We start from the raw sequence: 57,671 nt of genomic DNA, 5'->3' as shown, positions 1-57,671 counted from the left end.
ATGAGTGAAGAAGTGGTAATAAATGCGCTAAAAGTAATGATAGCTGAAGCTTTGAGCAATGAGCGCGATGTAAAAATAGCAGCCAGCACCACACATTAATCATTTTGGTGCAATACGAGCTATGTTGGTGCATAAATTATTCTTATTATTTTGTAAATGCGGTGTGACTTACGTTATCAATTCTGCTAAAACAAAGGTGAGTCGCAGAGTTTTTTTGCTCTGCAATACACATAAAAACAAGAATGAGGGGTAGTCTATGTGTTCAATTTTTGGGGTGTTAGATATAAAATCTGATCCCGTACAGTTGCGTACGCAAGCCATCGAAATGTCGAAGTTATTAAGGCACCGCGGCCCTGATTGGTCGGGTGTTTATGCATCGAAAAAAGCAATTTTAGTACATGAACGCCTAGCTATTGTAGGGGTTTCTAGCGGTGCACAGCCTTTATATAATCCAGAAAAAACACATATTTTAGCGGTAAACGGTGAAATTTATAATCATAAAGAATTAGCGGCAAATTTAACCACCGATTTTACCTTTCAAACAGAATCTGACTGCGAAGTTATTTTAGCGCTTTACAAACAAAAAGGTGCCGACTTTTTAGATGATTTAAATGGCATTTTTGCATTTTGTTTATACGATGAAGAAAATGACAGTTACCTTATTGGCCGCGATCATATTGGTATTATTCCGCTTTACACCGGTCACGATGAACACGGTAACTTTTACGTGGCTTCAGAGCTAAAAGCCCTTTCACCAATTTGTAAGCACATTGAAGAATTTCCGCCTGGGCATTACCTAAGCAGTAAAGATGGCGAGCTTAAAGCGTATTACAAACGCGATTGGCAAAGCTTTGACACCGTTAAAAATAACAGCGCAAAGGCCGAAGATGTGAAAAGCGCACTAGAGGCTGCCGTTAAACGCCAGCTTATGTGCGACGTGCCTTATGGCGTATTACTCTCTGGTGGCTTAGATTCGTCGCTTATATCGGCTATAACCCAGCGTTTTGCGGCAAAACGAATTGAAGATAACGACGAAAGCGATGCATGGTGGCCTAAGTTGCATTCTTTTTCTGTTGGTCTTGAAGGCTCACCCGATTTAGCCGCGGCTAAAAAAGTAGCCGATATGATAGGCACTATCCATCACCCTATTATATTTACTATTGAGCAAGGTATTGATGCTCTGCGCGAAGTGATTTATCACATAGAAACCTACGATGTAACCACTATTCGAGCCTCTACACCTATGTATTTAATGGCCCGACAAATTAAAGCCATGGGTATTAAAATGGTGCTATCGGGCGAAGGAGCAGATGAACTGTTTGGTGGCTATTTGTATTTTCATAAAGCGCCGAATGCACAAGAGTTTCATGAAGAGCTTAACCGTAAAGTATCTAAACTGCATATGTTTGATTGCCTACGTGCCAATAAATCGATGGCAGCATGGGGAGTTGAAGCACGCGTACCATTTTTAGATAAAGAGTTTGTGGATGTAGCAATGCGTATTAACCCACAAGCTAAAATGTGTACAGAGGGAAAAATAGAAAAGCATATTTTACGCGAAGGCTTTGCAGATTATTTACCAGAGGAAGTATTATGGCGTCAAAAGGAGCAGTTTTCAGACGGTGTAGGTTATAACTGGATTGATACCTTAAAAGAGTTTGTAAACGAGCAAGTGAGCGATCAAGAGCTTGCCAATGCAAAGTTTAAATACCCTATAAATACCCCCGATTCTAAAGAGGCATATTATTACCGCGCTATTTTTGAATCTCACTTTCCTGGTGATGCCGCCGCTAAATGTGTGCCTTATGGCAAATCGGTAGCGTGTTCTACGCCCGAAGCGCTGGCATGGGATGCGTCGTTTCAAAATAATGCTGACCCTTCTGGGCGTGCCGCGCTTATTCATAACGATGCGTATGCTAGCAAAAGCTAAGCGAATTTATTTAGTGCCACACAAGCCAGCATGGCTTGTGTGGCGCTTTATAACACTCACATCGTCTCAAGCTGTTTTTTATAACCACACGGCTAACTTAGCCGGTTCAAGTGCTTTAATTGTTATTTATAAAAAGGGCTTAACCTCTAAATTGATGCAATATATTGCGTCAAAATCGAATCATCCTGCGACTGTATTTTTAAATCAAAATGAGATAACTCAACCTTATTGTAAAATTCGCTGGTTTAACAAAACAAGTGAAATTAAGCGCTGTGGGCATGGCACTTTGGCTGCAGCTAACTTTTTACTTCATTATTTTTCTTATTGTCCACAGGTATTTATTACAAGCTGTAATGAGCGTTTTAAAATAAAAATTAACAGGCAACAAGCTCAGCTGGTATTAGCAAGTATTAAGTCGATAAAGTCCCCCTGCTACTGTAAATTACAGCAAGTATTTTCATTATCAATAAAAGCCGCGTACAGCAGTGCCAATAAAAACGGTTACACCTTGTTATTGTTCAATGCACAAGACGATTTAACACGCTTACAAGTTGATTTTAAAGCCCTAAGTCACCTGCATAAAAATGCGGTTATTGCGCTAACAGTACAAAATACTCAAGCACAAAATGCCATTGCACATTTTAGATACTTTGCCCCGCAGTTTGGTGTAAACGAAGATACCGCAACGGGTTCAGCAGTATCGGTTATTGCACCCTTATTATTTAGACTATACGGTTTAAATAAAGTTACGCTTATACAGCAATCGCCTAATGGCGCGTTGTTAAACTATGAACTTAACAACGGCCAAGTTGTTATTTACTAATAATTTATAGCGGCCTTAATAGGCATAAGGCAAAGTAATTATTATCGTCTTGCCATGTTTGCTCTAAACTTAAATTAGCTTGTGCCGCAAGCTGTTTAAACGATTCTAGGGTGTACTTATGAGAATTTTCGGTATGAATACTTTCACCTTGTTTAAAATTAATTTGTTGGTTATTAATTATCACTGTTTGCTCGCAAAGGCTCACTAAGTGCATTTCTATGCGGTTATGCTGCTCGTTATAACGTGATTCATGGTTAAAATTGGCTAAATTAAATGATCCATTTAGTTCGTCATTGATTCGTTGTAATAAGTTTTTATTAAATGCAGCGGTTACACCGAGTTTATCGTCGTATGCATCTAACAGTACTTGGCGCTGTTTTACCAAGTCAATCCCGATTAAAACATAGCCATTTACACCACATAAATGCTGAAAGTTTCTCATTATTTCAATGGCTTTAAGCGTGTTAAAATTACCTAAGGTGGAGCCCGGGAAATACACTAAATTAGTTTGGCTATCGAGGGCGGTTTCTTTAATAAGCTGTTTAACCATTGCGCTATCGGTAAAGTCGCCTAATAACGGAGCAATAACCAGTTCAGGGAATAACGGCGATAAATGCGCTAATGAATAGTTAAGCATTTCTGTAGATATTTCGAACGGTACAAACGTTTTTACTTTGCTCATATGAGCTAATAAGTGGGCAATTTTTTTGCCTGAACCACAACCGGGTTCTATTATTGATAAGCTTTCAGGTAGGATTTGTGCAATCTCTTTTGAGTACCTTTCTAAAATAGCCAGCTCAGTACGGGTTACGTAATACTCTTGCAGCCTTGTTATTTGCTCAAATAATGCAGCCCCCTTGTCGTCATAAAAATATTTACAGGGGAGTGATTTTTGTTGCTGGGTTAAGCCACTTATTACATCTGTTAAAAACTCACAGTTGCTTATAGAGGTATTTATACTGCACTGCTTTATTGTTGTCATTTGGCTCATGTTTTATCCTTAGCGAGTCTTATACCACTACACATCCAGGCTTGATGGGGATAATAAAAGTTTCTGTAGGTTGTACGTAAATGATTAGCAGGAGTTAACACACAACCGCCACGTAATACCATTTGATTGCTCATAAACTTACCATTGTACTCTCCTGCCACGCCTGCAATTGGCTTAAAACCTGGGTAAGGTAAATAAGCACTGTTTGTCCATTGCCAGCAGCTATCTGTAAGCTGCCCAATAGCAGCGCTACTATCGGCCATATTTGGTAATAAAAGTGACGTGTGCGCTGTGTTACTTGGTGCGTGTTGCTGGGCTGCATATTCCCATTCAAACTCTGTGGGCAGGCGTGCATTAACAAAACTTGCATAAGCGCTGGCCTCATAATAACTAACATGACAAACCGGCGCGGCTAAGTTAAGGGGTAATAATCCGTAATGGGTAAACTCAAACCACTCCCCGTTTATATAATGCCAATACAATGGCTGTGTTAAATTATTAGCCTGTATATGTGCCCAGCCGTCACTTAGCCAATGTTGCGGGTTGCTATAGCCTGAGCTATTAATAAAGCCTAAATACTCTGCATTAGTCACTAATCTATTAGCAAAGCTAAATGGATGAACCAGCACAGAGTGCTTAGGTTGTTCGTTATCGTAGGCAAATTGGTTTTCAGCATTGCTCCCTATGTTTATAATTGCTTGGTCAAAGTTTATAAATTTTATAGCGGCACTGGATTGCTGGTTTGGTACTTGAGTTGGCTTTAGTGGTTGGTACGCAGGAAATATTGGGTTAATAGAAAAGTTATACTTAATATCCATCAACATTAGCTCTTGGTGTTGTTGCTCGTGATTTAGGCCAAGAGTAATTATTTGCTCTATTTCTGGGGTTATTGCAGTATTTAACACGCTTATAACAGCTTCATCAATATATCGTCTGTATGCTATTACGTCATCAAGACTCGGCCTCGATAGGCTGCCTCTGTTGCCCCGCTTAAATTGCTCACCAATTCCGTTGTAGTAAGAATTAAATAATATTTTAAACTCAGGATTAAATACTTTGTAATTACGGCTATGAATGCAGAGTAAAAATGTTTCAAAAAACCAACTGGTATGCGCAAGATGCCATTTACTTGGGCTTACGTCGGCCATTGCTTGTAATTGACAGTCTTCTGCACTTAACGCACTAATGAGTGATAGGCTATATTTACGTACCGCTTTAAAATGCTCACTAAGCTCATTTTTTCCAACTAAATGTTTAATATCATTAGTCATAGTCGCAATTTACTCCTTTAACTACTTTACTGTTAAAATATAACCTAATGTTAAATCATATACTAAGTATTCCTAGATTAAAGGGGCGTTTATATTAGGCACCTTTAATTAGCAGCTTATTAGTATTTACATACTCCGTGACAGTAATTATTTACCTATGTGTTTTTATAATTCTGATTTCGGATAATATGCGCTGATTTATAAGTGTTCTCGTATATGTATTAGTAAATAGTAAACTAATTTAACAAGTTAGAGAGTGTTTGTTTTTTATACTTAAAAGCAACAAATATCATCATTTTGACTATAATATCAGCAGTCTAAATACAAAATCATTTACATTTAGTATTTAACTCATACACTAGTAAAGTTAATGATCAAAAATCAGATTAGTTAGTCTTCTAATTATTTGTGTTTAAACTAATATAATTACAAGACTAATATAATTAATTACGACACTGGGTAACATCCAGGGTTAGAACAACAAATGAGGTATTGCATGAGCGAAGAGCATGACAAATATAGTATTGATAGTACGGACTATACCGTAGGTCAAGACAACGTACAAAAATGGGGGTTAGATATACATAACTCTGTTTTCGGCATAAGTGCTGGTCTGATTGTCATCTTTTTGATCGCTATTTTAGTTACCGATCCACAAACAGCTAAGTCTGCACTTGATAGTATAAAAACAGATATTATTAATAACTTTGACGCCTTATTTATGTGGGCTGCTAACTTTTTCGTTATTTTTTGTTTAGCACTTATTGTATCGCCTTACGGTAAAATACGTTTAGGGGGAGATGATGCAGTACCTACTCACTCTCGCCTTTCATGGTTAGCTATGTTATTTGCTGCAGGTATGGGTATTGGCTTAATGTTTTGGGGTGTTGCAGAACCGCTTGCATATTATACTGGCTGGTTTGAAACACCTTTAAATGTAGCTCCTAATACACCAGAGGCAGCAAAACTAGCAATGGGCGCAACTATGTTCCATTGGGGTCTACATCCGTGGGCTATTTATGCAGTTGTCGCACTTTCACTTGCATTCTTTACTTATAACAAAGGCTTACCACTGTCTATCCGTTCTATTTTTTATCCTATTTTAGGTGATAGAGCGTGGGGATGGCCTGGCCACCTTATCGACATTTTAGCTGTGCTTGCAACACTCTTTGGTCTTGCAACTTCACTAGGGTTAGGAGCACAACAAGCCTCTGCAGGTATAGATCATGTATTTGGTACCTCTGGTGGTGTTGGTTCACAAATTTTAGTTATTATTGGGGTTTCACTTTTAGCTATTATTTCGGTAGTTAGAGGGATTGATGGCGGAGTAAAAGTACTTAGTAATGCCAATATGTTAATTGCCTTGGTTTTACTTGTGTTTGTATTTTTAGTTGGCTTTGCTGTTGCTATAGGTAATGTGCCTACTACCATAATGGGCTATGTAGAAAATATTATCCCCTTAAGTAATCCTCATGGTCGTGAAGATGAAACCTGGATGCATGGCTGGACTGTATCGTACTGGGCGTGGTGGATTTCCTGGTCACCGTTTGTAGGTATGTTTATTGCGCGTGTTTCTCGTGGTCGTACTATACGTGAATTTTTAATTGCGGTATTACTAGTGCCTACTGCTGTTACTATTTTATGGATGTCTATATACGGCGGTATTGCTATTGATCAGGTGGTTAATAATGTAGGTGAGCTAGGTACTAACGGCCTTACTGAAGTACCACTTGCTATGTTCCAAATGTTTGATGCATTACCTTTGTCTAACATTTTATCGTTTGTAGCGATTATTTTAGTATTGGTGTTTTTTATTACGTCATCGGATTCTGGTTCATTGGTAATTGATTCGATCACGGCTGGTGGCAAAATTGATGCACCTGTACCACAACGTATCTTTTGGGCTGTAACCCAAGGTGCGGTAGCTGCCGCACTACTTTGGATAGGTGGAACTGAAGCTATACAAGCGCTGCAAGCTGGCGCTATATCTGCCGGGTTACCTTTTACTATTGTATTGTTGTTTATGTGTTTAAGCTTACTGTTGGGCTTACGTACTGAGCCTCGTACTAAAAAGTAACCGTACTTATTACCCTTACTGGTAATTATAAAAAGTACTAATAAAAACGCCGCAAATTATGCGGCGTTTTTTTATAACTATAAAATAAAGTTTATATCCACAAATCATCTATCGGCGTATCTAAGCGATAATGATGACTCAGCTGTGCTTGTAACAACTCAGCTGTGGCCAATGCATCGGTTAGGGCATTATGGTTATTATAGGCAGGAAGTGAGTAGCGCTTACGACAATCATTTAATCGCAACGAGCCTATTTTAGAGTTAAATAACCGCCCTATTAAACCCTGGCGTGCTGTTAATGCTCTTTTTTCAATATCCATAGTATCAACTAACGCAAACTCTATGCCTTCGTGCAGCCTAAGTAACAACGCATTATTTAAAAATGGCCGCTCAATTGCTGCATAATGTACCACCACGACTTTACCGCTTAGCGCGGCAAGCAAAGGCTCAATAATACGATTAAAGTCTGGTGCATCATCAACCTCTGAGTGCGTAATACCATGAATGATTATTGATTCTTCATGTAAGTTTCTGCGCGGTTGTACTACCCAATGGCGGCTGTGCTTGCAGTATATTCGCTGTAAGTTAAAAGGCACTAAACCCACACTCACTATGTCATCTGCTTCGCTATCTAAGCCGGTGGTTTCAAAATCCATCGCTACAAATGGCACATCAGCTATTGCTGCAGCAGGCTGATTAAAAGCCGATGCATAAAATTGCTGTAACAATGCATTTTCACTGCTATTTGCTAATTGCTGATACCTAAGCGACCAGTCAACTATTGCTTGCTTTTGCTTGCTCATAGAAAAATCACTTCACATTTGTATTTGAAATAAAGCTAAATTTTAGATAGTTTTGCGCTTTTTCAAGAATCGCAAATGCCTCTTTTAAATTACGCTGCTCAAACGGTGAAAGTTGATGCGGATCTAAATTATTATCGGGCTCTTCACCTTGCTCTATTTGTAATGCTTGATGACGAATTCGCATCATAGCTATATACTCCAGCGCATCTCGTAAATCTTGTGCTTTACCCTCGGGTAAACTTTTTGCGGCAATTATATCCTCAAGGCGGTCAAACGAGTTTTGTTTGCGTGAACCAATCGCTAATGCATGCACCCGTATAACATCCGAAAGTGGTGCGGTACCACGGCGTTTTAAGTTCATTGAGTGCTTATGCTGGCCGTTATGCTCTAAAACAAAACCTTTGAAGAACCCAAGAGGCGGCGTTCGATTACGCGCATTAGCAGCCATATTTGCCAAAAACACCCTATTTGCTTTGCTTTGTTTAGCAACAAAGACTTTGAGCTCATCGGCCCATTTTGTTTTACCCCAAACGCCGTCCAAATCAAAAAATATAGAGCTGTGTAATAACGTTTGTGGTTTTGGTTTTGCTATCCAATCTGCAAATTGCTCAAACCATTGAGAGCGAGTTTTACGCCACTTTTTAAATGACGCCATAATTTCGCCATCACAATAGGTGTAGCCGCATTGTGCTAAACCATCACAAACAAAATCAGCAATGTTTTGAAAGTACTCGTTATGTAACTCATCGTTGTAACTGTCATCTAAAATAAGCGCATTATCTTGATCCGTTACTATAAGTTGCTCATCGCGCGCCATGGAGCCTAAAGCAATAAAACAATAAGGCACGGGAGCTGGCCCATACTTTTCTTCAGCTAATATTAATAACCTTTGCTTAAAAGTACGGCCAATCACTGCCATGGCTGTACCAACCATATGAGAGTTTGCATCTTCGTTAACCATACGCACAAATACATTAGGTAACTGGCGGGCATAATGGGTTAAGTCTTCCACTGATTGCTGGGCCAAAATACCACGCACTAATAACAAGCTACTTTGCGACTCGTAACGTAAAATATCAGACAGTGATATTACCCCAATCGGCCTGCGTTTTTGCACTACCGGCAAATGATGCAGGCTGTCTCTTAACATAGCTAATACAGCTTCGAAAACGTAGGCATTAGCATCTAAAATCACTAAGTTAGTAGACATAATATGCTGTGCTTGAGTATCAAACGACAGCCCTGGCGCAACCACTTTATTACGTAAATCTCGGTCGGTAATTATGCCAACTACTTGGCCATCATCCTCTTCCGGGTCGTCGTTAACGGGCTTATTTATATCTGTAACCAGTACTGATGAAACCGCTTCTTCGCTCATTAATTTAGCAACATCTTGCACCGTAGAAGTGGTTAATACCGTCACTACATCACGATGAATAAGCGACTTTACTTTTGCTGTCGTTAAATCGTTACTGTCGGCTTGCTCAACAATAGCTTGGTGCAAACGTACATTGCCATCGGTTTCAAAGTAATCAGCAAATGCATCAAACTCATCGCAATAACGATTAAACAGTTCAACATTAATGCAGTAAACCAATGTGTCTTCTAGTGCAGTGGCCGGAAAACGCACTTTGCGGTTCATCAATAGGCCCATTTGGCCAAATATTCCACCCACGGCTAAACGATTATAAAGCTCGCCATTACGGCGATACATTTCTACCGAGCCGCTTCTTATAACGTACAAGTCGGCAATATCTTGGCCTAACTGTAAAATCTCTGTTTGCGCTCTAAAGTAAGCAACTTCAACTTGTTGCGCCAGCTCGTTAAGCGCTTTAATGGGTAAATCGTTAAAAGGGGGATGCTGTGCTAAAAACTGCGCTATTTCTATTTGTTCGGCTTGCATAGTTGCTTCCTACATAGCGATATTATGATGTGTTTTATACTAATTTAATGCAATTGGTATTACCTAAAGACTAACATTACCAATCTTAGGTTAAAACATATAGTGGATACAAAAAAAGAGTCAATAATGACTCTTTTTAAATTAATTTAATAAAATATTATTTACTACGTTGGGCTTGTTTTTTAGCGTTTTTAGCCTCTTTACGTTGCTGTAAAATAGCTTGTGCTTCATTACCAATGTGGCCTTCGCCACGCGCTTGTGCAAGCTCTATTTGCTTTTGTCGCTCAGCAAAACGTTCTCTCTGCTCATCGCTTACATTATCAATACAATGGTGACACGACACGCCTTCCATATATTCAGCTTTTAACTTTTCGTCTTCGGTGATCGGCATACGACACGCATGACATTGGTCATACGAGCCTTTTTGTAAGTCGTGATTAACCGCTACACGATTATCAAATACAAAACATTCGCCTTCCCACATGGTTTCATCTTTTGGTACTTCTTCAAGGTATTTTAAAATACCGCCTTCAAGATGGTACACTTCATCAAAGCCTTGCTCTTTCATATACGCTGTTGATTTTTCACAGCGGATACCGCCAGTACAAAACATAGCTACTTTTTTATGCTTGCTTGGATCAAGGTTTTCTTTAGCCCACTGCGGAAATTCACGGAATGTTTTGGTGTTAGGATCAACTGCGTTTTGAAAGGTACCTATTTCAATTTCGTAATCGTTGCGGGTATCTATAAGTATCACTTCTGGGTCTGAAATTAATGCGTTCCATTCATTTGGCTTAACATAACTACCCACTACTTTTAGCGGATCGATGCCCTCAACCCCCATAGTCACAATTTCTTTTTTTAGTTTTACTTTGGTGCGGTAAAATGGGCATTCGTCATCGTAAGATTCTTTAGTAACAATGTTATTAAGGCTTGGCTGTTGTTCAAGCCATTTAAGAAGATTATCTATGCCAGCACGTTTAGCTGAAACCGTACCATTAATACCCTCAGAGGCGATTAGTAAAGTACCGCGAACTTCATTTGCCTCCATTACATCTAGTAATGGTTTTCTAAGCGCTTCAAACTCAGGTAATGCTACAAATTTATACAGTGCACACACTATAAAGTGCTCGCTGGTTAAATTGTCTTTATGAACAGCCGTCATATTTATTCCTATTTTGCTTTTTAATATATACCGAATCGTAAATCCGGCGCATCTTGGGCGCGTATTTTACGCTTTTTGTGATTAAATGCAAAAATTAGCCTTATAATTTGCATTTTACTGTTAGCCATACGCCTCTGTGGGCTATAATGCGCCGATAGAATTAAGATATAACTTGCTCATTTTGGAGAAACACACCTTGCACTTTACTGATCTTGGGATTGATAATCGCCTTGAAACACAACTAGCACACCAAGGGATCACCCAGCCTACCGACATTCAAGCACATGCAGTGCCTACAGCACTTGCAGGGCATGACATTTTCGCCCAGTCTAAAACAGGGTCAGGCAAAACCTTGGCGTTTTTATTACCCGCTGTTCAACGAGTAATGAAACAAAAAGCACTCAGTAAACGCGATCCTCGGGTACTTATTGTTGCTCCGACACGTGAGCTTGCTACGCAAGTATTTACACAACTGCGTTTATTAATCGCAGGTACAAACATTAAAGCCGTAAAAATACTCGGCGGCGAAAATTTTAATGACCAAATTAAAGCGCTTAGAAACGATCCGCAGTTTGTAGTTGCAACACCAGGTCGTCTAGCCGATCACCTTACAAAGCGTACGTTACAATTGAGCGGTCTTGAGCTGCTTATTTTTGATGAAGCAGACCGTATCCTAGATTTAGGCTTTACCGAACAACTTAAAATGATTAATGACTTGGCCGATCATCGCCTGCGCCAAACATTATTGTTTTCGGCTACACTAGATCATGCACAAGTAGATGCACTATCACGCAACTTATTAAAAAAGCCTAAGCAAATAATGCTCAGCGCTGCAAACGAGCAACACTCAGATATTAAACAAAGCTTATATCTTGCTGATCATCTTGATCATAAAGAAGCCTTACTTGAGCACTTTTTGAATCAAGACGATGTTGGCCAATGTATTATATTTACAGCTACCCGTGCAGATACCAGCCGTTTGAGCGAAGCGCTTTGCGCTAAAGGTTTTAAAGCACAGCCATTAGCAGGTGATTTAGCACAAAATAAGCGTCTCGATATTATGGATGCATTTAGCCGCGAAAACTTCAAAATATTAATAACCACAGATGTTGCGTCACGTGGCTTAGATTTACTCAGTGTTACCCATGTTATAAATTTTGATTTACCTAAACACGCTGAAGAATATGTTCACCGAATTGGGCGAACAGGTCGAGCTGGTTTTAAAGGCAGCGCACTGTCGTTAGTAGGCCCTAAAGATTGGCCAAGTTATTTAGCAATTAAAGCATTCTTAAATGATGAATTAAAGTTTGATAGCGTTGATGGTTTAAAAGCTAAATTTAAAGGGATTAAAGAAAAGAAACCAGTTGCAATTTTAGCCACAGAAAAAACAGTAGCAGCTAAAAAGCCAGTGTTTAAACGCAAAGCTAAGCCTAAAAAACCATCAGCTCCCATTAAAGCCCCTATTAATATTGATGGCGATACTCCTATGCGCCGCAGAAAAAAGCCTGAACAGGAATAATTATGAGTTACCTTGGAACCACACAAACCTTATTTGTAAAAGAAGTTAGTAACGAAGGTGCTTACCTAGACGGCCACGATTTAGGCGAAGTATTTTTACCAAAACAAGAAATAAAACATGAGCTTGAAGCTGGAGATAGCATTAGCGTATTTATATTTTTAGATAATGCTAATTTACCTACAGCAACAATTAAAAAGCCTCATGCACAAGTAGGTGAATATGCCCTACTGCGTGTTAAAGAAATTAATAGTATTGGTGCCTTTTTAGATTGGGGCTTAGAAAAAGATGTACTAGCGCCGTTTAATGAGCAAAAACCGCGTATGCAAGAAGGTCATTCGTATTTAGTGCGTTTGTACCTAGACAATGCCAGTAAGCGTATTTGTGCATCAAATAACTTTAATCGTTTTTTATCTAAAGATGAGCCGCAATACACCCATTTACAAGAAGTCGATTTGATCATAGCGGGTAAAACTGACATTGGTTACAAAGTCCTTATTGAAGAATCTCACTTTGGTGTTATTTTTTACAATATGGTATTTAAAAGCTTATTTGTAGGGCAAAAACTAAAAGGCTTTATTCAAAAAGTGCGTGAAGATGGCAAAATTGACGTTGTATTAGAAAAACCAGGTATGGCTAAAGTTAGTAATCTTGGCGATGTTATAATGGAAAAGCTAAAAGAGGAAGGTGGCGTTATTGCTTTAGGTGATAAGTCTGATCCTGAAACAATTAAGAAAATATTTTCGACCAGTAAAGCTAATTATAAAAAGGCAATTGGTGGATTATTTAAACTAGGATTAATAGAAATTGAAGCGAAATCCATTCGCTTAAAATAACAATTTATTATTATGCGTTGAGTGTAGCCTAAGTGCTGCACTTAGCGCTTATAACTAACCTTTCACTACCCAATAATATATTTATACGGCAAAGTACATTGTGTATATTGCTTAGCGTAATTGAGCACTTCTTCTTTATTTTGCAAATTTAATGGCGCTAAACGAAATACTTTATCTTCACAATCTCGTTTAAGGCTATCATGGCTATCTACACATTCGTGTGAAGTTACATGCTGTTGACTTAATCTATCCTCATTTTTATAACAAAGGTGATAAGCGTAATTTTGCATTGTTTGTTTAAAATCGAATATATTTACGGGATATATAGCAACAATATCCGTAACTGTCGTTACTCCATCATACACTTTACTAGAAAAAACATATTTGTTTACTGAAAATCCAGCAACAATAATCACTATAGAACCTAACATTAGTCTCAAAATAAAACCCTTACTGCATTTTGATTTTATTAATGTAACATAAAACAAACATCTCGCAAGGGTTCTGGCAACAAAGTCTGAACTTTTGTTAAATTATCCTATAGATTTATTAACATCTGCCAAAACAGCAACAGGATTGTCTGCTTGAGTAATTGGACGTCCGATCACCAAGTAATCGCTGCCTGCATCTATAGCTTGTTTAGGAGTCATAATGCGTTTTTGATCGCCAGCATCACTCCCTACTGGGCGAATACCAGGCGTTACTAGCTTAAAGCCTGCGCCTAACTCTGCTTTTAATTGTTGTGCTTCTTGAGCAGAGCAAACAACACCATCAAGTCCTGCTTCTTTTGCCAGCTTCGCTAAATAAATAACTTGCTCTTGTGGTGTTTTTTCTACGCCTAAACGCTTTAACTCTGTCTCATCCATACTCGTTAGCACGGTAACAGCAATTAATAATGGGGCTTTATCGCCAAATGGAGCTAGTGCTTGTTTAGCTTTGCTCATCATCTCAAAGCCACCACTTGCATGCACATTAACCATCCATACACCCATTTTTGCCGCCGCAGTCACTGCTTTTGCCACTGTGTTAGGAATATCATGAAATTTTAAATCTAAAAACACATCAAAACCTAAATCAATTAACTCTTTTACAAATGCAGGGCCAAAGTAAGTAAACATTTCTTTACCTACTTTAAGGCGACATGAATCGGGTGATAGCTGTTTTACAAAGTCTAAAGCGGCTTGCTGATCATCGTAATCGAGTGCAATAAGAATTTTTTTTGATTTTTCGAAAGGCATAACTATCCTACTTTATAGCGAAAGTGTTATTTGAAAACTAAAAGATTAAAATCCGTCTAAGCCCTTGCTTGGTACAGTAGTTTCCCAATGCTTACAAGAAGGACAATTCCAATAAATTGTATAACTAGTAAAGCCACAATGCTGACATTGAAAGTCTGGTTTGGTGGCAATATAAGAAGTGACCAGTTTATCTATTTGGTCGAGCACCTCTTTAGTATTTTTATCTTGAGCGCCCATTAGTTGTAATAAAAAACTAAACCCGCGTATGGTTGGTTGGCGCTTTAAGCTATCAGTTAAAAACTCAAAAGCTTGCTCTGTATTACCTTGCTCTAACAAAGCTTGGCAATGTTGTATTTTTATTAGCACGCCACCTTTGTCGAGTAACTCACTGATCAGCTGATGAAATTGATGAGTTAAATTTAGATGCTTATAACAATGTGCTAATTTATCGACAAATAAAGGAGCAAAAAATGTAAATTGGCAAATTAATTCGCGCCAATAGTAAATTGCCTTTACGTAGTCTTCTTTAGTATATGCAGACAAACCAAGTTCATATAAAGGACGTATCGCTTTATGATTCAAACTAATGGCTTTGCGCATTAATGAGGGGTTATTATCACTTAACGCCAGCTCACAGTAAAAGTTAGCTATGGCTTTAAAGTGTTGTTCTTTTGAAAATAATTCACTATGCGCTTCAAACATATTAATCCCTTTTTGCCACTCTCGGGTTTGCGAATATAGAGTGATAATAGGATCTAATGCTTCACTGTGGTCCATTTTAACAAGCCAAACTAAATGCTCTTCGGCACTATCTAATAGCCCAGCCATAACATAATCTTCTGCTAATTCTAAACGACTAGCAGCAGCTTGTTGCTCATTAAGGCTTGGGTGTTTTAAAAGGAGTTCGTGAATTTTTATTGCGCGGTCTAGCTCGCCTCTGCGGCGAAACATAGTTGCAAGCGTTGAATAATGTTCAACCGAGTCAGCTGCAACTTCTAGTAAATTAATTAAATGTTCAAGGCCTTGATCTTCTTCCCTGTCGAGTAAAAACTTTAAGCCTTTACTATATTCAGAGGTGATCTGCCGATTAAATTGATGAGCTTGATTTTTAGCACTGTTTTTTCCCATTATCCAGCCGTAACCGGCAGCCACAGGAAGTAGTAAAAATAACAGCTCAATCATAATTATGAGTCTTTATCAGCAGCAGGCTTTTTTTTATTTTGTTCAGGTGCTAACTGTTTTTTTAAACGATAATTTTGCCACTTAAGTTGTGAAAACAATTTAAAGCTTACAAAACAACCAATTACAACACCTAATAAAAAGCAAATACTTATTATAACGGCTAAAGGCAATGTATTGCTGGCTATAATATAGTTTATTTGTACTAATTGTGGATTTTGAGAACCCAATACAAATGCACTGATCAAGCAAAGTGCAACCAGAATAATTTTTAATACCTTAAACAAGTACCCTACTCCAATAAGTTAACTAGGCAATGCTCTCGTTTACACGATCACGTAATTCTTTACCTGGTTTAAAATGTGGTACATGTTTACCATCTAGCTCTACTGTTTCGCCAGTCTTAGGGTTACGACCGGTACGTGGAGCGCGATAATGCAAAGAAAAACTACCAAAACCTCTGATCTCAATACGATCTGAAGAAGATAATGAGCCGGCCATTTGTTCAAGAATTTCTTTTACTGCATTTTCAACATCTTTCACTGGAACGTGTGCGTGTTGCTGTGCAAGTGTTTCTATCAGTTCTGACTTAGTCATAGCATTTCCTTAAAAGAAATAATGGAAGGGCATAAACTGCCCTTCCAATTAAAGACTGATTAATTAGTCTTTTTGTGCATTTGCGAAAGCAGCAGCCATTGCGTTTTCAAACACTGGCTCGTCTTTCTTAAGCTTTTCTATTACTTCTTTCTCTTCAGCTTCGAAAAGAGCTTTAACAGATAAGCTTAAAGTGCGGTTCTTGCGATCAACACCAACATATTTAACTTCAATTTCGTCGCCTACAGAAACAACAGTAGTTGCATCTTCAACGCGCTCTTGAGCGATATCAGCTACACGGATGTAACCTTCAACGCCTTCGATAAGTTCAATAGTTGCGCCTTTAGCATCAACTTCAGTCACTTTACCTTTAACAATAGCACCTTTTTTGTTTGCATCAAGGTAGTTATTGAATGGGTCAGCTTCGATTTGCTTAACACCTAGAGAGATACGTTCGCGCTCTGGGTCAACTTGCAATACGATAGCAGTGATTTCGTCGCCTTTCTTGAATTCACGTACAGCGTCTTCGCCAGGTGTATTCCAAGAAATGTCTGAAAGGTGTACAAGACCATCAATACCACCGTCAAGACCGATAAAGATACCGAAGTCAGTGATTGATTTGATCTTACCAGTAACTTGGTCGCCTTTGTTTTGTAGACGAGCAAATTCCTGCCAAGGATTAGCAATACATTGCTTAAGACCAAGAGAAATACGACGACGTTCTTCGTCGATTTCAAGAACCATAACTTCAACGCTGTCGCCAAGGCTAACAACTTTTGAAGGATGGATGTTCTTGTTAGTCCAATCCATTTCAGAAACGTGAACTAAACCTTCAACGCCTTCTTCGATTTCCACGAAACAGCCGTAATCTGTAAGGTTAGTAACACGACCAGAAAGTTTAGAACCTTCTGGGTAACGACCAGCGATAGCTGCCCATGGATCTTCGCCAAGCTGTTTAAGGCCTAGAGATACACGAGTTTTATCTTTGTCGAATTTAAGAACTTTAACTGCGATTTCGTCGCCAACATTAACGATTTCTGAAGGGTGCTTAACACGCTTCCACGCCATATCAGTAATGTGTAGTAGACCATCAACACCACCAAGGTCAACGAATGCACCGTAGTCAGTAAGGTTCTTAACGATACCTTTAACTTCTTGGCCTTCAACAAGGTTAGCAAGAAGCTCTTCACGTTCTTGTGAGTTTTCAGATTCGATAACTGCACGACGTGAAACAACAACGTTGTTACGTTTTTGATCAAGCTTGATTACTTTAAATTCAAGCTCTTTGCCTTCAAGGTGAGTTGTGTCACGTACTGGACGAACATCAACAAGTGAACCAGGTAGGAAAGCACGGATTGAATCAACTTCAACTGTGAAACCGCCTTTAACTTTACCGTTGATAACACCAGTAACAGTTTCTTGCTCTTCACATGCTTTCTCAAGACGGATCCACGCTTCGTGACGCTTCGCTTTCTCACGAGAAAGGATAGTTTCACCGAAACCGTCTTCAATTGCATCTAGTGCAACATCTACTTCGTCGCCAACAGCAACTTCAAGTTCACCAGCAGCATTTTTGAACTGCTCAGCAGGGATAGCACTTTCTGATTTAAGACCAGCATCTACAAGTACAATGTTGTTCTCGATTGAGATTACTGTACCTTTAACGATAGAGCCTTGCTCTGCTTCAAAACCCTTTAAGCTTTCTTCAAATAACTGCGCAAAATTTTCTGACATACGAATATACGTCTCTATATATTATACCAATAAGCAACCATGCTGCATGGGGTTGTTAAAATAGCACTGGCATCCTGCTGGTGCATAAAATGTGTTTAGCTTCGTTTAGGAAGCCGACCTTCAGAGATAGCCGTATCCAATAAAGTTAATACCTTATCATATACTTGCTGTGCATTAAGCTCGCTAGTATCAAGCTCAATAGCATCCTCTGCAGGCACAAGTGGCGCAACGGCACGATTCATATCGCGATCATCACGCTCTTGAATGTCTTTTAATAGACCACTCAGTGTAACATTAAGACCGCGAGCATTCAACTCAACAAAACGTCGTTTGGCGCGTTCTTGTGCACTGGCGGTTAAAAATATTTTTAGCGGTGCATCTTTAAAAACCACAGTACCCATATCACGACCATCAGCAATTAGACCTCGTTCAGTTCTAAATGCGCGTTGGCGACGTAATAACGCTTCGCGTACGCGAGGTAGTGCTGCTACTTTTGATGCTGCAGCCCCTACTTCTTCGTTACGGATTGTGGTGGTTACATCCTCACCTTCTAAAACAACCTTTGCTGCATTAGTTTGACTATCTACCAAAAACTGTACATCTAAGTTAGCAGCTAAGGGAACTAATGCATCTTCGTTATCTAATGCGATTTGATGGTGAAGTGCCGCTAGAGATAAAACGCGGTAAATTGCGCCACTATCAAGTACATCCCATCCCAACTTTTCGGCTAACAAGCGACAAACAGTTCCCTTACCTGAACCACTTGGGCCATCTACGGTGATCACGGGCATTAATAACGCCTGCATTTAAACCTCCTACAATGCACACCTAAGTAAACCGCAATATTATACGTCAGTTATTTAAATAGATCGCTATTAGTGTGTAACTTTTTATTAATTAACATCAAAAACCTACTCACTAACTGATGCTAATACATTGAAAAATGTCGGAAATGTTTTATAAGTACACTTAGGATCATTAATCGTGATTGGCTTTCCACCTACGGCAACCATAGCAAAACACATGGCAATGCGATGGTCATCGTAAGTATCAATTGCTACATCGTTAAAGTGTTTCGGGGGAGTGATTTCTATAAAATCGTGCCCTTCTACAACTTCTGCGCCCACTTTTCTGAGCTCAGTTGCCATAGCGTGTAGTCGATCGGTTTCTTTTACGCGCCAATTATAAATATTACGAATAGCCGTTGGCCCTTTAGCGAATAGAGCCACAGTGGCTAATGTCATTGCTGCATCAGGTATGGCATTTGCGTCAATATCAACACCGTTTAATTGGCCTTTACGAACAACTAAACGCTCATCATACCAATCTATTTTAGCGCCCACTTGTTCCATTACTTTAGCAAAGCCAATATCGCCTTGCACCGATTTAGCACCGACACCTTTAATTTCAATTTCGCCACCGGCAATTGCAGCTGCAGCTACAAAGTAAGATGCAGAAGACGCATCGCCTTCAACCATAATACGTTCAAGTGACTGGTACTGTTGACCACCTTTTACGGTAAAAGTTGCATAATTACTATGCTCAACTTCTATTCCAAAGCGTGCCATTACATCAAGGGTAATATCAATGTAGGGTTTAGATACTAAAGTGCCTTTAATCGTTATTTTGGTATCACCATTAAACAGTGGTGCAGCCATTAGTAATGCAGTTAAAAATTGACTTGATATACTGCCGTCAATTGCAACTTCACCACCGTTAATTTGCCCACCTATAATTTTAAGCGGTGGGTAATCTTTATTTTTGCTGTAAGTAATATCACCGCCAAGTGCTTGCAGCGCATCGACTAAATGCCCTATTGGGCGCTCTTCCATGCGTGGCTCGCCAATCAGTTCGTACTCACCTGCAACCGCAGCAAGTACAGCGGTTAAAGGACGGTAAGCTGTGCCTGCATTACCTAAAAACAAAGGCTCTCTTGGGGTTTTAAATACCCCACCAACACCTTGTACTGTAGCAACTGTTCGCTCTTGGTTTAAACTAACGTTAACACCTAATAATTGTAACGCGCCCAACATATGGCGTATATCGTCGCTATCAAGTAAGTTTTCAACAACAGTAGTGCCATTTGCCAATGCCGCTAATAACAATATACGGTTTGATAAGCTTTTTGAACCCGGCAGAGTGACGCTGCCATTAACACACGAAATAGGTTCTAAGCGTAATTGTTCCATTAGCTATTTTCCTTTGCAAAAGCAGCCATAAAATCAACAAGCGCTTGCACGCCCTCAAGTGGCATTGCGTTGTAAATACTGGCGCGCATTCCACCTACAATTCTATGGCCTTCGAGTGCTAGCAAGCCCGCTTCGTTTGATTGAGCAACAAACTTACTGTTTAAGCTTTCATCATTTAACCAAAAAGGGACGTTCATACGCGAGCGACTATGCTTAGCTACTTTATTAGAATAAAAATCAGAATTATCGATAAAATTATAAAGTAGTTCAGCTTTTGCAATATTTTGTGCTTCCATGGCTTTTACACCACCATTTTGCTCAAGCCATTGGAATACTTCAGCCGCTAAATACCATGCAAATGTTGGTGGCGTATTAAACATACTGCCCTGCTTGGCCTCTAGTGCATAATCTAAAATACCTGGTTTAGGAAGCCCTTCACGTGCTAGTAATGTTTTACGTACGATAACGATTGCAATGCCCGAAGGACCTATATTTTTTTGTGCGCCAGCGTAAATTAAATCAAATTGATTAACGTCAATTTCACGCGATAAAATAGTTGACGACATATCTGCAATAATTGGCGCTGTTGGATGACTCGGTACATCAAAAATCTCTAAGCCATCAACGGTTTCGTTAGGGCAATAGTGAATGTACGACGCATCTGCTGGCAACTGCCAGTCTGCCATTGCTTTAATCGAAAATTGACCATCGGTATCGTTACGAACATCGATAGCAGTAGTTTGGGTAAACTTATTTGCTTCATCCGTTGCACTTTTTGACCATACGCCGTTTTCGCAGTAAACCGCTGATTTATTTTCCTGATGTAAATTTAATGGCACAGCACTAAATTGACCGCGACCGCCACCATGCATAAACAGCACTTCAAATTCATCGCTAATATTCATTAAACGACGCAGGCTCGCTTCACATTTTTTAGTGAGCGCTAAAAACTCTTTACTACGGTGACTCATTTCCATCACCGATACACCCAAACCTTGCCAATCTATAAATTCTTGTTGTGCTTTTTTCATTACTGCTGGCGGTAACATGGCCGGCCCCGCACAAAAATTATACTTACTCATTACCTTTTCCTCATTCCAGTAATTAAAAAATTAAACACCCGATTACCATTCAATCAGGTTATACACATTAAATTAAAGCTGTGATCATTAAGTGGGCTATAGCCTCACTCATAGTATTAAAGCCTTCATTACCTATAAAGCTGCATTAATGCAGCAAACAGAGCAATATAAAACAATTACTGAGAACAACTATATATATAAATTAACGTCTTGCAATTGAGTCTTTTTGCTATTGTAAAAATTATTTTATTGCGCAGTATTATTAATATTAATTTTATTCAACACCATTAAAAAAAGCGGCCAAGGCCGCTTTTTTAATCTCAATTATTCTGAAGGAGGATTATCATCCGCTACTTCATCAATAACCGTATCAACTGTTTCGACGTCTTCGATATCAATTAAGTCACTTTCGGTAACTTCAATCTCTTCTATACGTTGTAAACCAACTACTTGCTCTTCGTCAATAGTTCTGATCAAAATAACACCTTGCGTGTTACGTCCAACCGTAGAAACTTCATTAACGCGAGTTCGTACTAAGGTCCCACGATTTGAAATAATCATTATTTCATCGTTATCGTCAACTTGTACAGCACCTACAACCGCACCATTACGCTCACTTACTTTAATAGACACTACACCTTGAGTCGCACGACTCTTCGCTGGGTAGTCTTCAAGTAAAGTACGTTTACCGTAGCCGTTTTCAGTCACGGTTAAAATAGCACCATCTGTTTTAGGCACAATTAACGATACTACGCGTTGTCCTTCAGGCATTTTAATACCACGAACACCTGTAGCTGTACGGCCCATAGGACGAACACCTTTGAAGCGAATCTCAGGGTTACCTTCTTCGTCTAGTACTGGGTTACCGTTTTCATCAACAACCGTTGTTTCTTCTGCTTCTTTAAAGCGTACTACTTTACCTGCATCGGTAAACAACATAATTTCGTTGCTGCCATCGGTAACATCAACACCAATTAGGCTATCGCCTTCATTTAGGTTAACCGCAATAATACCGCTTGCACGTTGACGACTGTATGCCGTTAGTGGTGTTTTCTTCACTGTACCAAATGCGGTTGCCATAAAGATGTATTTATCTTCTGCATACTCGCGTACTGGTAATATAGCGGTAATACGTTCATCTGCCTCAAGTGGTAATAAGTTAACAATTGGTTTGCCGCGCGCTGCACGACTTGCAAGTGGTAACTGATACACTTTAAGCCAATATAAACGACCAGCCGTTGAGAAACACAATATAGTATCGTGCGTATTAGCAACTAATAAACGTTCAATGAAATCTTCATCTTTCATCTTCGTTGCCGATTTACCTTTACCACCACGACGCTGCGCTTCGTAATCAGACAGAGCCTGATACTTAACATAACCTTCGTGAGAAAGCGTTACTACTACGTTTTCTTCGGTAATTAAATCTTCAAGGCTGATATCGTGTGCTGCGGCATTTATTTCAGTACGACGCTCATCACCATATTGCGCTTTAATTTCAACTAACTCATCGCGAATAACTTCCATTAAACGCTCTGGTGTTGCCAAAATATGTAAAAGCTCAGCAATTAAATCTAATAACGATTGGTATTCAGTTAGAATCTTTTCGTGTTCTAAACCCGTTAGCTTATGTAAGCGTAAATCTAGGATTGCTTGAGCTTGTTGCTCAGAAATAAAGTATTGACCATCGCGAATACCTAACTCAGCAGCTAACCAATCTGGGCGGGCAACGTTGTCTTCGCCTGCTTTATCAAGCATGGCTTTTACGTTACCTAATTCCCACGAACGCGCTGTTAAAGCAACTTTTGCTTCAGCAGGTGTTGGTGAATTACGAATAAGCTCAATAATTGGGTCGATGTTTGCCAGTGCAATTGCTAAACCTTCTAGCATATGTGCACGGTCACGCGCTTTGCGTAAATCAAAAACAGTACGACGAGTTACTACTTCACGGCGATGAATAATAAACTCTTCAAGCATTTCTTTTAAATTAAAGCACTTAGGCTGGTTGTTAATTAACGCAACCATATTCATACCAAACACAGTTTGTAACTGCGTTTGCGCATATAAATTATTTAAAATAACTTCGCCTACGTCACCACGTTTAATCTCAATAACGATACGCATACCGTCTTTATCTGATTCATCACGTAGCGCACTAATACCTTCAATTTTTTTATCTTTAACCAGCTCGGCAATTTTTTCAATTAGGCGCGCTTTGTTAACTTGATAAGGTATTTCGTGAACAATGATAGTTTCACGATGCGTTTTTTCATCTACTTCTATTTCAGCGCGGGCACGCATGTACACTTTACCACGGCCAGTTAAATAGGCTTGCTCTATGCCTTTTTTACCGTTGATAATTGCAGCAGTTGGAAAATCTGGGCCCGGGATATAATCCATTAACTCTAAAATAGATAATTCAGGGTTTTGAATGAGTGCTAAACAGCCATTTACCACTTCAGTTAAGTTATGAGGTGGAATGTTTGTTGCCATACCTACCGCAATACCCGATGAACCGTTTACTAATAAGTTAGGAACTCTGGTTGGTAAAACGTCAGGGATTTGCTCAGTGCCGTCGTAGTTAGGAACGAAATCAACCGTTTCTTTTTCAAGATCGGCTAATAATTCATGCGACATTTTTGCCATACGTACTTCTGTATAACGCATTGCCGCTGCTGAATCACCATCAACCGAACCGAAGTTACCTTGACCATCTACTAGCATATAACGCAGTGAGAATGGCTGTGCCATACGTACTATAGTGTCGTAAACAGCACTATCGCCGTGTGGGTGGTATTTACCGATTACGTCACCGACAACACGTGCCGATTTTTTGTAAGGCTTGTTCCAATCATTACTAAGCTCGTTCATTGCAAACAAAACGCGGCGGTGAACAGGTTTTAAGCCATCACGCACGTCTGGTAATGCACGTCCTACAATTACGCTCATTGCGTAATCTAAGTAGGAGTTTTTTAACTCGTCTTCAATATTGACTGGCAGAATGCCATGGGCGAGATCAGTCATTGATATCACATTCCTTCAGTATCAGCTCTTAAACACCCACTATTAGGTATCAAGAGAATTTGTTATTATTGCTAAAGAAACATGCTACCACAATTTATTTAGATTTACAGGCGCAAAACTTTGCGATTTACCAATTTAGCCCTATATAATGCCCCCAGATTGACGAGGAAGTATTTTATGACCGAACATCAAAATGTAGATCACGCAGAAATTGCAAAATTTGAGGCCATCGCAGAGCGGTGGTGGGATTTAGACGGGGAATTTAAACCGCTTCACGAAATAAACCCCTTACGTTTAGACTTTATAGCCAATAAAACTGGCGGTCTATTTGACAAAGAAACACTAGACGTAGGTTGTGGCGGCGGTATTTTAAGCCAAAGCATGGCGCGCATGGGGGCAAAGGTAACCGGCATAGATATGGGCCAAGAGCCTTTAACTGTTGCCAAATTACACAGCCTAGAGACAGGCGTACATGTAGAGTATATTAAAGTACCTGCTGAACAATATGCATCCGAGCACCCTGCTCGCTTTGATGTAGTAACCTGTATGGAAATGCTGGAGCATGTACCCGATCCGGCTTCTATTATTCATGCTGTTGCAGAGCTTGCAAAACCCGGTGCTGATGTGTTTTTTTCAACACTTAATAAAACCCCTAAAGCCTATTTATACGCCATTATTGGTGCAGAAAAGCTATTAAAAATGGTGCCTGAAGGCACTCACGATCATAAAAAGTTTATTAAACCAGCACAGTTAATTGCCTGGGCTGAACAAGCGGGTTTAAAAGTGCGCGCCAGTGCTGGGTTATCTTATAATCCATTATCTAAGCAGTACTCGCTTAATACCGACGTAAGCGTAAATTATATTCTGCATTTTGAGAAGTTAGCGTAATGGTCAGCTCTCAATCAACGTCACCTACTATAGAGTACGATGCTTTTTTATTTGACTTAGATGGCACTTTACTCGATACCGCTGATGACTTAGGTGCAGCTTTAAATACCGTACTGCGTTCGCAGCAATTAGATACAGTAAGTCGTGAGGTATATCGCGCTGCTGCATCTAATGGCGCAGCAGCCTTGTTAGAGGTCGGTTTTAAAGATAAATGGGGTGAGCAACCGCAAGCACAACTCGTTAAGCAATTAATTGATGCCTACGCGGCTAATATAGCCAAACACACCACGTGCTTTGCTGGTATTGAGCCACTACTTATCGAACTGGAGCGAAAAAACATCAAATGGGGGATCATGACTAACAAACCCGGATTTTTAACCGCCCCTTTAGTAGCCGCGATCCCTGCTTTAAAAAATGCCTGCGTGGTTATCAGTGGCGATACTTTAGCTGAAGCTAAACCTTCGCCTTTACCTTTACTACATTGTGCCAAGCTAATGGGCGTTGCACCAAATCGTTGCTTGTACATTGGCGATGCTTTGCGTGACATTCAAGCAGGTAAAGCGGCAGGTATGCACACCGCAACCGCACTTTGGGGTTACGTGCCTAACTTAACCGAAGTTTTGAGCTGGCAGGCCGATTTTAATTGGCAAAGCCCTATTGAAGGTTTTAACCATATATAGTGCTATGTTAATTATTAAACACTATATATTGTGATTATGTTAGTTTTCACACAAAGCCTGCTGATAAAAAAAGCAGTCAAAATATATTTTTAAAAAGCGTAAATTTAGTAGATCCTTAGTTGATTTTTGTAAATTTCAACTTAACCGAATGTTCGAAGGTTAATGCTTACTAACACAAATGTGTTATCCCGACGTTATCCACAATTAGGGGCAATTCTGTCCCTTGCAAAACAACGCGGACCACACTATCTTGTGATCTCTAATTTGAACAACACCAGATATTGTGGCTAAATGTTATTCAATAAAATCGCCTGAATTGGTGTAAACAATAATAAATGAATAGATACTCTGTTATTTTGGAGTATTAATCATTGGTCAAAATACTTAATTTCCAAGGAATACAGGCAAAACTATGAACCAACAGTTATCTGTAAGCAAACGTGACGGCCGTAAAGAGCCACTTGATCTTGACAAGATCCATCGCGTTATTGAATGGGCCGCCGAAGGGTTAAATAACGTTTCGGTTTCGCAAGTTGAATTAAAATCACACATTCAATTTTACGACGGTATTCGTACTAAAGATATTCACGAAACCATCATTAAAGCTGCAGCCGATCAGATTTCAAAAGAATCTCCTGATTATCAGTATTTGTCAGCACGTTTAGCTGTATTCCATTTACGTAAAAAAGCGTATGGCCAATTTGAGCCACCACGTTTATTTGATCATGTAACAAAAATGGTTGGCGACAAACGCTACGACGCTCACCTACTGGTAGATTACACCGAGCAAGAGCTTGACGAATTAGACGAATACCTAGATCACAGCCGTGACCTTAACTTTAGTTATGCTGCGGTTAAACAGCTTGAAGGTAAATACTTAGTTCAAAACCGTGTAACCGGTGAGATTTATGAAAGCGCGCAGTTTTTATATATTTTAGTCGCAGCTAGCTTGTTTGCTGACTACCCTCGCGATACACGTATTGCGTATATAAAACGTTTTTACGATGCGATTTCATTGTTTAAAATTTCACTGCCTACGCCAATTATGGCAGGTGTTCGTACGCCAACACGCCAGTTTAGCTCGTGTGTATTAATTGAATGTGGTGACAGCCTTGATTCAATTAACGCCACCTCGTCTGCAATTGTTAAATACGTATCGCAACGTGCCGGCATTGGCATTAACGCAGGTCGCATTCGTGCACTGGGTAGCCACATTCGCAATGGCGAAGCGTACCATACGGGTTGTATTCCTTTTTATAAGCACTTTCAAACAGCGGTTAAAAGCTGTTCGCAAGGCGGTGTACGTGGCGGCGCAGCAACCTTGTTCTACCCGCTTTGGCATTTAGAAGTAGAAAACTTGTTAGTACTTAAAAATAACCGCGGGGTTGATGACAACCGCGTGCGTCATTTAGATTACGGCGTACAGTTTAATAAACTAATGTACTCGCGTTTAATTAAAGACGACTACATTACCTTGTTTAGCCCCTCTGATGTGCCAGGCCTTTACGATGCATTTTTTGAAGACCAAGACGAGTTTGACGCGCTTTACGTAAAATACGAGCAAGACGAATCAATTCGTAAAAAACGCATTAAAGCTATTGAACTGTTCTCAATGTTTGCGCAAGAACGTGCAAGTACCGGTCGTATTTACTTACAAAACGTTGACCACTGTAATACGCACAGCCCGTTCATTGCTAAAGTGGCACCTATTCGCCAATCTAATTTATGTTTAGAAATTGCATTACCAACTAAGCCGTTGGATAACGTAAACGACGAAGAAGGCGAAATTGCGCTATGTACACTCTCTGCATTTAACTTAGGGGCTATTGAATCACTAGATGAACTTGAAGAATTGGCTGAGCTTGCTGTACGCGCTTTAGATAACTTACTTGATTTTCAAGACTACCCAGTACCGGCTGCAAAAAATGCCACTATGGGTCGTCGTACTCTAGGAATAGGCGTAATTAACTACGCATACTACCTAGCTAAAAACGGTAAGCGTTATTCAGATGGCAGCGCAAATGCACTAACGCACAAAACATTTGAAGCGATTCAATACTACTTAATGAAAGCATCAAACGAGCTTGCTAAAGAGCGTGGTGCATGTCCTAAGTTTAACGAAACAACCTACTCTCAAGGTATAATGCCAACAGATACGTACAAGCGAGATCTTGACAAAATTTGTGATGAGCCACTACACCTTGATTGGGATGCATTACGTGCCAGCATTAAAGAGCACGGTATGCGTAACTCAACAGTAAGTGCGCTAATGCCATCAGAAACATCGTCGCAAATTTCTAACGCAACAAACGGTATTGAGCCACCACGTGGTCATATTAGCGTTAAAGCAAGTAAAGACGGTATTTTAAAGCAAGTTGTACCTGAATATGAACGTTTAAAAGATAACTACGAGTTACTGTGGGATATTCCTTCAAACGATGGTTACTTACAACTTGTGGGTATAATGCAAAAATTTATTGATCAGTCTATTTCGGCCAATACAAATTATGATCCTGGTAAGTTTGAAGGCGGTCGCGTACCGATGAAAGTCTTATTAAAAGATTTGCTTAGCGCCTACAAACTGGGTGTTAAAACCTTGTACTATCACAATACCCGCGATGGTGCATCTGATGCACAAGAAGATACACCGGATCTTGAAGATGATGATTGCGCAGGCGGCGCGTGTAAAATTTAATTTTTGAGTTTTTATTTTAAGCGGGCACTAAGCCCGCTTTATTCTGATAGTTTTTTGAGTGATAAACATGTCTTATACTACCTTTAGTCGTAAACATAATAACCAAATGGAAGAGCCAATGTTTTTTGGCCAAACCGTTAACGTATCTCGTTATGATCAACAAAAATACCCTATTTTTGAAAAACTAATTGAAAAGCAGCTTTCGTTTTTTTGGCGCCCAGAAGAAGTAGACGTAAGCAAAGACCGCTTAGACTTTCAAGCATTACCTGATCATGAAAAGCATATATTTTTAAGTAACTTAAAATATCAAACATTGCTTGATAGCGTACAAGGGCGTTCACCAAACGTGGCCCTACTACCTATTGTATCGCTACCAGAGTTAGAAACATGGATAGAAACGTGGGCGTTTAGTGAAACGATTCATAGCCGCTCGTACACGCATATTATTCGTAATGTTACCCAAGCACCTGAACTTATTTTTGATGACATAGTTAGCAATGATAAAATTAGTGAACGTGCCGATGCGGTAACAAAATACTACGATGATTTAATTAACTCAGTGTCGCTTTACAATTTATACGGTGAAGGCAAACACGAGATTAACGGTAAATCTGTTGTTGTTAATTTATTTGAGCTGAAAAAGAAACTTTACCTGGCAATGATGTCGGTAAATATTTTAGAAGCGATTCGTTTTTATGTCAGCTTTGCCTGCTCGTTTGCGTTTGCTGAGCGTGAATTGATGGAAGGTAACGCTAAAATAATCAAGCTTATTGCCCGCGATGAAGCGCTACATTTATCTGGCACTCAGCATATTTTAAATATTATGCAAGACGGTAAAGACGATCCAGAAATGGCGATTGTTGCCGCGCAGTGCCGCGACGAAGCAGTTAAAATGTTTGTGGACGCTGCAGAGCAAGAAAAAGAATGGGCCGAGTACTTATTCAAAGATGGCTCAATGATTGGCTTAAATAAACACATTTTATGTCAGTACGTTGAATACATTACCAACGCTCGAATGACAGCCATTGGTTTTCCTGCACAGTTTAAAAACAACAGTAATCCCATCCCATGGATAAACTCTTGGTTGGTGTCAGATAACGTGCAAGTAGCACCACAAGAAGCTGAAATTAGCTCCTACCTTGTTGGTCAAATAGACTCGCAAGTTGATGCCTCTGAATTTGGTGACTTTGATTTATAATGACTGATCGACCTACTGCAAGCATTACGCTTGCAGATAACAGCCAGTGCATAGAATTTAGCACTGGCTGCCCTTCTGTTTTACACTGCCTAGAATCTCAACAGATAGAAGTGGCCTTTCAATGCCGCGAAGGCTATTGCGGTGCCTGCAGAGCGACTTTAGTGTCAGGTAAAGTTGATTATAATGAAGAGCCTCTAGCGTTTGTACGCGACGGCGAAATACTGTTGTGCTGCTGCAAACCTAATGGCGACATACATATTAAACTTTAACTTCAACTTCATTTAAACCAAACAGTCTAAAAATCACTCTCTAATCAGTTTTAAGTACTTTTAAACCACTTAGTTTAAAGTACTTTTTAGCCCTTTATAAAAAGCATATTCATAAACTAAATTAATTAACCTTTATAAATTGTTAACAATCAGAGCCTTGCAGATTTCCCTGCTAATTAATTACTAAAACCGATAAAGTTATACTATAACATCATTGAACCATCGCTTTTGTAGTGTTATATTATATCACAACATAACAACCACGAACTCAAAGACTCATGACTAAGCTAACATTAATCTCCTCTGCAATTTTTTCTGTTTTATGCTCTCACTCTGCACTTGCTGCCACTGTTAATGGCAAAGTAACAGATGAAAAAAATCAACCTATTGAAAACGCTACTATTCATGTACACGGTAAATCTCAAAGCGTTAAAACTAACAAGCTTGGCGAGTTTGCCATTGAGCTTGATGCGAGCGGCCAGCTGCATATTAGCAAAGATAACTATAGCGATTCACGCATTACGGTAACCGAGTCATCAAACAATATTGCAATTGCTTTAAAGCCAACCTCTATTGAAACTGTAGTTGTGTTTGCATCGGCCTTGCACAAAAGTAGCTTAGAAATGATTTCTCCGGTAAATGTACTCTCTGGTGATGAGCTAAGAAACAAGTCAAAGCCAACGCTTGGCGAAACCCTAAAAGGCTTACCGGGAGTTAACGCGAGTTATTTTGGCCCTGTTTCATCAAGCCCAATTATTCGTGGCTTAGATGGCCCTCGGGTTAAAATTATGCAAAATGGCTTAGACAGCAGTGATGCATCGCGTATTGGCCCTGATCATGCTACTTCTAGCGACAGCTTAGCTGCTGAACAAATAGAAGTACTACGTGGCCCAAGTACCCTACTGTATGGCTCTGGTGCTATTGGTGGTGTGGTAAACGTAGTTGATAACCGCATTCCTACGAGTAATATAGATGAATTAACCGGTGCAGTAGAATACAGTCACGATTCGGTATCCAACGCGAATACCTACGCTGCAAAGTTAGAGACGGGTTATAATAATTTTAACTTTCATTTTGATGGCACTAAACGCAGCGGCGATGACTATCAAACACCACGATTTAACCAGCTTCACGAAGATGGTGATGTTGAAAGTAAAGATTCTGTAGAAAACACCTTTATCGACAGTGAAACCGTTAACTTTGGTACTAGCTACGTAGGTGAGCATTTAACGGTTGGGTTTTCTTACGGTAAAATAAAAACGGATTATGGTATTCCAGGTCATGAGCATGATCACGGACATGAACACGATCATGCAGCCGACGGCGATGCCCATAGTGATGAAGCACATGAAGAAACACCTGTTTTTGCCCAGTTAGAGCAAGATCGCTGGCAAGGTCTATTAAGCTATGCGCTACATAATAATTGGATTGAAACCATTAATTTGCGCTTAGGCTATACAGATTACTTACACAGTGAAATTGAAAATGGTGAAATAGGCACTACATTTAAAAACAAAACCACTGAAGCACGCTTAAACATAGAACATAAATTAGCTGATTGGCACGGCATGGTGGGTTATCACTACAGTGATTCTGATTATGATGCCAACGGCGAAGAAGCATTTACGCCAGCCAGTGTAACGACCACTAATGCTTTATATTTATTAGAAGAACGTGAGTTTGGTGATGTAACTATTGAGTTAGGTGCGCGAGTTGAAGACTATAAAATAAAAAGCCAAATAGCAACGCATCAGCATAGCCATGATGACACGCAAACAAGCAATGCTGAAGTACTTGACTACACTAAAAGCTTTACTAACCTTAGCGCTTCAATGGGTGCTATTTGGCAATATACCCCTGGATATAGTATGGCAATGAGTCTTTCACACTCAGAACGTGCCCCGCTCTCTGCAGAGCTATTATCTAATGGCTTACACATTGCAACTGGTACCTATGAGCTTGGCCTAGGCTATCATATTGAAGACGGTGAAGCGCATTTTGAACCCGAGAATATCAAACAAGAAACCTCAACCAATATTGATTTAGGTTTTAGACGCTTTAGCGGTGACTTTGGTTACTCTGTAAACTTTTTTTATAATGATATTAAAAACTTTTACTTTCAAGAAAATACTGGCTTAGTATTTGATGAAGAACATGGTTTAGAAGCGGCTGATAACGGCCACGACCATGGTGTGGCGGTGTATCAGTTTACCAGTAAAGACGCCGAGCTGTATGGCTTAGAGTTTGATGCGCATTATAAAGTTAACGCAAGCACCTTGGTTAAAGTATTTGGTGACTCTACGCGAGCAAAACTCAAGCAAGACGATGAAAACTTACCTCGTATCCCTGCTAATAAATTAGGCTCTGAGTTGCAATACAACTTAGGTAATTGGCAATTCGCATTAACCGGTACCCATTATTTTTCACAAAGCGATATTACCGCCTATGAGACTAAAACCGATGGTTATACTTTATTTGATGCACAAGCTAACTATCAGCTAGATTTAGGTAACCTTGATACACAACTGTATATCAACGTTGATAATATTACTGATGAGCTTGGCTTTGTACATAGCTCATTTATTAAAGACACCGCCCCATTACCAGGTAGAAACTTCCGCTTTGGTATTCGCGGCTACTTTTAACAATATACTTTAATTACCGCTAATCATTAATAAGCCCCTTGCTATGCTGGGGCATATTTATTGCTTGCTAAAGTGCAGTGTTTTATATCCTCTTTATACATATCTCACTTTAAATACTTTTCACAAAAAGAAAAGAAGAAGCATAAATGAGCAGATAAAAAGTTAAATATACCGGTAAGACACAAAAAAACCGCATTCAATTTAATGAATGCGGTTTTTTATTTATTGCTTAAGAATACTTAAGCAATAATTTCGTGTAACTCAACATCAAATACTAGTGTTGAGTAAGGTGCGATTGCAGCACCGGCACCACGTTCACCATAAGCAAGGTCATGAGGAACGTAAAGACGCCATTTAGTACCCGCTGGCATCATTTGTAATGCTTCAGTCCAGCCTTTGATCACGCCACCTACTGGGAATTCAGCAGGTTGACCGCGCTCGTATGAGCTATCAAAAACAGTACCGTTAATTAATGTACCGTGGTAATCAACACGTACTGTAGACTCAGCTGTTGGCTTGTCGCCTTCACCTGTAGTAATTACTTCGTATTGAAGACCTGATTCAGTCACTGTGATTTCAGGACGTTTTGCATTTTCTTCTAGAAATGCAATGCCTTCAGCAGCAAGTACTTGTGATTCTTGCTCGCGACGAGCTTGAATTTCTTCATTGATTTTTTCAAAAGCAGCTTGGATCTCAGGGATCTCAACTTGAAAAGCGCTACCTGCGTACGCATCTTTCATGCCTTCAAACACTGAATTTAGGTTTAAGCCTTCAAAAGGATTAGACTTAAGTTGCTCACCCATTTGTAAGCCAATACCGTAACTTGCTTTTTCAGCATCTGTAGTAAAATTATCTGACATAATGTGTTTTTCACGTTTTGTTAGTTAAAAGACGCGACTATGCTATCACAAAATAAACCCGCTTTGGGGCTAGTTTTTGCTGTGTTTTACTTTAATTAGGCCAACAATATAGGTACTCACTGGTAAACTGCATAAAATTCCAGCAAGTAGCGCTAAAGTGAGTAATCCACTAGCACCAAATAATAAAAATGGAATTACCACAAGTCCAACTAAACCTATAAATACTGAGCTAATAACTGGCCAAAATTTATCGTATTTAGTAATTAAATGAGCCACTAAAATATTAAAACCGAGGGCATAAACAAAGGCGGTAATAACAGGGTTATTTGGTTGCGCATCAAGTGCCATTTTGACTAATAAACTTATTGCACTTTGATAACAATAAGCAAACACAATCCATAATAAAATGTGTTTAATTAATTGCTGTGAGGTTGAAAGGTTAGTTGATTTTGACATACAAGTTCCACAAAGCAAAAAACCGCCAATAAGGCGGTTTTTTTAAATAATGGTGGAGAGATAGGGATTTGAACCCTAGATGGGCTATAAACCCATGCCGGTTTTCAAGACCGGTGCATTCGACCACTCTGCCATCTCTCCGCACGGCGCGAATAATAGGGGTAAATGACAAACTTGTAAAGGCTTAAAAGCATAAAATCGTTAAAAATAATTTCATGCTTAAAATTAAAGCAATCTATTAAAATACCAACGGTTATTAATTTAGCGACTGCTAAATTTAACAAAGGAGTTTATTTTAGTAATATTGCTTTGGCCTGCGTGCAATCCAAGAACAAAGCAAACACACAAATAAACTTAAAGTTAAAAATGTTGCACTTTGAAATATTAAATCAAATCGATTTAAATCATCACTAGGCACTACTACAACCAAAAATGCAGGCAATACGGTGAGTAATAACACATAACAACATATTTTAAATGCACGACCAAAGTCATACCGTTTAGATTGTTGCATCCACCAGGTTAAAACAACTAACACCCCCATTGATGAGGCAACAATAAAATGTGCTTTACTGGTACTCATTGCAACATAAAGGGTTATAAAAGCACCTATGGCACCCCAAAAAGACCAAGCTAGCCAACTTTCTTTTTCACGTAAAAATAAATTTCCCATTAATTTCGTCTTCTTTATCTTTGTTTTTATTAAGACTTTCCATACTTTATCAAAAAACAATCGATTAAAAAACAAACTGCAGAAGGAGTTTTATAGATTACGCATCCTAGCACTTCTCACAGCTAAACTACTTAACCTGAACTCTGGTTAAGGTATTTACTAACACATTTAATAATAATGATATTTAAACTTATTTTCTCTAGCGTTGAAAATAGCTGCTAGAGATAGATTTATTATCAAAAGTTCTGGTTACTTACACATCTACTTTAACATACAAGCGTTAATGGTGTATGAGTATAAGTAGGGCAAAAAGTTCATCTTATTTTATAAGTAGCTGAAAAAATCAACAGCTTTATGACGAGGCGACTTTTTACACTCAACAGCCGGTGTGCCTAAATACAAATAGCCCACTATTTCGTCTTGCTCATTTAATTTTAATGCCTGTTTAACTGTAGGGCTTTGCGCAAAAAAACCAGTTCGCCAAATACCACTAAGCCCTTGTGCAAAAGCCGCTTGCTGCATAGCAAATACGCTACACCCTGCGCTTTGTATTTGCTCAATTCGCGGGACTTTTGGGTGTTCTTGATACTTTGCTATAGCAATAATAATCATAGGCGCGCGCAACGGGTGCTCTTTTGTGCGCTCAATCATTTTTTCGGCTTGTTGCTCTGCAATTGCACTTTGCTGAAAAATGTCGCCTAATTTATGGCGCGCATCACCCTCTACAACAATAAATTGCCAAGGTGCAATACAACCATGGTCGGGAACACGTAGCGCGGCTTGCTGGATCACCGCGAGTTGTTCTTCATTTGGGCCTGGCTCTGTTAATTTGGCGTCAGATTGACGGGTCAATAATAATTCAATCGCGTTCATAACCATCTCTCAAAATAAAAGCTAGCATAGCATTGATTTAACATAGAAAAATAAAGCGCTGTAATATCAGTGCTTATTTTAGCGAGAATAATAGATAAACAGCCTAAGCTGTATATTAACAGGCGGGATAAACTTATACCCCGCCTAAATAGCGGGGTATAGTATGCAGTAGCCAATTGGTTATAACAAGTTAGACTAGCCTATTGGCTAAGCCAAAATGTTATATTTCTCTGGCAATTTGCAGCGCTTCATAAATAGCACGTTTAGCATCAATTGCAGTGGCAAGCTTAGCGCCCCCAATAACATGCACTTTGGCGTTGTCGCTTTGCTTTGCCAATACTTCATTATTAGAAACCTGACCAATACAGGCAATCACAGTATCTACAGCTAATACTTGCTTATCTCCTGCAACTGTAATGGTTAAACCATTTTTATCAAAACTATGATACTGACAATCAGCAATTTGTTTAACGCTATGTTGCTTAGCTACTTGGCGATGGATCCAGCCTGTTGTTTTACCCAAATCACTACCAAAGCGCCCTGCACTGCGTTTTAGCATGTACAGTTGGCGATCATCTTTATGGGGTTTAGGTTCGCACTCAATACCCCACTGGCTTTTAAAGTCACTAATACTTTGCGACTTTTGCTCGCTTAAAAAAGCCACCATATCAAACCCGATTCCACCGGCCCCTAATATAGCAATTGACTTACCTAACTCTACTTCACCACGAATAACTTCATCGTAGGCAAATACGCGTTTACCATCACTGCATTCAATACTTGCCTCACGCGGCCTTACCCCTGTGGCAAATACAATGTCATCATAGTGTGCAAGCATGCTGTCGTTGTATGCTTTACCTAACTCAACCGTTACGTTTAAACGTTCAAGCTCATTAGTGTAATACGCTAAGGTATGATTAAAGTCTTCTTTTCCAGGTATTTGCATGGCTAAATTGAATTGCCCACCCATTTGCATTTTTTGATCTATCAGCGTTACCGTATGGCCTTTTTCTGCCAAATAACAACTTGATGATAAACCCGCAGGCCCTGCACCAACTACTAATACCTTTTTAGCTTTAGTCGTTTTTTCTAGTGGGTAGTCGAGTTCAAAAGCCGCTTGTGGGTTAACTAAACAAGTAGCACGTTTGCCTTTAAATACGTGATCCAGACACCCTTGGTTACACCCTATACAAATATTAATATGCTTTGATAACTGATTATTATATTTATTAAAAAACTCCGGATCAGCCAGTAATGGCCGCGCCATCGAAATTAAGTCGGCATCGCCTGCGTTTAGTATTTCGTTAGCTATTTCTGGGGTGTTAATACGGTTTACCGCGATAACGGGTACTTTAATTACATCTTTTAAGCGTTTTGATGCTTCTTTAAACGCCCCAGGCGGAACCATACTTGCAATTGTAGGAACTCGCGCTTCGTGCCACCCTATTCCTGTATTAAAAATATCAACACCCGCTTTTTCAAGTTCAAGCGCTTGAATAGTTACTTCTTCAGGGGTAGAACCATTAGGAATTAAATCCATTACCGACAGTCTAAAAATAATTAAAAACTGCTCCGATACCTTAGCCCTAACCGCTTTAACTATTTCAACGGCTAAACGCATTCTATTTTCTAAACTGCCACCAAATTCATCATCTCGTTTATTCGTATGCGGTGCCATAAACTCATTAATTAAATACCCTTCAGAGCCCATTACTTCTACGCCATCGTAGCCTGCTTTTTCAGCCATGTAGGCTGAATGTGCAAAGTCTTTAATAGTTTTTTTAATTGAGCTTAACGACATTGCCTTTGGCTTATAAGGACTTATAGGTGCTTTAATTGCGCTCGGAGCTTGATTAAAAGGGTGATACGCATAACGCCCGGCATGAAGTAGTTGCAAACATATTTTACCACCATGCTTGTGTACTGCATTGGTGTAAGCACGATGTTTAAAAACATCGTAATAGCTATTAAAGGATGACGAAATAGGCGTTAATTTACCGCGTAAATTTGGGCTATAGCCCCCGGTAATTAACATGGCAGTACCACCTTTAGCACGTGCTTCGTAAAAAGCACGTAGGCGTTTGCGGTTATGCCAACCTTCTTCAAGACCGGTGTGCATTGAGCCCATTACTAAGCGGTTACGTAATTGTGTGTGTTTTAATTGTAATTGTTGTTCTAACATCCTGTGCCCCATTAACTGGTCTAACCTGTGTGCATTGATCAATTCTGCTTTAATACCGACCAATAAGCAATATCTGAACTTAGTATTTTAATAAACTGTTGCACATTAGGCTAACAATACCCATTTTTCGGCTATTACAAGCCTACTTTTTTAATTTCAAAAAGTGCAACTGAAGTTTATATTGATAAAAATGTGAATAGCAACAGTGGCATAATTAGCTTTATAAATACTTCGTTACGATTTAGCAGTTAAATTTATTTATATTCTGAGCTAAGATGCTTGTAATGTATTAGTTGTACCAAATTAAGGATCTATTTTGATTGCAAAAGTATTTAAAGGTATTTGGACTGGGATAAATTTTTCTCGTCGTTTAATACTCAACATTTTATTTTTATTACTGGTTATTGTTTTTATTGTGTCTCTTTCAAGTGACGGCGATAAAATAATTGTAGAAAATGGCTCAGTACTTAGACTAAACCTTAACGGCCCTATTGTTGAAGAAAAAACCTATATAGATCCTATTGAAGCAGCAATTAGTGATGCTACTTCAAACGCTGAATCACCGGGTGAAATTTTACTCGATGATATAGTTGAGGTTATTAACGAAGCCGCAAAAGACGACCGCATCAGCGTAATACTGTTAGATTTACAAGAAATGCCAAAAGCGCATTTAAATAAATTAAAACAAATTACCAAGGCACTTGAAGCATTTAAACAAACGGGTAAAAAGGTTATTGCCTCTGGTTATTACTACACTCAAGCTCAATACTACATTGCAGCACATGCAGATGAAGTCGCTATGCACCCTTATGGCAGTGTAGCAATTGAAGGCTTTGGTATGTACCCACTGTACTTTAAAGAAGCACTTGAAAAGTTAAAAGTAACGCAGCATATATTCCGTGTTGGTACGTTTAAATCGGCAGTTGAGCCGTTTATTCGCAATGACATGTCGGATGCAGCTAAAGAAGCTAACCGCGTATGGTTAACAGCACTTTGGAATGAATACAAACAAGATGTTGCTGCAGTACGTCCTTTTGATGAATCAAACTTTGACGAAACTATGGATGTATTTTTAGCAAAAATGACAGCTGCAAATGGCGACGCGGGTCAATATGCGCTAGATAATCAATGGGTCGACACATTAAAAACCAATCAACAAGTTCGCCAACAGTTAATTGATTTAGTTGGCGCTGATGAAAAAGGCAAAACTTTTAAACAAGTTTCATTTCGTCAATATTTAAGCCTAGTTAAGCCCCCTGTTGTATTTGATAACCCAATGACAGAAAAAGTCGCGGTAGTTGTTGCTAGAGGTACAATTGTAGATGGTGAGCGCAAAGCCGGCGAAATTGGCGGCGACTCTACAGCTGCACTACTGCGTAATGCACGTTTAGATGACAAAGTTAAAGCCGTAGTACTGCGCATTGATTCGGGTGGCGGCAGTATGTTTGCCTCTGAAGTTATTCGCGCTGAGGTGTTAGCACTTAAAGCAGCAGGTAAACCTGTTATTGCTTCAATGAGCTCTGTTGCGGCTTCTGGCGGTTATTGGATTGCTTCAGCAGCGAATGAAATTTGGGCTGCGCCAAGCACAATTACCGGCTCTATTGGCGTATTTGGCACCTTTATGACCTTTGAAAACACCTTATCTAACCTTGGTGTTTACTCGGATGGCGTGGCAACAACCGACATGGCTGGGTTTTCTATTACTCGCCCGCTTGATGACAAAATGGCGCAAGTAATTCAAATGAGTGTTGAGGAGGCCTACGGACGCTTTTTAGATGTGGTTGCAGATGCACGTAACATGACACCTGAGCAAGTTGATAATATTGCGCAAGGCCGTGTATGGATCGCAGCAAAAGCACAAGAGCTAGGCTTAATCGATAAACTAGGTGATAAGCAAGACGCAATTAAAGCGGCAGCAGCACTTGCTAAACTAAATCATTACGATATTAAAACGATTAAACAAAGCTTGAGCCCGCAACAAAAAATGATTCAAGATATTTTAGGTAATGCGTCGGTTAAATCTATGCTTGGCAGTAACAACGCAACAACCTCGGTGCTTGCAACGCAAGCTAACTTACAAAGTGTGGTTAAGCGTTTAAGTAGTGAAATAGATAACCTTAAAGATTATAACGATCCACAAGGTGTTTATGCGCGCTGTTTAGCTTGCTCTGTAGCACAATAAAAGTGCATCTGCCTTTATAAGCAGTTGTATTTAAAGTTATACTAAGCCCAGTTATTTTACTGGGCTTTTTTTATGAAACGTAAACGCATTTACATCGCTTACACTGGCGGTACAATTGGGATGAAAAAATCGAGTCGCGGCTATATTCCTGCAGAAGGGTTCTTAACTCAGACTGTGGTCAATAATGCAGAATTTAACCGTGAAGAAATGCCACTTTTTGATATTCACGAGTATTGCCCTTTAATTGATTCCTCTGATATGACGCCTGCTCACTGGCAGTTAATAGCAGATGATATAAAAAACAAATATCAAGACTATGATGGCTTTGTTGTCCTCCACGGCACCGACACTATGGCGTATACCGCCGCCGCCTTATCTTTTATGTTTGAAAACTTAACTAAGCCTGTAATCGTTACCGGCTCACAAATTCCCTTGTCGCAATTGCGCTCAGACGGGCAAGTGAATTTACTCAATGCTATGTACTTAGCAGCAAACTACCCTATTGCTGAAGTAAGCTTATTTTTTAATAATCAGTTGTTTCGTGGTAATCGAGCCACTAAAGCCCATGCCGATGGATTTGATGCATTTGCCTCACCAAACCTTGAACCTTTAGCGCTTTCAGGTATTAATATTCAACTTATAAAAGGCCAATTAAGCCCCTATGTTGAAAACGATTTACAAGTAACCCCCATTACTACGCAGCCTATTGGTGTGCTGCATTTATATCCGGGCATTAGTACCGAGGTTGTGAAAAGCTTAGTAAACGGTAGCATTAAAGCATTGGTATTATTAAGTTTTGGCGTAGGCAATGCACCACAAGATCCTGAATTTTTAACTATTTTAGAGCAAGCCAGCAAGCGCGGCGTTATTATTATAAATTTAACCCAATGCATAAAAGGTCATGTAAATATGGGCGGCTATGCAACGGGTAACGCGCTCCTTAATATAGGTGTGATCAGTGGTTACGATATGACATTAGAGGCTTGCTTAACTAAGCTGCATTACTTATTAAGTCAAAACCTTGAAGTAGAGACAATTCGCCACTTAATGCAAGACAATTTACGCGGTGAGTTAACCCGTTAATTTAGCGGACTTAAAATTAAAAAAGCACGCTAAATTTAGCGTGCTTTTTTTGTCGTTTTAATAATTAACCTGAACTCTGGTTGATTAACGTACTTTCGCGTCAATCCCAACTAGGTCTGTTAAATGACACACTTCACCTGTATGGGTTTTAACCCCATGCTCACCAAAGTAATCACGCTGGGCTTGTACTAAATGCCCATTACTTGGAGTGGTTAATGTAGCAAAGTAAGTTTGCGATGAGCTAAGCACCGGAAACGCTAAGCCTGTCATCATTGCTTGGCCTGTTATTTTACGCAGTGCAAATACTTCTTTATCAAGGGTGTCAATAAATTCAACGCCTTGTGCAACACTATCTAAATAATCAGCACGAATAATACAACCCGCACGCCATGTTTGCAGTGTTTTAGACAAATCTACTTTCCACTGATGCGTACGCGACGCGCCTTTAATTAAAGCCAAACCTTGGCGATAAGCAAGTAAGCTCGCTAAGGTAAATGCATCTTTAAGCTCAACTAAGTCAATTTCAACTTTAGTGGTTGCTCTATCGGCGTAAGTCATCTCTTGTGCAGCAGTTGTGTCATAAACATTCGTTAAATGACGTGCTTGTACTGCAGCTACTAAAGACGGTACTGCAATACCAAGCTCTAATGCATTTTGCGCAGTCCATAAACCTGTGCCTTTAGCGCCCACTTTATTATCAATTAAGTCCACAAGTGGTACATTATTTTGATTTTCAAGTGACAATATGTGGCTAGAAATAGACAATAAGTAGCTGTTTAAATGCTCTTGCGACCATTCGTCAAAAATTTCTGCTACTTCTTTAGGTGAACGCCCAGTGCCATGACGCAGCAATTGATACACTTCAGCAATAAGTTGCATTAGCGCATATTCAATGCCGTTATGAACCATTTTTACAAAGTGACCACTGGCTGATTGGCCCACACGAGCGAAACACGATTCACCCTTATAACTTGCAGCAACCTTTGTAAACCATGGCTCGACACGCTCCCAACCACCTTCAGATCCACTTGCCATCATTGCAGGACCATGACGAGCACCTTCTGCGCCGCCTGAAATCCCCATAGTGGCAAACTCAAATTTATTTTGGTATTTAAGCTTGCGGTTAATACCGTCTTTATAATTACTGTTACCACAGTCAACTATAATATCGCTGCACTGTACGCCTGCTTCTATGAGCTCACTGCATACAGCATCAACCAACTCGCCCGCAGGAACAAGCAACAAAATAGAACGCGGTGCTTCTAAACGTCTAACCATGTCTCCTAAATCAGAAACAATGTGCAGCTTATCAGCTAAACCTTCTGACTTAGCGCAGCTCAATAACTCTTCACCCGCATGGGGGTTTTTGTCATAAGCGACCAGCGTTATGCCCTTTTCAATTAAGTTTAGGGCAAGGTTTTTCCCCATAACGCCTAACCCTACTAATGCAACTTGCATTTAGTGCCCTCCTCGGTAACAACTAATTGGTTAGTTAATTTAAATAAATACTTTGGCACGTGTATTATATCATGAGCAAAAAAATATACTTTTATCACAATGTAATTATATCAAACAACAGCGGACTCAGGGGGAGAAATAGTCGCTAGATTAAAAATTTATAGATCATTGACGCCCCCTGACACCGGTGTCATAATGATCGCACATTCATTTTGTATATAATAGTGGCAATACAATAAAAATTGCCCATAACTAAAACTTTACCTGCTAATGGTAACTGCTTTATAAAACAAAATAACCGTCAATCTGCTTAAAATTAAGCATACAGGAGAATTAAATGCTAAGACGCACAAAAATAGTCGCGACACTAGGGCCTGCTACTGATAGAGATAACAACTTAGAAAAAATTATTTGCGCAGGTGCAAATGTCGTACGTTTAAACTTCTCGCACGGTGTGGCACAAGATCATAAAGACCGCGCCCAAGCGGTACGCGAAATTGCTAAACGCTTAGGTAAACATATTGCTATTCTTGCTGACTTACAAGGCCCTAAAATTCGTGTTTCTACCTTTAAAGAAGGTAAAGTAACCCTAGCTGTTGGTGCCAAATTTACCCTTGATGCAAAAATGGAGTTAGGCGAAGGCGATATTAACGCTGTTGGTATAGATTACAAAGAACTACCTAACGATGTAAGCGCTAATGATTTACTGCTGTTAAACGATGGCCTTATTCAGCTACGCGTTAACGAAGTTGTTGGCCACTTAGTACATTGTACTGTAACTGTTGGCGGTGTTTTATCTAACAATAAAGGGATTAACCGTTTAGGCGGCGGCTTAACTGCGCCGGCATTTACAGAAAAAGACAAAGAAGACCTACTTACAGCTGCAGAAATTGACGTTGACTATATAGCCGTTTCATTCCCACGCAGTGGCGATGATATGCGCTACGTACGCTCACTGGCTGAAGCCGCAGGTTCAAAAGCGCAGTTATTGGCAAAAATTGAACGTGCAGAAGCCGTTGAAACACAAGAAGCCGTTGATGATATTATTCTTGCGTCTGATGCGGTGATGGTTGCCCGCGGTGATTTAGGTGTTGAAATTGGTGATGCCGCGCTAATGGGCAAGCAAAAACTCATTATTCGCCGTGCGCGCTCATTAAACCGTACCGTTATTACTGCGACGCAAATGATGGAGTCGATGATCGACAATCCAATGCCAACACGTGCTGAAGTAATGGATGTTGCCAACGCAGTGCTTGATGGTACTGATGCCGTAATGCTTTCGGCTGAAACAGCCGCGGGGGATTATCCTGAAGAAACCGTTGCAACTATGGCGCGAGTTTGTTTAGGTGCTGAGTCGCAAAAAGAAACGCATGTTTCTAAACATCGTTTAGACAGTCGTTTTTCAAGTAATGCAGAATCTATCGCCCTTTCGGCTATGTATGCAGCAAACCACTTAGATTCAGTAAAAGCAATTGTTACCTTAACTGAATCAGGTAGTACGGCTAAGTTAATGTCGCGTATTAGCTCAGGTTTACCTATTTACTCGTTATCTCGCCATGCCAGTACACTAGGACAAACTGCGCTATACCGTGGTGTTTATCCAGTATTTTTTGATTCTACTAAAACTGAAAAAGACGGCATGGTTAAAGCGGCACTTGCAACACTTGTTGAACAAGGTGCTTTAGAGTCTGGTGATACAGTTATTATTACTCACGGCGACTCTATGGAAACTGTGGGCGCAACTAACACCATGAAAATTGTTACTGTAAGCTAATATTTAATACAGTAACTTAAATACAAAAAGCGAGCTAAGCTCGCTTTTTTTGTATCTACTCTGCAATCACTAACTGAAATATTAACTCGCTAATGCTGCTTTTACTTTATCGCGGTAGCTACGGCTTACTTTAAGCTCTTGACCGTTTTCAAGTACTAATAAATATTCACCACTTACTTGAGTGACCAATTTACTGATTTGTTTAGTATTTACAATTGCACTGCGATGCACGCGTACAAACAACTGCGGATCAAGCTCTTGTTCAAGCTCTTTCATGGTTTTACGTAATATATGCGTTTGCCCATCTTGGCAATGTAGGCACATATAATCACCCGCAGCATCAACCCATTGAATAGTAACAACTGGTACACGAATTATTTCGCCCTGCTCTTTTACGGCAAGCGACTCTGGGTAACGTCTATCCGTTAATGTGTCGCCTGTGGCTAATTTTTTAAGTATTTCTTCGCAATTATTACCAGTGATCCCAGCGACAAAGCTTGCTAGTTTTTTCTTATGGGCGTTGTCTTGCTGCGTTTTTAAATAAGTATGCACTTTTTCTACCGCCTGCTTAAGTCTGTTGTCATCAACGGGTTTTAAAATGTAATCTAAAGCATGTATTTCAAATGCTTTAACTGCAAACTGATCAAAAGCAGTAACAAAAACAATAGCTGGTAATACTCGTGTACTTTCGCTTAACGCGCGTGCAACTTCAAAACCGTTCATACCAGGCATTTGAATATCTAAAAAAATGAGATCTATTTTTTGATTTTTACATGTTTCAATCGCATCGGCACCGGAACTACATTGTTTGATCACTTCAATGTCAGCAAACTCTTCAAGCCTTACAGCTAAGCCTCTACGTGCTAACGGCTCATCATCAACTATAAGTGTTTTTATTTTTATCATTACTTTACTGCCTTCTCAAACGGTACTCGCAGATTAACTTTTAATCCACTTGGCGTATTATGCGATAATACAAACGAATAATTATTTTCGTAGAGCGTTTTTAATCTATCCTTGGTATTTGCAACGCCTACACCTTGAGCATTTACCAACTGACCATTAATTAGTTCTGTTCCTGGTCCATTATCACCTACTTCAAGTAATAATTCATTAGCAAACACTTGCGCCTTAATATCTATTACACCGCCCTCTACTAAGTGTGCAATTGCATACTTAATCGCATTTTCTATAATAGGTTGTAAAATCAAGCTCGGCACTAATGCCTGCTTTGCTTGCTCACTAATTTCTATATTTACTTTTAAGCGTTCATCAAACCGCACTCGCTCTATTTCTAAATAAAGCATTAAGGCATGTAACTCTTGCTCTAGCGGCACTTTTTTAATTGGATCTGTATTAAGTGTATAACGTAAAAAGTCGCTTAATTTTGACACCATTAAATTAGCATCTTTGTTCTCTTTTACCAAAATTAATGTAGAAATAGCATTGAGGGTATTAAATAAAAAGTGCGGATTTAACTGATACCTAAGCATTTTTAATTGAGCTTCGTGCGCCATGGTAGTGGCTTTTAGTGCTTTTTGACGCTCACTTTGTAATAGCTGGTAATACTTAACGCCAAAGTATAAACCACTCCAACATAAAATTATGTATACCGAATCTAAGCCTTGCTGCAGGTAGTAAAACCATTCTTCTGGCCGATAGCCATGGCGGTATATTTCCCATAAATTAAATTTTTGTACCACAGCCCATAAAGTGCCCGTAATATACGACGCGCTAAATACAACCAGCATTAATACCCAAGGTGAAGCATGCCAAATTTTTCGGTAAATATAGCGCAGCGGCACTGTCATTAAACAGCCTGCGTAGGCATTTAATAAAATAACAAATACGTAAATATCGCGCATTTCAAATACTTTAGAGCCGATATAATTTACCAAGGCGTAACCAATCCAGCCTGCTACTTGCAAGAGCCAAAAAAAACGCTGTCTGTTATCAATCAAAGATTGCCAATTCAAAATAAATTATTACCCTGTGTATTTGTCACTATTATATCGAGTTATGTAAACGCTTAGCACTACCAACCATCTTGCTTTTTAAGAGCCTTGCCGCAAACAGGTATTGATCGCATCTATTGTTACGCATAAAAAAGCGAAAGGAATAAACCTTTCGCTTTTAACGTATTTATTTACTAAATTATTGCTTAATTTAAATTAAGCAAGCTTATCAGATACCACTTTATAGGTTGGATCTTCAATTACATTAACTTGAACTAAATCGCGTGCTTTATGCAGCAGTTGCGTACAGTCTTTACTTAAGTGTCGTAGGTGTAATTTTTTGCCTGCTTTTTTATATTTATCAGCTAAGCTGTCAATTGCCTCAATGGCACTGTGATCGGCCACACGACTATATTTAAATTCAATAATAATATCGTTAGGGTCGTTCTTTACATCAAATAATTCAACAAAGTTTTTAACCGAACCAAAAAACAGCGGTCCATGTAATTCATATACTTTAGCACCTTGTTCATCAATATAGTTGGTTGTGTATATATGCTTTGCATGCTGCCAAGCAAATACCAATGCCGATACAATCACACCCACACACACTGCAATGGCTAAGTCGGTAATAACGGTAACACCCGACACTAATACAATTACAAATGCATCAGACAGTGGTACACGCTTCATCATTTTAAAGCTTGCCCATTCAAAAGTACCCAACACCACCATAAACATCACACCAACCAAAGCAGCCAGTGGGATCATTTCAATTAAACCTGAGGCAAAAATAATAAACGCAAGTAATATTAGCGCAGCACTAATGCCCGATAAACGCGAACGCCCACCTGAGTTAATATTGATCATTGACTGACCTATCATGGCACAACCGCCCATAGCACCAAACATGCCACAGGTAATATTTGCAGCGCCTTGGCCTATACATTCTTTGTTACTATGCCCACGCGTTTCTGTTATTTCGTCAATTAGGCTCAGCGTTAATAAAGACTCAATTAAACCAATTGCCGCTAAAATAAGTGCATAAGGAAAAATAATAATAAAAGTATCTAGGGTAAATGGCACCATAGGAATATGAAATTCAGGTAAACCGCCAGCAATCGTTACCGCTTCATCGCCGGTCATCCCTTTTAGGAAATCAAGTACAGTGTGCGCTTCTAAATCAAAGCCAATAACCAAGGCTGTAACTGTTACAATAGCAACTAACGACGATGGGATTGCTGTAGTTAATTTAGGTAAAAAATGAATAATAGCCATGGTTAGTGCCACTAACCCCAACATAATATACAGAGGATTCCCTGTCATCCATTGCTGACCGCCCATGCCATCGGGAACTTTAAACTGCCCCAACTGAGCTAAGAATATAACGATGGCTAAGCCGTTCACAAAGCCAAGCATAACCGGATGCGGCACCATACGAATAAACTTTCCGAGCTTAAAAACTCCAGCCAGTATTTGCAGTATGCCCATTAGCAGCACAGTGGCAAATAAATATTCAACCCCATGATCAAATACTAAACTTACCATAACAACAGCTAAGGCACCGGTTGCGCCAGAAATCATGCCAGGGCGACCACCGAAAATAGCCGTAATTAAACCAACGATAAACGCGGCATAGAGTCCAACTAAAGGTTCTACATTTGCAACAAAGGCAAACGCAACAGCTTCTGGGACCAAGGCTAATGCCACGGTTAATCCAGATAGGATATCGTTTTTAGCAGAGCTTGGCGCTTTGCTGAGTAAGTTAAACATTGAGTTCCTCAAGTGTTTTATGGACGGGTAACAAAAAAAGCGCTGAATTCTATCAAATTAGCGCCCAGTTAACAATTGTCAGTAGGGCATTAACGCTAAGCAATAAGTACTTAGCGTTAATAGATATTTGGTTACAGAGGTAGAGCGGTACTGCGTTTAACGCAAGTCATGGTCACATTAGAATGTACTTCTTGAACGTACTCTAAGCTAAGCAAGTTATCACGTACAAAGTGCTCATAGCCCTCAATACCTTGTGAAATAATACGCAGCATAAAGTCCATGGTGCCTGCCATAGTGTAACATTCAGTTACTTGATCGTAACTCAATATTAGTTTTTCAAATTCAGCAAGATTCTTTTTACCATGGTTCGATAAACGCACGTGAGCATAAACCAGCATATCAAAGCCCAGCTTTTTCTCATCTAAAAGTGCAACTTTACTTTTTATGTAACCATCTTGCTCTAGCTTAGCAATACGGCGCCAACAAGGAGATTGCGACAAACCTACTTTATCTGCTATTTCAGCGGTTGATAAACTAGCATCTTGCTGCAAAAGTGCCAAAATTTGGCGATCTACGTGATTTAGAGACATTTTATTTCTTATTTATCAGATAAACTGGCTAAATTATACATGTGTTTTAAAAAACAGTCTGCTTGTTTTTGGCAAAAAAATTATTTACTCAGCATTAACCAAACTGCCCACTTATAAAAGGATTGTTCTGTTTTTCGTAGCCTACGTTTGTATCGCTGCCATGCCCTGCAAGTATCCGGGTATTATCGGGGAGCGTCATTATTTGCGTTTTAATTGAGGTAATTAACTGCTGAGCATCTCCTTTTGGGAAATCCGTGCGCCCTACTGAGCCTTTAAATATTACATCACCCACAATAACACACTGCTGTTGTGGCTGATAAAACACCACATGACCAGGAGTATGCCCAGGGCAATGCCTTACGATAAAGTTCAACTCCCCAACGCATATTATATCGTCGTGTGCTAGCCACTCATCTGGATAAAAAGCAGTAACCGCTGCAAAACCAAACATTTGTGCTTGCATTGGTAAATTTTCAAACCAAAAGTGCTCATCTTTATGTGGGCCAATTATTTTTACGCTATAGGTATTACGCAAGGCATCAGCCGCACCAACATGATCTAAATGGCCATGCGTTAACCAAATTGCTGTTAACGTTAAATCGTGCTGTTTTAATGCCGCCACAATCTTGTTGTAATCGCCACCTGGGTCTACTACCACAGCTTGTTTGCTTTGCGAGCATGCAATAATGCGACAGTTTTGTGCAAAAGTAGTAACGGGTATTGTAATTATATGCATCTTAAATTTCTTTATCTTTTTGCTCAGCAAGTACAATGTCTTCTTCAAAAGACATTAATATTGGATATTTTAAATAAGCTTGATCGTAAAATGGGCTCTGCTCATATAACCAATTTAAGCGCGCATCGGCATCTTTGGCAAATACCTTATCGTCATTAATCTTTTTATCGAACGCGAGCGCTAATTTAGGATTATTTTTGAGCATTTGGCGGGCATAAGGAATTAATGCATAGTTTTCCATGTACTCAGTACGCTGAAAAATAGTATTAAATTCGCCCCACGCAAAAAATGAGTCAGGCGCTTCGGGGTGTAATAAATGCACCGCCAACTCGCCTGCTTTTTGCTGCGTGTTCACTTGATACCAGCCATTTAAATCAACATTAATTGCAGCAACATAATCAAAGTTTGCCGAGACTCTAAATCGCCCTTCAAAGGGGGCTTTATCAAAAGTGTAATCTTTTACTTTCGCTACTTTTAATGGTTGAGTATTTACCCCTTCAAGCTGAGTAAGCTCCACACCATGCAATTTAAGTTTTGCTACAAGGTCGCTATACACTGGCGGAATAAAGAATGCTTTAGGTACTTCAACTGTATGCAGCACCTCTTTTTGCCAATAAATAGGAAGATTAGTGTAGTCTTGCTTATTACCTAAATATTTAACTTCTACTTGTCCAGAAAGTGCATTTTGTTCTCGCGCGTAACTTATGCCTTTAAATTCTATTTCGTTTGCTTGCTCAGCATAGCCGCGCTTAACACTAAGTTGTTTAGGAATAAATGCTTGCTCTTTTTTTACCGCAGCTAATAGTTCATTACTATGCTCAGCAAGCGCACTTATTGCGCCATCTAAAAACACATACGTCCCCAAAACTCGTTGTTTATAGGGTTTTAATGAATGGTTTTCAACGAGAATGGTCGGTAATGACTTTAAGTCTCCCCAGCCGTTAGAGTATCTTGGCGTAGCCACCCAACCCGCTAGGCCACTTTTAAACTCGCGCTTGTCCATAACAAATACCAGTGGTCCTGGTATATGTCCTTGCGATACCAGCTTTTCATCTATTAAAGGTTTAAAAAGTTGATTGAGTGTATCTGATACCGCCGGCGACTCGCTAGCAAACACCGGATTGTAGCCATAGGTTACATCGTATTGATAATCTGCACCGTCGGTTACATGTACATCAATATACAAATTAGGGTTGTAGTCGTTAATTACTTTTAAAACACTTTTAATTTCTGGTGTATCGAGTTTAGTAAAATCACGATTTAAATTTAGATTATTGCCATTGGTTCTAAAGCCCATTTTTACCGGACCGCGCTGATTAATACGGTTAAATGCACTACTGCGCTCGTGGCCATCTACGTTTAAAATAGGAATAAATAAAATATTAACGTTTTTTAATATATCGCGGCGCTTACCTGTTGCTATATCTCTGAGCAACATAAACATGGCATCTTTACCGTCAATTTCTCCGCCATGAATACCGGCTTGAACAAAAATGGTTGGTTTAGTATCGTTTGCTATTTGACTGGCTTGAAAATACCCTTGCTCGCTGGCAATCAACATTTTTATAGCCCGTTGGCTATTGCTGTAACCAATTGTTTGAGCTTTAAATTGCGTTGGGTTCGCAGCAACCAGTCTGTCTACAAAAGCCATCGTCTCGGCATAACTTGGTGATGCTTCACCAGAGGAAAGTTCAAAGTCAGTGGTCAGTGGACCTGCTTTTTGCATTAGGGATATGCTTTGCCCTTGCCATGGCAACAAAGGAGGTAAATGGCTGTCATACGCCACACTAGCTGATAAAACCAATAAACTTGCAAACATAAAATTCTCTAACAAACGCCTTAATTAAATAAATTATATCAATTAAACATTTTTATATGATGAAAGTGCGGTGATTCAACAAAAAAAAGCAGCCAATAACATTTAGCACTTTGTTTGTGTTTAGCGAATTATTAAGGGGAACAATAAATTTACTAAAATTCAATATACTATACAGTTTATACTAATGATAAAAGCAAACTGCGGAATAATTACTATACGCCGAACACAAAAAAAGGAGCCATAGGCTCCTTTTTAATACTTATATAAAAAAGCTTAAGCGGCCGCTAGGCCTTCTTTTGCTTTTTCAACAAGCGCTGCGAATGCAACTTGGTCATAAACAGCGATATCTGCAAGGATCTTACGATCGATTTCTACAGATGTCTTTTTAAGACCACTGATAAAACGGCTGTAAGACAGACCATTTTGACGTGAAGCAGCATTGATACGTGCAATCCATAATTGACGGAAAGTACGTTTCTTCGCACGACGGTCACGGTAAGCGTATTGACCCGCTTTAGTAACAGCCTGGAAAGCTACACGGTAAACACGTGAACGTGCTCCGTAATAACCTTTTGCTTGTTTTAAAACTTTTTTGTGACGTGCACGTGCGACAACGCCGCGTTTAACTCTTGCCATTTCTAAAAACCCCTATTAAGCGAACGGTAACATACGTGAAACTAGACCATGGTCATTTTTATGAACCATCATCTTAGGACGTAGGTGTAACTTACGCTTAGAAGTTTTCTTAGTCAGAATATGACGAAGATGCGCTTGTTTACGCTTGAAACCGCCAGAAGCAGTCTTTTTGAAACGCTTAGCTGCGCCTCTGTGACTTTTTAGCTTATAAGCCATTGCAATAACTCCAAATTGTATTGCATTTAAATTAGTAAGCAGGCGTGAGATATATTGCTATAGCTCCACTTTCAGGCCTAACTTACTGCCATGTTCCGGTGAAAACCCAGCATAAATGCTGCAATCTTACTTTAAACCGGTTAACTCAGGTGAATATTTACATATTACTTGCAGACCTGAGCTATTTTCGGTGCGTATTATCGCTTAAAAATTATTTTTTAGCAACAGGCGCCATCATCATAACCATTTGGCGACCTTCAACGCGATTAGGGAAAGACTCAACAACTGCAAGCTCCTCCAAATCGCCTTTGATACGGTTTAATAATTCTATACCAATTTCTTGGTGAGCCATTTCACGACCACGGAAGCGAATCGTAATTTTAGCTTTATCGCCAGCTTCTAAGAACTTACGTAAGTTGCGCAGCTTAACCTGATAATCACCTTCATCCGTACCAGGACGGAATTTGATTTCTTTTATCTGGATTTGCTTTTGCTTCTTCTTCTGCTCTTTTAGTTCTTTGCTTTTTTCAAAGATGAACTTACCGTAGTCCATGATTCTACAAACAGGCGGCTCAGCGTTCGGGCTAATCTCTACAAGATCAACACCCGCTGCATCAGCCATAGTTTGCGCGTCTTTTAATGACTGAATTCCAGCTTGCTCGCCGTCAATGTCAATTAAGCGAACTTCTTGAGCTGTAATTTCTTCGTTAATACGATTTTTTTGGGCTGTTTGTTGCCCTTTCTTGCCGCCTCTAATAGTACGTTCCTCCAAGAATATCAATAATAGTAAGCGTGTAATTGGCTGTTTGTAAATGCCTTACACGCTCGATTTTTTATTGTCGACTTTTTATCTCTTCGCTAATTTTAGCTACAAAGTCATCAACATTAAATTTGCCAAGGTCTTCACCTGTGCGGGTACGTACTGCTACTTCTTGTTGTTCAACTTCTTTATCGCCAACAACAAGTAAGTAAGGAATACGCTTAAGTGTATGCTCTCGGATTTTAAAGCCAATCTTCTCATTTCTCAAGTCAGCAGTGGCTCTAATTCCAAGTTTATTTAATTTTTGTACAACTTCTTTAACATAATCGGCTTGTTTATCGGTAATATTCATAATTACCACTTGCTTTGGCGCAAGCCACGTAGGGAATAAACCAGCGTATTCTTCAGTTAAAATACCAATAAAGCGTTCAATAGAACCTAAAATAGCACGATGTATCATAACTGGGGTGCGGCGTTCGTTATTTTCAGCAACATAAGTTGCGCCTAAACGACCCGGTAATGCAAAGTCTAGTTGCACTGTACCACATTGCCACGCTCTGTCTAAACAATCGTACAAAGTAAATTCAATTTTAGGGCCGTAAAATGCGCCTTCACCTGGTAGGTAATCAAATTCAATCTCGTTTAGTTTAAGTGCTTCGGCTAATGCCAGCTCTGCTTTATCCCACATATGGTCTTCACCAATACGTTGCTCTGGACGTGTTGAGAGCTTAACCACGATTTTTTCAAAACCGAATGTCTCATATGTATCATAAACCATCTTAATACACGCTGAAACTTCGTCCATTATCTGCTCTTCGGTACAGAAAATGTGCGCATCATCTTGGGTAAAGCCACGTACACGCATTAAGCCATGTAGTGCACCCGATGGCTCGTTACGATGACAACAACCAAACTCAGCCATACGTAGTGGTAAATCGCGGTACGATTTTAAACCTTGATTAAATATTTGTACGTGACCTGGGCAGTTCATTGGTTTAATCGCGTATTCGCGCTTTTCAGATACTGTGGTAAACATAGCATCTGCATATTTTTCCCAGTGACCTGATTTTTCCCATAACGAACGATCCATCATCATTGGACCTTTTACTTCTTCGTAATCGTATTCACGTAGTTTTTCACGCACAAACTCTTCAAGCTCACGGTAAATGCTCCAACCATCGTTGTGCCAAAATACCATACCTGGCGCTTCTTCTTGCCAATGCCATAAATCAAGTGCTTTACCAATACGGCGGTGATCACGCTTTTCAGCTTCTTCAAGGCGTTTTAAATACGCTTTAAGTTGCTTTTTATCGCCCCACGCTGTGCCGTAAATGCGTTGTAGCATTTTGTTTTCTGAATCACCACGCCAATATGCACCCGCTACTTTCATTATTTTGAAGTTTTGGCAAAATTTCATGTTAGGTACGTGAGGGCCACGACACATGTCTACATATTCTTCGTGATGATATAACCCTGGACGGTCATCTTTAGCGATATTTTCATCCAAAATTTCTATTTTGTATGTTTCACCACGCGCTGCAAATACATCGCGTGCTTCTTGCCAGCTTACGGTTTTTTTAACTACATCGTAGTTTGTTTTAGCAAGTTGCAACATACGCTTTTCAATCGCGTCAAGATCATCTTGAGATAACGACTGTTCCATATCAATATCGTAATAAAAGCCGTTATCAATAGTAGGACCAATTGCCATTTTTGCATCTGGGAAAAGCTGCTTAACCGCATGCCCAATTAAGTGTGCACACGAGTGACGAATAATTTCTAAGCCGTCGTCGTCTTTTGCGGTGATGATTTCAAGGCGCGAATCTTCACTTATTAGGTCACATGCATCAACACGCTCGCCATTAACACGGCCAGCAATGGTCGCTTTAGCGAGTCCTGGGCCAATATCGTTGGCAACATCTAGCGTACTTACTGGGTTTTCAAAACTACGTTGACTTCCGTCAGGGAGAGTAATAACTGGCATTATAAATCCTTGCTACAGTGGTGACACCTACAATGTATCACGTGTATTTTTTAAATTAATTAAATGAGAATGACTCGACAACGCTCTTACGAATAAGCATTGACTATTTTTCGCCAAATTTGGCTAATGTAGATGCTGAGTCTGCTCAACTACAAAAAAGATATTGTCGCGTGCAACGCTACTAATTACAAGTTTAAAGCGGCTAAAACACCTGCTATTTTGTTATAAAGGCTAAATTAATAATGTTTCGGCGCAGATTTTATTGCATCAATATAATAAATCTAATCGCCGTTAAATTTACAACTGACTTAAGTGCTTACTCTCGCAATTTAATGGATGTTGCGTATAATACTGGGTAATTAAGTTATATTAGAGAATAGTAATGAGAACATGTGGTGTAGATATTACCGGTAGTGATGTACTACTTTGTATTTTAAGTAAAGATAATGACGTATTTGATATTCGCGACGTGCGCCAAACACGCTTTACCTTAGGTAACGGTAACGACACAGAAGTAATGCGTAAGTTTCAGTTTGATTTTGCCAAGCTAATGCAAGATTACCAAATTGATTCTGTTGCAATACGTCAACGTGCTCCAAAAGGTAAATTTGCTGGTAGTGCTAATGGTTTTAAAATGGAAACCGCGATTCAGCTAATCGAAAACCTTGATGTAAAATTATTTACAACAACCGAAATTAAAGAGCAAGTTAAACGCAACCCTATCCCCATTGATTTTGAGGATACCGGTCTTAAAAAGTATCAAGAAAATGCTTTTGTAAACGCTTACGTTTATATTATGAAAAAAACTTACCGCAGCGACGAAATGTAACCTCATTTAGTCGTTGCTAAAAGCGCGTACTTACAGTGTAAGGCGCGTTTTTTTTGCTTTATTTTTGCTTATTTCATTTTCAGCAACAAACCTAAGACATTAGTCTACCCCCCTTCCCTTTGTCGACAATATATGTTTATTTATCATTCAAGCAATTCATATCTACTGATACGGAGAATGACATGAATGTAACAACAAAAGCGGTTAAAGAAATAGAAAAAATAAACCCTATGCCGCTATTGCAGAGTTATTTTAAAGGAATACAAAGCACCCCATTAACCAAACAAACCATAGGTGACTACTTCGACAGCATTGTCGACAATACCCCCGACGCATTAGCCGTGGTTGTGCACCATCAAAACATTCGCTTGAGCTATAAAGAATTTCAGCATCAAGTTAATCAATTAGCCATGGGTTTACTTGCACTGGGTATTAAGCCTGGAGAAAGAGTAGGTATTTGGTCACCAAATAACATCCAATGGTGTTTAACTCAGTTCGCCACCGCTAAAATTGGCGCAATTATGGTCTGTGTAAACCCAGCTTATCGCCCCAGCGAATTGCAGTACGCTTTAAACAGCGTTGAGTGCACCACCTTAATTACTGCTTCCGAATTTAAAGGCAGCAACTATCTGCAAATGCTACAAAGTTTGGCGCCAGAGCTAGCAGAGTGCGAAAAAGGTCAGCTTAATGCCGCTGCTCTTCCCACGCTTAAAAACGTAATTAGAATTGGTGATGAAGCAAGCTCTGGCATGTTTTCATTCGCTGAAGTAACCGCACTTGCAACTCAAGAGCATAAACAGCAGTTAGATTCAGTCGCCGCAACTCTTAATTGCAATCAAGATATCAATATTCAATTTACGTCTGGCACCACTGGCAACCCCAAAGGGGCAACGCTTACCCACAAAAACATTTTAAATAATGCGTTATTTGTTGGTGAAGCCATGCACATTACCAATAAAGATAAAATATGCATACCTGTGCCACTTTATCATTGCTTTGGTATGGTACTTGGCAGTTTAGTGTCTATGAGCAAAGGGGCTACAGCAGTTTATCCTGGGGATGCATTTGATCCAAAAACAACTCTCGAAGTAGTACAAAATGAGGGCTGTACAGCACTGCATGGTGTACCGACCATGTTTATTAGTGAGCTTGAATTAAGTAACTTTAATGATTACGACTTAAGTACATTACGCACTGGTGTAATGGCCGGCTCTACCTGCCCAGAGCAAGTAATGCGCAAAGTACAAACTTTAATGAATATGCACGAAGTAGTTATTGCATATGGCCAAACTGAGTGTAGCCCTATTAATAATATTACTGAAACCGACTCATCAATTGAGCGCCAAGTAACCACAGTAGGCCGTGCATTAGCGCATACCGAAGTTAAAATAATTGACGAGCTAGGTAATATTCAACCCGTAGGGCAATCGGGTGAAGTATGTAGTCGCGGTGCAGGTATTATGCGCTGCTACTGGAACGATGAAGAAAAAACCAAAGCGACTATAGATCAAGATGGTTGGCTGCATTCTGGCGACTTAGGGGTAATGGACAGTGAGGGCTTTGTTAGTATTGTTGGCCGCATTAAAGACATGATAATTCGCGGCGGCGAAAATATTTATCCCCGCGAAATAGAAGAAGTGCTTTATACCTACCCAGGTGTTCAAGATGCCGCTATATTTGGTATTAGCGACGAAAAATACGGTGAAGAAGTATGCGCCTGGATCCAACCAAAAGAAGATGCGGTTTTAGATGAAGAGCAAATACGGTTATTTTTAAAAGACAAATTGGCTTACTTTAAAGTGCCTCGCCATATTCGTTTTGTTGAAAATTACCCTATGACGGTAACCGGTAAACTGCAAAAGTTTAAAATGCGCGAACAAATGCAAGAAGAGTTAGCAGAAAAAGCATTTTCATAATTATCAACTTTAACAAAGCGCAGCCTAAAACAGGCTGCGCTATTATTATAGCAAACGTGCACTAACTAACCTGAGCTCCGGATAATAAACTTATCTCAAGCAGCTGTTTTCAGCGCTAACTGCGTTGAATTTACTTGCAATAGGCCAGCTATTGACGCGTAAATTCGCCTTGTTTTCACTGAAAACC

At 39.5% G+C, this 57,671-nt stretch carries 48 protein-coding genes and 1 tRNA gene (1 of these 49 running past the window's edge); 17 read left to right on the top strand and 32 right to left on the bottom strand.

From position 1 onward, the window contains the following. The 3 genes from pcp to H5058_RS08575 form a co-directional block, all read left to right on the top strand. Positions 1–99, top strand: partial view of a pyroglutamyl-peptidase I gene (gene pcp, locus H5058_RS08585; RefSeq protein ID WP_220485811.1) — the 3' portion only. 570 nt of this gene lie to the left of the window's left edge; the window shows 99 of its 669 coding nt (coding positions 571–669); its start codon lies beyond the left edge, outside the window; its stop codon occupies positions 97–99. Positions 100–256: 157 nt separating this feature from the next. Beyond that, positions 257–1,930, top strand: a complete 1,674-nt coding sequence (gene asnB / locus H5058_RS08580) for an asparagine synthase B (protein WP_182677670.1) — start codon at positions 257–259, stop codon at positions 1,928–1,930. Continuing rightward, positions 1,914–2,753, top strand: a complete 840-nt coding sequence (locus H5058_RS08575; RefSeq protein WP_404936295.1) for a PhzF family phenazine biosynthesis isomerase — start codon at positions 1,914–1,916, stop codon at positions 2,751–2,753. Before asnB ends, H5058_RS08575 begins: the two co-directional genes overlap by 17 nt. A 4-nt stretch (positions 2,754–2,757) precedes the next feature. On the opposite strand, the gene egtD is transcribed toward H5058_RS08575, so the two are convergent. Continuing rightward, positions 2,758–3,744 (bottom strand): L-histidine N(alpha)-methyltransferase, encoded by a 987-nt coding sequence (egtD, locus tag H5058_RS08570; RefSeq protein WP_086996097.1) that lies wholly within the window; start codon positions 3,742–3,744, stop codon positions 2,758–2,760. Then, complete coding sequence (gene egtB, locus H5058_RS08565; protein WP_182677666.1) at positions 3,741–5,015, bottom strand: ergothioneine biosynthesis protein EgtB; 1,275 nt, start codon at positions 5,013–5,015, stop codon at positions 3,741–3,743. Before egtB ends, egtD begins: the two co-directional genes overlap by 4 nt. A gap of 496 nt (positions 5,016–5,511) precedes the next feature. Between egtB and H5058_RS08560 the strand changes: the two genes are divergently transcribed. Next, positions 5,512–7,092, top strand: a complete 1,581-nt coding sequence (locus H5058_RS08560) for a BCCT family transporter (protein WP_011328116.1) — start codon at positions 5,512–5,514, stop codon at positions 7,090–7,092. Positions 7,093–7,183: 91 nt separating this feature from the next. Here H5058_RS08560 and H5058_RS08555 read toward each other — a convergent pair whose 3' ends face one another. The 3 genes from H5058_RS08555 to H5058_RS08545 all read right to left on the bottom strand — a co-directional run bounded on the left by H5058_RS08555 (position 7,184) and on the right by H5058_RS08545 (position 10,962). Continuing rightward, on the bottom strand, positions 7,184–7,894 hold the full coding sequence (locus H5058_RS08555; protein ID WP_011328115.1) for a 3'-5' exonuclease: 711 nt from the start codon (positions 7,892–7,894) through the stop codon (positions 7,184–7,186). Between the two features lie 7 nt (positions 7,895–7,901). Beyond that, a complete protein-coding gene (locus H5058_RS08550; protein WP_011328114.1) occupies positions 7,902–9,797 on the bottom strand; it encodes a putative nucleotidyltransferase substrate binding domain-containing protein in 1,896 nt (631 codons plus the stop codon). Positions 9,798–9,954: 157 nt separating this feature from the next. Next, positions 9,955–10,962 (bottom strand): rhodanese-related sulfurtransferase, encoded by a 1,008-nt coding sequence (locus H5058_RS08545; RefSeq protein ID WP_011328113.1) that lies wholly within the window; start codon positions 10,960–10,962, stop codon positions 9,955–9,957. 196 nt (positions 10,963–11,158) lie between these two features. On the opposite strand from H5058_RS08545, the gene H5058_RS08540 reads away from it, so the two are divergent. Continuing rightward, entirely contained in the window at positions 11,159–12,481 is a 1,323-nt protein-coding gene (locus H5058_RS08540; protein WP_179806583.1) for a DEAD/DEAH box helicase, read from the top strand. Between the two features lie 2 nt (positions 12,482–12,483). Then, positions 12,484–13,314: a S1 RNA-binding domain-containing protein gene (locus tag H5058_RS08535; protein WP_058373336.1), complete on the top strand. Its 831-nt coding sequence runs from the start codon at positions 12,484–12,486 to the stop codon at positions 13,312–13,314. Between the two features lie 65 nt (positions 13,315–13,379). On the opposite strand, the gene H5058_RS08530 is transcribed toward H5058_RS08535, so the two are convergent. The 10 genes from H5058_RS08530 to gyrA form a co-directional block, all read right to left on the bottom strand. Then, entirely contained in the window at positions 13,380–13,754 is a 375-nt protein-coding gene (locus H5058_RS08530) for a hypothetical protein (RefSeq protein WP_182677664.1), read from the bottom strand. Between the two features lie 93 nt (positions 13,755–13,847). Further along, the gene (pyrF, locus tag H5058_RS08525) at positions 13,848–14,552 is read right to left on the bottom strand and encodes an orotidine-5'-phosphate decarboxylase (RefSeq protein WP_182677662.1); all 705 of its coding nucleotides are present in this window, start codon (positions 14,550–14,552) and stop codon (positions 13,848–13,850) included. Between the two features lie 45 nt (positions 14,553–14,597). After that, positions 14,598–15,734 carry a lipopolysaccharide assembly protein LapB gene (lapB, locus tag H5058_RS08520; RefSeq protein WP_086996072.1) on the bottom strand — a complete coding sequence of 379 codons (1,137 nt, stop codon included), beginning with the start codon at positions 15,732–15,734 and terminating at the stop codon, positions 14,598–14,600. 2 nt (positions 15,735–15,736) lie between these two features. Continuing rightward, positions 15,737–16,018, bottom strand: a complete 282-nt coding sequence (locus tag H5058_RS08515) for a lipopolysaccharide assembly protein LapA domain-containing protein (protein WP_011328107.1) — start codon at positions 16,016–16,018, stop codon at positions 15,737–15,739. A gap of 22 nt (positions 16,019–16,040) precedes the next feature. Continuing rightward, positions 16,041–16,328, bottom strand: a complete 288-nt coding sequence (gene ihfB / locus H5058_RS08510; RefSeq protein WP_011328106.1) for an integration host factor subunit beta — start codon at positions 16,326–16,328, stop codon at positions 16,041–16,043. Positions 16,329–16,391: 63 nt separating this feature from the next. Then, entirely contained in the window at positions 16,392–18,059 is a 1,668-nt protein-coding gene (gene rpsA, locus H5058_RS08505) for a 30S ribosomal protein S1 (protein ID WP_011328105.1), read from the bottom strand. A 95-nt stretch (positions 18,060–18,154) separates the two neighbouring features. Continuing rightward, positions 18,155–18,865 carry a (d)CMP kinase gene (cmk, locus tag H5058_RS08500; protein WP_011328104.1) on the bottom strand — a complete coding sequence of 237 codons (711 nt, stop codon included), beginning with the start codon at positions 18,863–18,865 and terminating at the stop codon, positions 18,155–18,157. 105 nt (positions 18,866–18,970) lie between these two features. Then, positions 18,971–20,248, bottom strand: coding sequence for a 3-phosphoshikimate 1-carboxyvinyltransferase (gene aroA, locus H5058_RS08495; RefSeq protein WP_179806585.1), 1,278 nt, complete (start codon positions 20,246–20,248; stop codon positions 18,971–18,973). Continuing rightward, positions 20,248–21,330, bottom strand: coding sequence for a 3-phosphoserine/phosphohydroxythreonine transaminase (serC, locus tag H5058_RS08490; protein WP_182677660.1), 1,083 nt, complete (start codon positions 21,328–21,330; stop codon positions 20,248–20,250). The genes aroA and serC overlap by 1 nt, the downstream gene beginning before the upstream one ends. Positions 21,331–21,654: 324 nt before the next feature. After that, positions 21,655–24,354, bottom strand: coding sequence for a DNA topoisomerase (ATP-hydrolyzing) subunit A (gene gyrA / locus H5058_RS08485; RefSeq protein WP_011328101.1), 2,700 nt, complete (start codon positions 24,352–24,354; stop codon positions 21,655–21,657). A gap of 177 nt (positions 24,355–24,531) precedes the next feature. Here gyrA and ubiG point away from each other — a divergent pair, with 177 nt between their 5' ends. The 6 genes from ubiG (at position 24,532) to H5058_RS08455 (ending at position 32,729) form a co-directional block, all read left to right on the top strand. Continuing rightward, positions 24,532–25,242, top strand: coding sequence for a bifunctional 2-polyprenyl-6-hydroxyphenol methylase/3-demethylubiquinol 3-O-methyltransferase UbiG (gene ubiG, locus H5058_RS08480; RefSeq protein ID WP_086996055.1), 711 nt, complete (start codon positions 24,532–24,534; stop codon positions 25,240–25,242). After that, positions 25,242–25,922, top strand: coding sequence for an HAD family hydrolase (locus H5058_RS08475; RefSeq protein WP_179806586.1), 681 nt, complete (start codon positions 25,242–25,244; stop codon positions 25,920–25,922). The genes ubiG and H5058_RS08475 overlap by 1 nt, the downstream gene beginning before the upstream one ends. Positions 25,923–26,334: 412 nt before the next feature. Further along, positions 26,335–28,617: a class 1a ribonucleoside-diphosphate reductase subunit alpha gene (gene nrdA / locus H5058_RS08470; RefSeq protein ID WP_011328098.1), complete on the top strand. Its 2,283-nt coding sequence runs from the start codon at positions 26,335–26,337 to the stop codon at positions 28,615–28,617. A 67-nt stretch (positions 28,618–28,684) separates the two neighbouring features. Next, the gene (nrdB, locus tag H5058_RS08465) at positions 28,685–29,815 is read left to right on the top strand and encodes a class Ia ribonucleoside-diphosphate reductase subunit beta (protein WP_182677658.1); all 1,131 of its coding nucleotides are present in this window, start codon (positions 28,685–28,687) and stop codon (positions 29,813–29,815) included. Further along, positions 29,815–30,084 (top strand): class I ribonucleotide reductase maintenance protein YfaE, encoded by a 270-nt coding sequence (yfaE, locus tag H5058_RS08460; protein WP_011328096.1) that lies wholly within the window; start codon positions 29,815–29,817, stop codon positions 30,082–30,084. Before nrdB ends, yfaE begins: the two co-directional genes overlap by 1 nt. 278 nt (positions 30,085–30,362) lie before the next feature. Further along, complete coding sequence (locus tag H5058_RS08455; RefSeq protein WP_182677656.1) at positions 30,363–32,729, top strand: TonB-dependent receptor domain-containing protein; 2,367 nt, start codon at positions 30,363–30,365, stop codon at positions 32,727–32,729. A gap of 239 nt (positions 32,730–32,968) precedes the next feature. On the opposite strand, the gene H5058_RS08450 is transcribed toward H5058_RS08455, so the two are convergent. From H5058_RS08450 to H5058_RS08425, 6 genes are all read right to left on the bottom strand, one after another. Beyond that, the gene (locus H5058_RS08450; RefSeq protein WP_011328094.1) at positions 32,969–33,589 is read right to left on the bottom strand and encodes an FKBP-type peptidyl-prolyl cis-trans isomerase; all 621 of its coding nucleotides are present in this window, start codon (positions 33,587–33,589) and stop codon (positions 32,969–32,971) included. A 69-nt stretch (positions 33,590–33,658) separates the two neighbouring features. Then, positions 33,659–34,045, bottom strand: coding sequence for a hypothetical protein (locus H5058_RS08445; RefSeq protein ID WP_182677654.1), 387 nt, complete (start codon positions 34,043–34,045; stop codon positions 33,659–33,661). Positions 34,046–34,095: 50 nt separating this feature from the next. Next, positions 34,096–34,186 (bottom strand) — tRNA-Ser (locus tag H5058_RS08440). Between the two features lie 154 nt (positions 34,187–34,340). Continuing rightward, a complete protein-coding gene (locus H5058_RS08435; RefSeq protein WP_011328092.1) occupies positions 34,341–34,718 on the bottom strand; it encodes a hypothetical protein in 378 nt (125 codons plus the stop codon). A 324-nt stretch (positions 34,719–35,042) separates the two neighbouring features. Further along, positions 35,043–35,591, bottom strand: a complete 549-nt coding sequence (locus H5058_RS08430) for an NAD(P)H nitroreductase (RefSeq protein ID WP_182677652.1) — start codon at positions 35,589–35,591, stop codon at positions 35,043–35,045. Between the two features lie 220 nt (positions 35,592–35,811). Then, entirely contained in the window at positions 35,812–37,773 is a 1,962-nt protein-coding gene (locus tag H5058_RS08425; protein ID WP_182677650.1) for an FAD-dependent oxidoreductase, read from the bottom strand. A gap of 316 nt (positions 37,774–38,089) precedes the next feature. Between H5058_RS08425 and sppA the strand changes: the two genes are divergently transcribed. Beyond that, entirely contained in the window at positions 38,090–39,955 is a 1,866-nt protein-coding gene (sppA, locus tag H5058_RS08420; protein WP_182677648.1) for a signal peptide peptidase SppA, read from the top strand. 72 nt (positions 39,956–40,027) lie between these two features. Then, the gene (ansA, locus tag H5058_RS08415) at positions 40,028–41,038 is read left to right on the top strand and encodes an asparaginase (RefSeq protein ID WP_011328088.1); all 1,011 of its coding nucleotides are present in this window, start codon (positions 40,028–40,030) and stop codon (positions 41,036–41,038) included. Positions 41,039–41,122: 84 nt separating this feature from the next. Here the strand turns inward: ansA and gndA are convergent, their stop codons facing one another. After that, complete coding sequence (gene gndA, locus H5058_RS08410; RefSeq protein ID WP_182677646.1) at positions 41,123–42,496, bottom strand: NADP-dependent phosphogluconate dehydrogenase; 1,374 nt, start codon at positions 42,494–42,496, stop codon at positions 41,123–41,125. A gap of 337 nt (positions 42,497–42,833) precedes the next feature. Here gndA and pyk point away from each other — a divergent pair, with 337 nt between their 5' ends. Further along, positions 42,834–44,270 carry a pyruvate kinase gene (pyk, locus tag H5058_RS08405; RefSeq protein ID WP_011328086.1) on the top strand — a complete coding sequence of 479 codons (1,437 nt, stop codon included), beginning with the start codon at positions 42,834–42,836 and terminating at the stop codon, positions 44,268–44,270. Between the two features lie 81 nt (positions 44,271–44,351). Here the strand turns inward: pyk and H5058_RS08400 are convergent, their stop codons facing one another. From H5058_RS08400 to thrS, 10 genes are all read right to left on the bottom strand, one after another. Next, complete coding sequence (locus tag H5058_RS08400) at positions 44,352–45,176, bottom strand: LytTR family DNA-binding domain-containing protein (protein ID WP_182677644.1); 825 nt, start codon at positions 45,174–45,176, stop codon at positions 44,352–44,354. Then, positions 45,176–46,246 (bottom strand): sensor histidine kinase, encoded by a 1,071-nt coding sequence (locus H5058_RS08395; protein ID WP_011328084.1) that lies wholly within the window; start codon positions 46,244–46,246, stop codon positions 45,176–45,178. Before H5058_RS08395 ends, H5058_RS08400 begins: the two co-directional genes overlap by 1 nt. Positions 46,247–46,441: 195 nt before the next feature. Next, positions 46,442–47,998, bottom strand: a complete 1,557-nt coding sequence (locus H5058_RS08390) for a SulP family inorganic anion transporter (RefSeq protein WP_011328083.1) — start codon at positions 47,996–47,998, stop codon at positions 46,442–46,444. Positions 47,999–48,129: 131 nt separating this feature from the next. Continuing rightward, the gene (locus H5058_RS08385; RefSeq protein ID WP_011328082.1) at positions 48,130–48,588 is read right to left on the bottom strand and encodes an Lrp/AsnC family transcriptional regulator; all 459 of its coding nucleotides are present in this window, start codon (positions 48,586–48,588) and stop codon (positions 48,130–48,132) included. A 94-nt stretch (positions 48,589–48,682) separates the two neighbouring features. Further along, positions 48,683–49,324, bottom strand: coding sequence for an MBL fold metallo-hydrolase (locus tag H5058_RS08380; RefSeq protein ID WP_182677642.1), 642 nt, complete (start codon positions 49,322–49,324; stop codon positions 48,683–48,685). A gap of 1 nt (position 49,325) precedes the next feature. Beyond that, positions 49,326–51,143 (bottom strand): M14 family metallopeptidase, encoded by a 1,818-nt coding sequence (locus tag H5058_RS08375; protein ID WP_086996030.1) that lies wholly within the window; start codon positions 51,141–51,143, stop codon positions 49,326–49,328. 273 nt (positions 51,144–51,416) lie between these two features. Then, the gene (gene rplT, locus H5058_RS08370; protein WP_011328079.1) at positions 51,417–51,779 is read right to left on the bottom strand and encodes a 50S ribosomal protein L20; all 363 of its coding nucleotides are present in this window, start codon (positions 51,777–51,779) and stop codon (positions 51,417–51,419) included. Between the two features lie 15 nt (positions 51,780–51,794). Next, positions 51,795–51,995: a 50S ribosomal protein L35 gene (gene rpmI / locus H5058_RS08365; protein WP_004587840.1), complete on the bottom strand. Its 201-nt coding sequence runs from the start codon at positions 51,993–51,995 to the stop codon at positions 51,795–51,797. Positions 51,996–52,206: 211 nt separating this feature from the next. Then, positions 52,207–52,767, bottom strand: coding sequence for a translation initiation factor IF-3 (infC, locus tag H5058_RS08360; protein WP_080516827.1), 561 nt, complete (start codon positions 52,765–52,767; stop codon positions 52,207–52,209). 61 nt (positions 52,768–52,828) lie between these two features. Next, a complete protein-coding gene (thrS, locus tag H5058_RS08355; protein WP_089368226.1) occupies positions 52,829–54,739 on the bottom strand; it encodes a threonine--tRNA ligase in 1,911 nt (636 codons plus the stop codon). A 382-nt stretch (positions 54,740–55,121) separates the two neighbouring features. Here thrS and H5058_RS08350 point away from each other — a divergent pair, with 382 nt between their 5' ends. Further along, positions 55,122–55,568, top strand: coding sequence for a DUF3010 family protein (locus tag H5058_RS08350; protein ID WP_011328076.1), 447 nt, complete (start codon positions 55,122–55,124; stop codon positions 55,566–55,568). Between the two features lie 182 nt (positions 55,569–55,750). Then, entirely contained in the window at positions 55,751–57,484 is a 1,734-nt protein-coding gene (locus H5058_RS08345; RefSeq protein WP_182677639.1) for an AMP-binding protein, read from the top strand. Positions 57,485–57,671: the final 187 nt, after the last annotated feature.

Source organism: Pseudoalteromonas sp. SR45-4 (genome assembly GCF_014163535.1).
Classification (GTDB): domain Bacteria; phylum Pseudomonadota; class Gammaproteobacteria; order Enterobacterales; family Alteromonadaceae; genus Pseudoalteromonas; species Pseudoalteromonas nigrifaciens.
The sequence above is the reverse complement of the archived record's forward strand: the minus strand, read 5'-3'. Positions and strand labels throughout refer to the sequence as shown.

Bases quoted from the DNA above. Each gene is read 5' to 3' on its own strand.
- asnB (WP_182677670.1), top strand. From the start codon at position 257: ATGTGTTCAATTTTTGGGGTGTTAGATATAAAATCTGATCCCGTACAG.
- H5058_RS08575 (WP_404936295.1), top strand. From the start codon at position 1,914: ATGCTAGCAAAAGCTAAGCGAATTTATTTAGTGCCACACAAGCCAGCA.
- egtD (WP_086996097.1), bottom strand. From the start codon at position 3,744: ATGAGCCAAATGACAACAATAAAGCAGTGCAGTATAAATACCTCTATA.
- egtB (WP_182677666.1), bottom strand. From the start codon at position 5,015: ATGACTAATGATATTAAACATTTAGTTGGAAAAAATGAGCTTAGTGAG.
- H5058_RS08560 (WP_011328116.1), top strand. From the start codon at position 5,512: ATGAGCGAAGAGCATGACAAATATAGTATTGATAGTACGGACTATACC.
- H5058_RS08555 (WP_011328115.1), bottom strand. From the start codon at position 7,894: ATGAGCAAGCAAAAGCAAGCAATAGTTGACTGGTCGCTTAGGTATCAG.
- H5058_RS08550 (WP_011328114.1), bottom strand. From the start codon at position 9,797: ATGCAAGCCGAACAAATAGAAATAGCGCAGTTTTTAGCACAGCATCCC.
- H5058_RS08545 (WP_011328113.1), bottom strand. From the start codon at position 10,962: ATGACGGCTGTTCATAAAGACAATTTAACCAGCGAGCACTTTATAGTG.
- H5058_RS08535 (WP_058373336.1), top strand. From the start codon at position 12,484: ATGAGTTACCTTGGAACCACACAAACCTTATTTGTAAAAGAAGTTAGT.
- pyrF (WP_182677662.1), bottom strand. From the start codon at position 14,552: ATGCCTTTCGAAAAATCAAAAAAAATTCTTATTGCACTCGATTACGAT.
- lapB (WP_086996072.1), bottom strand. From the start codon at position 15,734: ATGATTGAGCTGTTATTTTTACTACTTCCTGTGGCTGCCGGTTACGGC.
- ihfB (WP_011328106.1), bottom strand. From the start codon at position 16,328: ATGACTAAGTCAGAACTGATAGAAACACTTGCACAGCAACACGCACAC.
- rpsA (WP_011328105.1), bottom strand. From the start codon at position 18,059: ATGTCAGAAAATTTTGCGCAGTTATTTGAAGAAAGCTTAAAGGGTTTT.
- cmk (WP_011328104.1), bottom strand. From the start codon at position 18,865: ATGCAGGCGTTATTAATGCCCGTGATCACCGTAGATGGCCCAAGTGGT.
- aroA (WP_179806585.1), bottom strand. From the start codon at position 20,248: ATGGAACAATTACGCTTAGAACCTATTTCGTGTGTTAATGGCAGCGTC.
- serC (WP_182677660.1), bottom strand. From the start codon at position 21,330: ATGAGTAAGTATAATTTTTGTGCGGGGCCGGCCATGTTACCGCCAGCA.
- gyrA (WP_011328101.1), bottom strand. From the start codon at position 24,354: ATGACTGATCTCGCCCATGGCATTCTGCCAGTCAATATTGAAGACGAG.
- ubiG (WP_086996055.1), top strand. From the start codon at position 24,532: ATGACCGAACATCAAAATGTAGATCACGCAGAAATTGCAAAATTTGAG.
- H5058_RS08475 (WP_179806586.1), top strand. From the start codon at position 25,242: ATGGTCAGCTCTCAATCAACGTCACCTACTATAGAGTACGATGCTTTT.
- nrdA (WP_011328098.1), top strand. From the start codon at position 26,335: ATGAACCAACAGTTATCTGTAAGCAAACGTGACGGCCGTAAAGAGCCA.
- nrdB (WP_182677658.1), top strand. From the start codon at position 28,685: ATGTCTTATACTACCTTTAGTCGTAAACATAATAACCAAATGGAAGAG.
- yfaE (WP_011328096.1), top strand. From the start codon at position 29,815: ATGACTGATCGACCTACTGCAAGCATTACGCTTGCAGATAACAGCCAG.
- H5058_RS08455 (WP_182677656.1), top strand. From the start codon at position 30,363: ATGACTAAGCTAACATTAATCTCCTCTGCAATTTTTTCTGTTTTATGC.
- H5058_RS08450 (WP_011328094.1), bottom strand. From the start codon at position 33,589: ATGTCAGATAATTTTACTACAGATGCTGAAAAAGCAAGTTACGGTATT.
- H5058_RS08445 (WP_182677654.1), bottom strand. From the start codon at position 34,045: ATGTCAAAATCAACTAACCTTTCAACCTCACAGCAATTAATTAAACAC.
- H5058_RS08435 (WP_011328092.1), bottom strand. From the start codon at position 34,718: ATGGGAAATTTATTTTTACGTGAAAAAGAAAGTTGGCTAGCTTGGTCT.
- H5058_RS08430 (WP_182677652.1), bottom strand. From the start codon at position 35,591: ATGAACGCGATTGAATTATTATTGACCCGTCAATCTGACGCCAAATTA.
- H5058_RS08425 (WP_182677650.1), bottom strand. From the start codon at position 37,773: ATGTTAGAACAACAATTACAATTAAAACACACACAATTACGTAACCGC.
- ansA (WP_011328088.1), top strand. From the start codon at position 40,028: ATGAAACGTAAACGCATTTACATCGCTTACACTGGCGGTACAATTGGG.
- gndA (WP_182677646.1), bottom strand. From the start codon at position 42,496: ATGCAAGTTGCATTAGTAGGGTTAGGCGTTATGGGGAAAAACCTTGCC.
- pyk (WP_011328086.1), top strand. From the start codon at position 42,834: ATGCTAAGACGCACAAAAATAGTCGCGACACTAGGGCCTGCTACTGAT.
- H5058_RS08400 (WP_182677644.1), bottom strand. From the start codon at position 45,176: ATGATAAAAATAAAAACACTTATAGTTGATGATGAGCCGTTAGCACGT.
- H5058_RS08390 (WP_011328083.1), bottom strand. From the start codon at position 47,998: ATGTTTAACTTACTCAGCAAAGCGCCAAGCTCTGCTAAAAACGATATC.
- H5058_RS08385 (WP_011328082.1), bottom strand. From the start codon at position 48,588: ATGTCTCTAAATCACGTAGATCGCCAAATTTTGGCACTTTTGCAGCAA.
- H5058_RS08380 (WP_182677642.1), bottom strand. From the start codon at position 49,324: ATGCATATAATTACAATACCCGTTACTACTTTTGCACAAAACTGTCGC.
- H5058_RS08375 (WP_086996030.1), bottom strand. From the start codon at position 51,143: ATGTTTGCAAGTTTATTGGTTTTATCAGCTAGTGTGGCGTATGACAGC.
- rplT (WP_011328079.1), bottom strand. From the start codon at position 51,779: ATGGCAAGAGTTAAACGCGGCGTTGTCGCACGTGCACGTCACAAAAAA.
- rpmI (WP_004587840.1), bottom strand. From the start codon at position 51,995: ATGGCTTATAAGCTAAAAAGTCACAGAGGCGCAGCTAAGCGTTTCAAA.
- thrS (WP_089368226.1), bottom strand. From the start codon at position 54,739: ATGCCAGTTATTACTCTCCCTGACGGAAGTCAACGTAGTTTTGAAAAC.
- H5058_RS08350 (WP_011328076.1), top strand. From the start codon at position 55,122: ATGAGAACATGTGGTGTAGATATTACCGGTAGTGATGTACTACTTTGT.
- H5058_RS08345 (WP_182677639.1), top strand. From the start codon at position 55,751: ATGAATGTAACAACAAAAGCGGTTAAAGAAATAGAAAAAATAAACCCT.